Source organism: Maribacter polysaccharolyticus, from assembly GCF_028882255.1.
Lineage (GTDB): Bacteria > Bacteroidota > Bacteroidia > Flavobacteriales > Flavobacteriaceae > Maribacter_A > Maribacter_A polysaccharolyticus.
The window spans coordinates 546,389-604,059 of sequence record NZ_JARBUY010000003.1 but is presented as its reverse complement, the minus strand read 5'-3'; the positions used below and the strand labels follow the sequence as shown (position 1 = coordinate 604,059).

Below are 57,671 nucleotides of genomic sequence, written 5' to 3'. Positions count from 1 at the left end.
TCCGAACAGGGTTCTCCAAGGACATATCGACAGAGCGAATCAAACGGTATACCGATTGGTTCTTCGAAACGCACCTAATGCCCCATTTTGATTTGGAGGAAAAACACATTTTCCCCATACTGGGCAACCAACATGAATTGGTCAAAAAAGCCCTCGCAGAACACCGGAGCTTAATCGCCCTATTCACCGATTGCGATAACATTGAACATGCATTGCACATGATCGTGGAAACCTTGCAAGAACATATTCGTTTCGAAGAGCGGGTATTGTTCCAAGAAATACAGGAAGTAGCTACAGAGGAGCAACTTAACTTGGTAGGGGACCTCCACAAAGAAGAAGACTTTTTGGATAACTTGGAAGACGAATTCTGGGCATAAAAAGATGGAATAAACCTTTCGGAAAACCAATTACTACCCCAGTCATTAGACAATGGTTACAATACAATTACCTTTTGACCTTTGAGAGTATTTTGGAAAGTACCTTACGTTTTAAAGCCCTATACTTTCTTAGATGTTCCAAGTATAAGTCCCGATGTTTCTCGTGATTATTCAAATAAAAAGCATCACAAGCCATATCATCGCATTCATGTGCATTCAACTTCGACGTTTCATAACGGTACATGGTACCCGATTTAAGGGTATTCTCACGACGCATGTTAAGTAGTTCGGTATAAAGTCCGATCGTTCAACAGGGGATTTTCAATGGCTATAAGATAATTCAATTCTTCGCCTATAAAATCCAGACTTTCCGTCCAGCCTTCCATCTCTTTCCTATCCTTCTTCAACATGATTCGACTATCGGACTCGTGTTCATGAAAAATTCGTCTACTCATAATACCATACTAACATTTAATTTTTGATTTCCCTGCTCCACATTGCCAATGGTCAAATGCTGCTCGCCCGAAGGAAACTCCCAAATAATGGTATCGCCCTCCGCATAACCTATAACAGCGGAACCCATAGGGGTCAATAGGGAAATTTTCCCATGCTCAATATTACTTTCCGCAGGTGTGACCAAGGTGAATTTTTTACTCCATCCCTTTTCGGATACAACGGTTATGGTGCTATTAAAGCGAATAACATCATTGGGCATATCCTTTTCATCACAAATTGTTGCGGATTCGATCTCACCACTTAATTTTTTCATCGATTTTCCTAAGGTAACATCCTTGTAATATTTGGAGAGATTCATTAATTTTTTCAGCAAAACATATTCCCTCTTTTCTATGATCAAATTTCCGTATTTCATTTTTCCTGATTTTAGTTATGGGTCCTTTCCCCAAAAAAAAGGATAACCCCGCCTTTACAATAAACTTAGGGCCATAAGGCCCAAGGAATCAACCACATTCCCAACCTTCATAAACATGGTCAATGCCTTGAACCCAACCCAAAAGGGGGAGCATAAAGATTTTGACTATCTATCCAAACTCTTTTTCCATGATATCTTATCAAGGAAAAATTCCACGTTGCTCATACGCTTGTTCCAGCCTTTCAATTGCGATGATAAAAGCAGCCGACCTCATATCTACTCCCCTTTCTTTGGATACTTTCAAAACCTTGGTAAAAGACCCCCTGAGTTTGCTTTCCAATTTGCCCATCACCTCATCCAAATGCCAAATTTCACCGTTCCTATTTTGGAGCCATTCAAAATAACTACCTATAACACCGCCTGAATTACATAATATATCGGGAATGATATCTATTCCCTTTGCCAATAATATCTTCTCGGCCTCAACATCGGTAGGTCCGTTGGCCCCCTCGGCAATCAAATACGCCTTGATACTTGATGCATTTTCCGAGGTTATCTGGTTGCCCAGGGCAGCTGGCACACAGATATCACAGTCCAAACCAAAGAAATCCTTATTCTCTATCGGTAAGGCTCCAACATAGCCTAGGATACTTCCGTTATTGGCTTGGGAATATTCCAAGAGCTTTTCGACTGAAATCCCTTCTTCATTATGAATACTGCCATACGCATCTTGGACCGCGGTTAATATTGCGCCTTCTTTTTCGAGAAAATATGCGGTCCAATACCCTACGTTACCAAAACCCTGTACGATGAATTTCTTCTCTTTAAGGTCAACTTTCTTATTTTCGGCCCAAAACTTGATATTGAGGAAAACCCCAAATCCTGTGGCTCTATCCCTACCCTCTGAACCACCAACACCAATCGGTTTACCCGTAACGACATGCATGTTCTTTGATCGCTCATTTGGTGATTTCGTCGACATATACGTATCCAATATCCAGGCCATAGTCTGTGGGTTCGTATTGACATCGGGTGCAGGAATATCCAACTCCGGACCAATATTATCGCCTAAGGCATAGGTAAACCTACGGGTAATACGTTCCAGTTCTGTTTGACTGTATTTTGAAGGAAGTAATTGTATTCCTCCTTTGGCCCCGCCATAAGGCAGGCCTGCCAAAGACGTTTTCCAGGTCATCCACATGGCCAAAGCCCTTGCAGCATCGATATCGACCGTAGGATGATATCTCAATCCTCCTTTATAGGGTCCCAACGCATTATTATGCTGCACCCTATAACCCGTGAAAACCTCAACTTCCCCATTATCCATTCGGACAGGAAAATGTACGACCAATTCGTTATTGGTGACTTCCAATATTTTACGAATATTGGTGTTTAGGCCGATTATATCGGCGGCATGGTTGAACTGTCGCATAACATTTTCCAACATGCCCTGTTTTTGTTGCCTTTTATTCTTCGCCGTTTTTGTTATCATCTACTTATTATTTTAAACTAATTGTGCTTGATTTTCAACGTTTTTGTAATTACCGCTACGCTTATCGTAAGTTTTTACCTCATCCAAATAATGCTCATATTCACTGCACATAGTAATGTTGCTTTTGTCCGTTGTTATTTCACAAAAAGACATGTACTGGCATGTAGAGCAAATACTCCTATTGAATTTTCGTCGCATATATTTTATTTTTAGCTCCATTTAATGACTTACCTATATAACCAACCTCCCATACAAAAACCAACCCATTCACTTTCGGGAAAGCCGGATAGACAACAGCGTCAAACCAATATGCATATTGCCCAACAAACCTTGATTCACCTGATCAGTCATCGGATATTGACCTAAGAATACCCGGGATTCGGTGACCTTCTTTATGCTTTCAACTCGCAATACATTGGTTTCCGATATCAATTTTGGCAAAAGGTGTGCCTTAAAGAACAAACAAGTACAGAAAATCCTTTAACAGGCTGATTGTCAACCATTCTAGTTGATTGATTAAAAAATGAAACAAAAACAGAATGGGGAATTTTTACCCAGTTGAGGAATTGTTACCCAGTAGGTTATTTTAATTTATCCCGCAAGGTCTTTCGATCTATCTGAAGAATATCGGCCGCTTTTGTCTTATTGCCTTTGGTATGGATAAGCACTTTTTGAACGTAATCTTTCACCATTTCATCCAGGGAAACCAAATGGGTATCCGGAAAGTCGATTTGAAACTTCAGCTTATCGGGTAAATCCTTTACTTCGATGGTGCCATCGCCCATGATTATGGCCCGTTGAATAACATTTTCAAGCTCGCGCACATTACCGGGCCAAGGGTATCTTTTCAATATATCAAAGACTTCAGGTGTAATTCGCAATAATCGGTCTTTATATTCGATACCGTATTTCTTTACGAACTTTTCGACTAAAATAGGTATGTCGGCCATTCTCTCCCGTAAGGGGGGCACATCGATCTCAACTACCGTTAGGCGGTAATACAAATCTTCCCGAAATCCCTTGTTTTTGATTTCTTCCAGCAAATTAACATTGGTAGCGGCTATCACCCGTATATCCACTTTTTCTGTTTTCCTTGCGCCCACTTTGGTAACCTCTTTTTCCTGAAGTGCTCGCAATAACTTGCTTTGAACAGCCAAAGACGCTGTTCCTATTTCGTCTAAAAACAAGGTTCCCCCTTGTGCTGCCTGAAAGAATCCTTCGCGGTTTTCATTGGCTCCGGTAAAGGCTCCTTTTACATAACCGAAGAACTCAGCTTCTTGTAAATTTTCCGGGATCGCCCCACAATTGACCGCAATGAAAGGTGCCCGGGAAAACTTTCCGGAATAGTGGATAGCCCTTGCCACCATTTCCTTTCCCGTACCACTCTCCCCTTGGATCAAAACCGTTGCCTTATTATCTTTCACCCTTTCTATGATATCGGTTACTTTCCCAAACGCATCCGATTCACCTACCATATCAGCATGCAATCCCGCCAAAGGGTTATTGCTTTTATTCTTGGAATATTTACGTTGTGAACTTTGCTCAAAAGCCTTTAAAACCGCTTTCCTTAGCTCTTCCTTGGTAAAGGGTTTGGTCAAATAATCCGTAGCGCCCGCTTTAATGACCTCCAAGGCCCCTGAAACGGAGGGGTAGCCCGTAATTACCAATTTCGGCATTTCCGGATAATGCTCTTCGGCAAATTTCAACAACTCCAAACCATCGACCTCGGGCATCTGAATATCGGTGATCAACAGATCAATATGGGCATCTTTCAAGATATATAAAGCTTCCTTTACGGATACCGCTTTATAGGTGTGATAATCCATTGATTGCAGATGGCGCTGTAATAGCTCCAAAATATCGATATCATCATCGACCAACAAAATATTCTCCCTGTGTAGCATAGTTACAATTTAGGAAAATTGACGGTGAATATAGTGCCTTGGGGTTCATTTTGACTATGTGAGATGCTTCCTTTATGACTACTGATAATACCATGGACTACGCTTAGCCCCAACCCCGAACCTTCACCGATTGGTTTGGTAGTGAAGAATGGTTCAAAGATCTTTTCCCCGATCTCGGAATCAATTCCCGGCCCTTCATCCTTAATATGAATTTGGATGTTCGTTCCTGCCTCTTCAATCTGTACATTTATTTTTCCTCCTACCGGCGAATAATAAACCGCATTCATAATGAGGTTAAAAAGTACTTGGGTCAATTGTACCGTATCGGCCTTTAACTGAACGTTATTTACACCAAAGGACTTTGACAACCGTAGGCTCTTAGCCTTAAAGGAAGGTTGCAGCAGTTTTAATACATCATCAATAATGGGGTTCAACTGAATAACATCCATTTCTTGGGGCATTTCACAAGCGAAGAACATCAGTTTCTTAACGATCTCACGACTAAAGATGGTGTTATCTACAATTTTCTGCAGGTCCCTAGCCGCTTCCTTGTCAGGAATGCTTTCCTTCAATAACTCGGCGAACCCCAAAATATTGGCCAAAGGTGTATTGAGTTCATGGGCAATGCCTGCGGTAATCTCTCCAAGAATATGCAACCTATCGGTTCGTTCTATCTGCCGCTTTACCTTCTCCTCACTAACCTTTATCTGTTTTCGTTCCATAAGGTTAGAAACGACCAGACTAACGTTATCCAACAGCGCTACTTCTTCTTCCAAAAAATCGGATATTGAATAGTTATTTGTTGGATATCCTACGAGAATATGACCATCAACCTTATTAAAAACCCTAATATCCGATTTAATGGTGACCATCGACGGGTTGAAACCTTTGGTTTTCACCCAATAGGACGCACTTCTAATTTCAACTTCTGCATACGTATTGAATTGCCAAGCTTTTTTTAGGCAATAAGCAATAGCTTCGAGCGATAGATGCAGTTGGTCGTAATCCGAATTAACAATGATGGAGTTTACTTCATGCAGACAGGTAAGCTCCTTAATCCTTTCTTTTAAAATGGCCTCTGTTGAATTCATCCGTACACTATTCTTATTCGTTACCGGTTTTGAAAAATTGAATCCATCCTTTTACGTCCCCAACCGTCTTGGTACCAGCAAGGATACCAAACTAACAAAAATCAATAAACTCGCAAAGGCCAAAAATTCAAAATAACCTTCAAAAATACCAAAACCCAACCAAGCTGCAATACCCTTATAAAATATAAGTCCCTCGGTAAGGACAAATCCCATTAAAAACAAGGCAAACGTCTTATTCCCCATTTCCAATAATTTGAAATAATCAAGGAATGTAAACAATGCAATGGTTATCACCCCTAAAAATGTCAAGTGTAGGTACGCTATGGTAAAGTCGAGAAATATCGAAGCCAATTTGGCAAAATAGGGTAAACCGGTCAACAGTTGCAGGCCCATTTTAACAAAAAGCAACACCACCACAAGGGTCAACGCTTTACTTTGGAACTCCGAAAAAACATTCTTAAAACCAAAGTTACCGCCTAATGCAAACTTGGTCAACAGTACCAATGCCATAAGTTGAAACAAGGCCCCCAAACCTCCCAAAATGTTATAAACAATCGAAGGGGGTATCCATAGGGTGGATAGAAAAAAGGTAAAAACGATTCCGAAGTTCATACTCCAAAAAAAGTTTCTGAATATTTTTTTCGGCACTATTATTTCCCGTTGTTCCAGCACAAACAAAAACAAACCGATTAAGGCCAGGACCATCCATCCATTATACTGAAAATGGAGGTAAAAGTAAATGGCCAACCGGTACCAAATCGACCCTGCACCCAAGGTATTCATAATAATGCCCAATAGCCATGGCCCTATACTGGACAACACCATATAAATCAAGGCAAAACGGATACATTGGTACGAATTTGCCCTTTTCAACCCAACAGGTACGTTCTTTATGAAAAACCAGGCAAACCAATATGAAGCCAAAAGGAACAAGGTTGAAAAAATAATGGATAAAAGGGCATACCCCTGAAAAGGGAAGGTCACCAACATACCGATCAAGGTTACTTGGGTAAACCAAAAAATACGTCGATATTTTCGATTGAGCCCTTGTTGATCCAGGAACAACTTATACAGCAAAGTAGTTAATCCCATATATACCCAACCCAACAGTGCGATATGGGAATGCCCATGCACTACGAATTTATAGTCAATGGGAATTTCAAAGGTATGGAATGATCGTAGGAGCAACCCGAGCAATGCTGCCATAATAAAATAACCCAGCGCCAATTGTATATGGTTTCTCAGATTCATACTAACGACAAACTGCCTTTTAGATCGAATTTACCTAAAAATCCTTCCGTTTTGATTTATAGGTCAATAGCCAAATGGGAAGAACGGTCCATAACACCAGCATGCCCAACGAAAGGAACAATCCCAAGTCGGTCCCGAAATAAGATTTGAAAACGGCTCCCGTATACCCCAATAGGGCTGAAATATCCAGTTTCAATAAAATCAAGGTCCGTGATAAATCGATTGGGTTAAAAGTCGTAGCCGCCAAAGAAAAAGAATCCAACGGGTACTCCTCAAAAATTATCAATGACAACAAAAACAATCCATCGTAAATGACCGCCAAGAACAACCACATCAGGACCGAATAGCCAAATCCTTTTATTTTGTTCTCATTGGCAAGGGCGATATTAAATGCCAATACCGTAAAGATCATGGTTAAAAATGCCCCTGTGACCAATAGCAATGAAAAGTCCCAGATGACATCGCTTCGAAACAAACCGTAAAGCATGAATGGAACCCCCAGCCCCAAAACCAGACTTAAGGTCAATGAACCTGCCACGCCGAAATACTGCCCCAAAAATATCGACGAACGTTTTAAGGGCTGGGCCAACAAGAGCTCTGTAAACTCTTTGGAATTGTAAAAATACATGACCCCAAAGATCGTACTGATCAAAGGCACAAGAATGATGATCACATTCATTAGGGTAATTACGGCTTTTGACAGATCATGGTTCAAAAAAAGGAGCACGAACCCCAAAGCCAAATAAAATAGGAAGTACACATAACTCCATCGACTTCGCATTAAATCGTAAAAACTGTATTTAAGGATCTTAAGCATCTGTAGTGTGGGTTGATATTGCCGCTATGGCATGTTCAAAATCATTTTGTCCGGTCTTTGCCATCAACTCGTGGATCGTACCCTTAAAATAAATGTTACCTTCCAGGAGGTATACGATCTCATCGGCCATCTCCTCGACAAATTGCATGATATGGGTCGTAATCAGAATCGTTTTGCCTTTGTCTTTTTCTTGCATGATCAATTCCTTCAATTTAAGCAATGATGCGGGATCTAATCCAGTAGTCGGCTCATCAAGAATGATCAACGGACTGTCGAACATAAAAGTCAATACGATATTGACTTTTTGTTTGGTGCCCCCTGAAAGGGTTGCCAGTTTCTTATCCAAATAAGGTTCCAACCCAAAGCGTTTAATGAGTTCTTCCTCTTTACTGGGTTTCTGGCGAAGATCTTTGATCATCCGGACCAACTCTTTCACCTTTAGGTTCCCCGGAAAATTGGCTATTTGAGGCAAATAGTCTATTTCTTGGCGGTATTTCCATTTTTTTCGGATAGACGTCCCGAGCACTTTAAGATTCCCTTTATTAGGAACAACCATTCCCAAAATACTTTTGATCAATGTGGTCTTACCAGACCCGTTGGGTCCCAAAACGGCAAAAATCCCTCCTTCGTCAATCTGCAGATCTAGATGGGAAAGCACTTGGTTCTTGCCAAATTTCTTATGTAGATTCTCTATCTGTATCATTCTGTTTTTTTCATTAAGGGCATCGCATCCATAAGATTGTCCGGGGTAAAGACCGGGGATACTTTCTCCGAAAAATCGATAATATCCATAAAGAGACTTCGCAGCAAAACTATCGTCTCCGGGGTTCTGTTCACAATATAGGAGAATAATTTTACCGGCCTGTACGGCACATCTCCAATACCATCCTTATCCAAGTCATATCCGGTATAACCACTCCAATAATTATTCTCGAACTTATTGTCGTTCAACTTACTGTTATACGAAATATCAAAAGAGTTATATAAAAAATTATTCTTCTCAAATGAATTGGAATAGCAAGCTCCCAAAACCTTTACGGCCCATCCGTTATTTATAAAATCATTGCCTTTATAGGTAATACGATTCGAGCCTTCTATATTTATTCCTATAGTGTTCTCTTCAAAAGTGTTGTCAATGATCTCGGCATCGTTTATTTCTTTCAGTAGCATACCGAAAGCGGCCGACCCCCAATTTTGCCTAAAGGTGTTGCCCTTCATCACAATGCGTTTTGAAAACATCACCGCGACCCCTGCCCCATTGTTCTGAAAGGTGTTATTGGTATACGTATCGTCATTGGAAAACATAAAATGCAGGCCATACCGGAGATTGTTGGTACTTTGATTGTTATTGATGGTTATATGATCGGAAAACTCCAAATAAATACCATCGCGCACCCCTTGCACGATATTGCGATCTACCACGACATTATGGGAATACCATAATTGGATTCCGTTGCCGGAATTATACTCATCTTTGGCATCGCCTATTATTTTATTGTGGTATACCCTGCCATTGTTCGATTTCTCAAGATATATCCCAAAAAAGAGTTTTTCCAACACCACATTCCGTATCAGGAAATTTTCACTTTTAACCACCCGTATGGCCGCATAATCGGTAGTATAACTGGTTCCGACGTTGATTAGAAAGAGTCCGTCTACCGTAACATGGTCCGAAACGATCCGTATGATCTCCCCTTTTTCCCCACCATCGATAACCGGATAATTCTCCCCCAACAAGGTCAAAGGTTTATCTATAAGGATGTTGTATTCTTTATAAGTGCCTTTTTTGATGAGAAGCGTGTCAAAATCAGCGGCCATTTCAACCCCTTCCTTTATGAATCTCACCGCACAGTCAGAACACACCGAAATGGTTTTGCCCCACAGGAAAGTTCCCGTAAGCAACAACATCAAAACAAGGACTTTACGGAAATGCTCCATTATCTAACGACCAAAAATTTAGAATCCACCACGGCTTCTACCCAATGTTTTTCTTCTTTGGGAAAATTAAAATACTGCTGTTCTTTTAAGCGATAGTTCTCTCCGTTGATATGGAATATTATTTCACCTTGCAGCACTATTAAATGGGCGTGGGTGGGGGAAGTATGTTCCGGAAAAACCTCACCTTGCTCCAAACTAATCGTAAGGACTTCATAATGGGTAGCCTTTACCAATTTTTGCAATTGGAATTTATCAAAGCCTTGTTCCGCTATTTGATTGTTTATCTCGTACATTTCGAATGATCTTCAGTTAATTACATGGCCATTAAAGGGATTATAAAACCGTATAACCAACCTTTAAATAAGTACCGTTATTCTATCTTGAATCTTGCCTTCAATTCTTCCCAAGTATACAACTGCCCATTATTTTCGGCTTCAATCTGCCCTGCTGACTTTCTTGAGCTAAAAGCGGAAAGGTATTCACCCATAGGACTCGGTATACTTTCACTGATCAAAAAAGTTGCCTCTTCGGCATTGATCAACTCCCCGGGATTTTGATAATCATTGACCAAAAAAAGTCCGATCGTAGCAATATCGACATCCTTCATATGATTCAGCATACATTCCACGGCGTCGAACTTAAAGACCTTGCCTTTTTGGGTAACGATCTCAGAAGCGTGCTGCCGATCCACAATGGTCATGGAACAATAATGACATCCATCAGAACCATAATCAATGGGTTTCGGACCTACCGTACAGGATACCAAACTAAAAAGTATCACGACAAAAAGAATGAATCTACTCAACATGGGTTTATATTTAAATACGTTGCACTGATTAGCTTATGGGTATTTCATTTTATGGGTGCTTTTTTCCCTACAAAGAACGCTACGACCGTCATCATCATACCTAAGAACATCATATACGCCCCTGTATGGGGTAGGGAGGTTACATCAAAATTCAACATTTTCTGATAGCCCAACAATGGTGGTTTATAGGTCATGGGCGTGCCATCGGGGTTCACCACTTTAATTATGGCATGGGGGTCCAAGTTGGAACCGTAATCATAAAGCCAAGCATTGAAATCGTACATTCCCAAGATACCTAAAATACTCATAAGGATAAACCAGCCTAAAAACCATTTATAACTTACCTTGTTCATATACCCCAATAAACCAATGGCGACCCCTAAGAAAACCATGATCCCGATTACATAAGGGAAGACCGTGAACTCCCACATATCCTCCGGTTTTGGAATGACCTTCATACCGATATAGTGGTTGAGTCCGTCGATATTCTGAAGATCGAATTCCGATACGCCTTTGATTCCCGTAATATATATATTCATTCCCAAAGGTTCCGGGTATTGGGGTGCACCTAACATAATATTCCATAGTGGGTTAAAGAAGAGTCCCAAAAGAAACAAAGGACCTATGATCATTAAAACACTTGCTTTTTTCATCACTTATACTTTTTGATGGTTATGTAATGGGGTTGGTGTTAAAAAGTTGTTGTAAAGCCATAAAAAGCGGGCAGGTCATAGACGCAGCCCGCTTTTCTATTGAATTAAAAAATAATCAGAAGTATACTATTCCCCTAAAGACCAAGATAGGTCAATATTTGAATTGGCAGGAGACACCCTAACATAACCCTGCATTTCTTGATGTAAGGCCGAACAGAAATCCGTACAATAAAATGGCCATACCCCAACTTCCTTAGGTTCCCAAACCAAAGATTTAGTCTGTCCCGGCATAATCAATAATTCGGAGTTGTTGGCACCGATCATGGCAAAACCATGGGGAACATCAAAATCCTGTTCATGATTGGTGATATGGAAATATACCTTATCGCCAACTTTGATCCCCTCGATGTTATCCGGGGTAAAGTGACTACGGATCATTGCCATATACACATGCACCTCGTTTCCTTTGCGTTCAACCCTTGCATCGTTCACCCCTAACGTGGCCATAGGGTGTTTGTTTTCGGCAAGTTTATATATTTTTTGGGATTTAGGCGCTAGGATTTCCGCAGGAATACCCGCTGCATAATGGGGTTCACCATGCGTTGGAAAATCATAGATGAGCTCCATCTTATCGCCAGTAATATCATATAACTGTGCAGAATGCTCCAATTCAGGACCTGTCGGAAGATATCTATCTTTAGTGATCTTGTTCATAGCAACTACATATTTACCGAAAGGTTTTGCGGAGTTGCCTCCAGGAATCATTAAGTGACCTACAGAATAATATGTTGGTTTCCTATCGATTACTTCCCAAGTACCCAATTTCCACTTAACCACTTCTGAAGAAATGAAGAATGTGGTATACGCATTGCCTTTACCATCAAATTCGGTATGCAAGGGGCCTAAACCTCCGCTTTTTACCGTACCGGCAAGAACATCCTCGAATTTTAGGATAGGGATTCCGTAAGCCTCACCATCAAACTTCTTGCCTTCAATAGCGGCCAACATCCTATCAAAAGAGTGTACGGTTAAATCGGCTGAAAGTTTTCCGTTACCGATAATATAATTCCCGGAGGGATCAACATCACAACCGTGGGGTGATTTTGGGGTCGGCAAGAAATAAACCGCACCTGGAACTTTGGTAGGATCAACGGTCAACACCTCTTTTTTCATGGTCGACGTGGCCGTATGGGTCCCCTCATCATAAACATTATGCGCATAATTGGCAGGCATTTTAGTACCTCCGCCATTGTTCACGTACTCTTCAATTTTCTTCCAGTTGATCGCGGCGATGAAATCCTTGTCATTTTGTGATGCATTAACTTCCAGTAATGAATTCGCCTCTTCCGTGTTATACGTAGTGAAGAAGAACCAACCGTGGGATTTTCCCCGTCCAGGGTGCGAAAGGTCATAATTGAATCCGGGCATCATTATTTGAAACTTAAGATCCAATCTACCATCTTCAGGATCCACACTTACAAAAGAAAGTGCTCCTTTAAAGTTACCTTTATATTCATTAATGGGCATATCCCTTTGGGGAACCGGGACGGAAAAACGGGTACCCGCAACAACATACTCGGTATTTTCGGTTATAAAAGAAGAGCTATGGTTACCGGCACTGTTGGGCAACTCTATGATTTCCTCCGTCTCAAAAGTCTTAAGACTTATCCTTGCGATACGGGGCGTGTTGTTTCCATTGATGAAAATCCATCGTCCATCCAATTCCCCATTGGTTTGTGAAATATCGGGATGGTGGGAATCGTCCCATGGCACAAAACCAAAAGAAGTGTTCAACATAGGTTTGGTTTCTTCGGAATAACCGTACCCGGAAGTAGGGAATTGCGAAAAAACAGGAATCTCCTTGAACATCCTACCTGAAGGTAGACCGTATACCGTAAGGTTTCCACTATAACCACCCGACATGAATGCATAAAATTCGTCTTGCTCCCCTGGTGCAACATATACCTTTTCGGCATTGTTGGACGAAAGGGCCCCATTAGAGGATTTCTTACCTGAATCATTGCAACCGGTAAAGACCATCACAAGACCTAAAAGGGCAAGTATTGAATAATTGATTTTTTTCATTGTAATTGTATTTAAGTTAATTTGAGTCGTTTATTCTTCCGTCGGTGGTATAATGACCTTATCGACCACATGTACGATACCGTTACCTGCTTTTATACTTGCAAGGATTTTGGCTCCACCTACATATACATCCTCTCCTTTGACCTCAACCGTGGTGTTCTGGTCATTCGCTTGCCCCAGTTTTTTGAATTTCTTTAAAAAATCTTTGGAATAATTTCCCGCAGTTACATGGTGCTTCAGAATATTTGCCAAGGCTTCCTTGTTTTCCGGCTTCAATAAATTCCCAACAGTCCCTTCCGGCAAGGCTTCAAAAGCTGCATTAGTGGGTGCAAAAACCATAAGGGGCCCGGCATTTACCAGTGCATTCTCCAATCCTGCCGCTTGTACGGCAGCTACTAAAGTGGTGTGATCGGGCGAACCGATGGCTATCTGCAATACATTGGGGGTAGAACCATCATCCTCGATAAAGGCTTGACCCTGTTTTTCAACGACTTCAGTTGCTGTTGAAGAAGTTGGATCGGTTCCGGTCTTAGCTTCATTTTTACAACCTACAAATACCAGTAGCATTGAAAATGAACTGAACAATAAGTTAACTTTGGTTGTTGCTTTCATATGATTTTGGGTTAAAGTGTCCTAAAGTATTCAAGTATGGCCCTCGCCTGCTCTTCCGTCAATCCTTGATTTGCCATAGGGGACCCATTGAATTCCGTTAACAGGTCTTTGGCCAAAGGATCTTTCGTAACCATCTCCTGTGGATTCAGAATCATGTTCATTACCCATTCCGGTGTTCTTCTTTCCAAAACCCCATTTGGAGCTGGGCCAATGAATTTTTTACCGATTCGGTGACAAGCCAAGCACATTTGATCATACACTTCCTTGCCTTTTGCAGCCATAGCGGCATCAACGGTTGCATCCAAGGTCAACGATTTAACAGGCCCTATGCCTTTGTTGGTCAAGTCTATGCGCTCTGAAGCTTTGGTTTCCGTGGCCACTGGGGTCTCGACCACCTTTTCGGTAGTCTTTTGTGGTCTTACACTAAATCCTTCTTTTTTCTTTTCTTCTTTACCCCCACAACTAAGCATTAGTAGGGAAAAAAGCAGTGCTAAACTTCCAATTGGTATTTTCATTTTAAACATTTTATTAAATTAGTCCGTAAAAATAAAGTGGTTTAACCCATGGAAAAATGATATAAATCATATTTCGGATAAAAATATCTTTTAATCTTTGTTGAATATAATTCCCTATACCATATGTTTTCCAATTCATCCAAGTATGCCCTGAAAGCCGTACTGTATTTGGCCGTAAATTCCAGTGAATCCAATAAAATCATGGCCAAGAATATCAGCGGTCCCATAAACGTTCCACAAGCGTATATTTCCAAATTATTGCAAGATCTTACCAAACACAATATCGTTTCTTCGACACGCGGACCCCATGGCGGTTTCTATCTTAATGAAAACAATATGAAAACCCCGTTGATCGATATCATTTCCGTGATAGATGGTGAAAACAAGTTAAATGCCTGTTTACTCAGTATTGAAAACTGCAATGCCGAACAACCTTGTCCCCTACATGATTTTGCCGCCGCATATCGGGTAAACCTACTTGAAAATCTGGAAAACAAGACTGTTGGTGATTTGGCCGAGGACATCAGTAATCAAAAATCTTTCTTGCCTTTATAACCTTGTGATCCAAAAATCCTTATGCCCTAACAAATGCCCGTTTTACCTGTCTTAATCCAACTTTACACATCGTACGGGGGAAAATTTCATACTAAAAAAAAGCCAATGTTAGATAACATCGGCTTTCCGCACTCCTAAAAATAATCCTATTCGTTTACCGCGAAGTTATTCTTCATTGTCCGCACTCACCAAAATGGGAATACGATATACTTTACCAGGCTTAAAGGTACCTTTGTTCACTAAGTTGTTATGAACGGCTTCCATCAGATAATTCTCCAAATTCCTATCGGTTGTATTGATGGAAAGCACCTGAATTTCCCCAAAACTATCAATGGCCAATCGTAATTCGGCAACCGAACCTTTTATTTCATCCGGAATTTCCTTGCTCAATAATATTTTAGTGATCTGATTCGTCAATTTTTTAGTGGTAATCGGTTCCGTATTCGCATAAATACAACCTGAACCTATAAAAATCATCGCTATAAGTAGAAAACCTATTTTTTTCATAACCGTATATTTAATAAAATGGAATGTATTAATTTATCAATATGACAAAAATACACTTTTATTTTGTCATATTCTCATTTTTTGAATTCCTTTTTAACATCAAAACCCAGAAAATTCAATGGGATTATTACAATCACGACAGAATTGTTACAGCCATCACATTTTGTGATATAAAAATCAATCTATACGATACGGAGGTGCCCCTAAATGGAATTCGCCTGAAGGCAAATATGAACGTAGTAAAAGAAAAACAGGAGCAAACCGGGAAGGTAAAATCAGAGTTACGTCATTAAGGGGAAGGCGCAGCCGTTTCAGGGAAGGTACGGAAGGGCGGTTTTACATACCGAATTCGATATGCCTACTGAGTTTTTCCTCGACCGAAATAAAAGACTCCACTCCTTTTATGCCTTCGATCGATAAGATCTGGTCCTGGTACACCTCCCTGTAATGCATGCTGTCCCGAGTGTGCATTTTAATGAAAATGTCGTATTTCCCCGTGGTATGATGGATCCTTACGACCTCTTTGATACCGATAAGATCGTCCATGACCTGTTTATACAACGAACTTTGACTTAAATAAATACCCAAGAAAACGGTCAGTTTCCATCCGATGTTGGCATAGTCAAGTTTTAAGCTAGCTCCCGTAATCAATCCCATTTCCCTCATTTTTCGAACCCTGGAATGGATCGTACCCGGAGAAACGATCAGTTTTTTGGCCACCTCGGTAAAGGGCATCTGTGCATCATCACTTAAAATTGAAATGATCTTATAATCGACTTGATCTAATTTATTTTTCATGTTACATATGGTTTTTCCTGTTAAGGTCTTGATGGGCCATTATTCAAAACAGCTTTAAAATATCTGCAATTATGCAATAGTTATCTGGTTTTAAGTAAATATAATTCAGTCTTTTATATTTTTTGGTGTTTTTTTATTAATATAAATGCCCTTTCAATACATATTACATATTCTCCCATAGGGCTAATTATTATTTTCATAAAAATGTCTTAAAACCAATAAATACAGATTAAATAGGTTTTTGGGGTTTCCAAAAACCAATTCTGAATTATTACCAGTTTTTTTTAATATTTCTGCTTTATGTTTATATTATTTTGAATATGGTGTATTTTATTCAGCAATTCTGCCAATTCCCTGTTTTTAATTCATTCGAACAATAGCTAATATTGCTAGTGTGACTTTTGGTTGTCTATCGACCATAGGAAGCAACAGAAAAAGTGTCCGGAACTTTTCTTAACCATAAACAAAAAATGCATGGGTCTACACCTTCTGCACGTAAAGGATATGGTTTAAATAAGCAACTAACTAACACTCTAGACTTATGAAGAAAATCCATTTACTAACACTCCTTCTGATCAACTCAGTATTTCTTGCCACTGCGCAAGAAATTTCCATTTCGGGAACTACCTACGATAGTACAGGACCTTTACCTGGTGTAAACATACGGGTGAAAGGCTCGACAATAGGTGTCATTTCGGATTTTGACGGAAACTACTCCATTCCCAACGCCCCTAGCACGGGTACTTTGGTTTTCTCCTATATCGGATACGCCACGGAAGAAGTTGCGATTAATGGGCAGACCACTATCAATCTGACCCTTAAGGAATCTGCCGAACAATTGACCGAGGCCATTGTAATCGGTTCACGGGGGCAACCAAGAACAAAATTAAAGACAGCGGTTCCGATCGATGTTATCTCGATCAGTGAGAATGCAGTGAACATGCCCGATGTCGACCTCTCACAAATGTTGACCAAGACAGCCCCTTCATTTACGGCTTACCAATCCCAAGGTGGGGATTTGGCTTCCCAAGTCATCGCACCCTCTTTAAGAGGTCTGGCACCCAACCAAATGTTGGTGTTGATCAATGGAAAAAGAAGACATACTTCAGCACTTTTGGCCGGTACCCAGACAGGCACCGATGCCAACTCCGTAGATATGAGTTTCATCCCCTCAGGATCTATCGAACGTGTTGAGATTTTAAGGGATGGGGCCTCTGCACAATATGGTTCAGATGCCATAGCCGGGGTCATTAACATTATCCTTAAAAAAGGAACCGATAAATTTACCGGTACGTTGACCGGGGGTGGGTATACCAACCAATCCCCCGATTTCAGTTACTCCGATCTTTCAGACGAAGAAATAAGCCTAATAGAAGCCGGTACGGGAACCCCCGACGGATTAAACTACCAGTTCGATGGTAATTACGGATTCTCCTTTGATAACGGGGGTTATTTAAATATTACAGGGATGTTCAAGCAAGCCGATAGGACCATCCGTGCCAGTGTACTTCCCGAAGACAGGTTTACCCTATATAGCGATGGCTATCTCAATAACGAAACTACCACAACCGAAGGCAATGTCATCATTACCAACCCGGAATTGGTTAGTGCACTTGCTGCCGGAGACACCGCTTTGGCCGATGAGCTCAGAACGGTTTCCGGCTTAATGGAAGCTAGGGGCTTGGAACAATACGATGTAGCCACCTATGCAGGGAACCCTTTGATCAATCAAGGTGGACTGGGGTTCAATCTTGAAATTCCCATTTCCGAAGATGTCGATTTTTATTCCTACGGCGATCTTGGATTTAAGTACACCGAAGGATTCAGTTGTTACTATAGGAGGGCTGACCAATCTGACCGAACCAGTTATTATTTATATCCGAACGGCTTCAGACCTCAAATGTACACCAACCAGACCAACTTAGGATTGACTGCCGGGGTTTCTGGTAAGATAGGCGATTTTGATTTCGATTTCAGTAATACTTTTGGCAAGAACAACATGGATATCGGAATGTTCAACACCTGGAACGCAAGTCTTGGTGATAGTTCACCAACCGACATGAACGTGGGTACCCACAGCTTCTTACAAGACACGGGGAACTTTGATGTATCAACGTATTACGATGACATCTTGGAAGGTCTAAACGTTGCCGGTGGAATCGAATTCCGTGTGGAAAATTATCAAATCATAGCCGGACAGGAAGAAAGTTACACTTCCGGTGATGCCGGTTTTATCACCGCTAGTGAGGATAACCAAGAACTTGTAGGTCCTGACGGATTTCCTTTGGAAGATTTAAACGGGAACCAACTTGTAGATTCAAATGGAGACCCTATCGAGCTGGAATATGCCGGCATTAGCCAGTACCAAGCGAAAGGCTACTCTCCCGGATGCCAGTGTTTCAACGGATTTTCACCCATAAACGAAAGTGACTCATGGCGTTCGGTAATTGCAGCTTACTTGGATTTGGAACTTGATGTAACCGAAAATTTCTTCCTAGGCGGTGCCGTACGTTTAGAAAACTATTCGGACTTTGGAAACGTTGTGACAGGGAAACTATCATCTAGATATTCCATTGGGGATAATTTCTCTTTAAGAGGTTCTTTCAGTTCTGGCTACAGGGCGCCCTCCTTACAAGAGCTTAACTATTCCCAAGGCTACACCTATTTTATCGATGAAATCCCTTATGATGCCGTGCTGTACCGTAATGGTAGTGCAGCTGCCAAAGCCATAGGCTTGGATATATTGGACCAAGAAACATCGACCAACTTCAGTGTCGGATTTACCGCAAAGATCACCAATAACTTTAACCTGACCGTAGATGCGTATTCCATTAAAATCAAGGATAGGATCTTTACTACCTCCCAATTCACTTCAAGCGATGCCCCCGTTCTTGATCCAATCATAGGCGCTGGTCAAGCAAGCTTCAGGATCAACGGTGGGGATATCAGCACCAAAGGGGTAGAAATAGTGGCCAACTATGAAACCGGTTTGGGCGATGGCAAATTGGACTTTACCCTTTCAGCTACCCTTAGGGAAAATAAATTCGACCAAGCTGTTGTACCCGATTTAAATACTGTATTGACCGAAGAGGAACTTATAGAAAAGTATATCACCAGAGGCTCTATTGGCCAATTTGAAAAGGGAACCCCAAGTTCAAAATACTTAGGCACCTTAAATTACAAAATAGGAAAATGGTCTACCATGCTGACCGGTGTTCGTTGGGGAGGTGTTACCGCATTGGATTCTTACGAAGGTACTTTGTTAGATGGTAGCTATGGGTATGCCGATCAATTCTACACACCGGAATTTACAGTTGACCTTGGTATCACCTATGCCTTTTCTGATAAACTTAGTCTAACGGTTGGAGGTAATAACATCTTCAATCAGTATCCTGAAATCCAAAGGAATGAGAACAGAGGATTCTATCTTTATTCCAATTATCAGCAAGGTTCCAATGGAGCATATTATTTTGGAAGGATAACTTTTAGCCTATAAGATTTGTCAATAAATGAATTAAAATATCACAACTATGAAAATATCTTTTAGAAATATATTTATAATCCTCCTAAGTATTGGTCTTTTTTCTTGCGAACAAGACCGTTTGGAACCCGAATTGGAAACTGCGGAAGGCGGTGGAACCTTATCTAGTTATATGGCCTATACCATCAGCTCGGTCGATGCCGCAACCGACGTTTACGGACGAGTGGTCTTCTGGGAAGAGCCTACACTTTCACGGACCCTTATACAGGTATCTTTATATAACACCACGGATTCCGAATTGCTGCCGGTAAGTATACTTGATGGGGCCATCGGTGATGAATCATCGGTGTTAATGTCTATCTATGATGTGGACGGCAGTACGGGTGAATTGGACGAAAGTAAGTTTTATACCGTCACCGACACCGATTTTTACGAATCCCTTTCGACATTGGATGCCCATATCAACATTTATGACAGCACTGGTACGATATTGGCCGCTGGGGACATCGGAAGCAATGCCGACCCCGTAGAATCGAATTAATATAATCGCTTATAAATTAAAACACACATATTATGAAAACAACAACAGTAAACAGAAGGGAATGGCTTAAAAAAGGTATGCTTACGGCAGCTGGCGTTATGGCAGCACCTTATTTGACCTATGGCGCATTCCCATCGTCCCCCTTGAAGCTAGATGCCCAAGGAAACCTACCTTATACTCCTTTCTTTAAAGAGTATTTACCGTATAATGTGACCAATACGGTCGACCTTATGGCAAAATTGAATGCCAATGAAAACCCTTACGGACCTTCACCAATGGCCATCGAGGCTTTGCAGAAAGTAGCCAAAAAAGGTAACCGATATGCATGGCAAGAATTGTTCGATCTCATGGATAAAATCGCCAAGTATGAAGGGGTAGATGCCAAAAACATCATCATGGGCCCCGGTTCTTCCGATATTTTGGAAAAAACGGCCATGGTATTTTTCAAAGATGGTGGTAATGTCGTTTCTGCCGATCCGTCGTACATGTCCTTGATCAAAGTTGCCCAGGCCACCGGAGGTACATGGAAAGCCATCCCGTTAAAGGATGATTGGTCACACGATTTGGATGCCATGGAAAAAGCCATAGATGCCGACACCAAATTGGTTTATATCTGTAATCCGAACAACCCAACAGGAACATTGACCGATGCTAAGAAATTAAGGGATTTCTGTTCCAAAGTTTCCGAAAAGGTACCTGTCTTCGTAGATGAAGCTTACTTAGGCTTTTTGGAAGACGGACATTCCAAACAGAGTATGGTTTCTTTGGTCAATGAAGGCAAAGATGTCATCGTAGCCAGAACATTCTCCAAAATACATGGTATGGCCGGTCTACGTGTAGGTTATGGTGTGGCCACCCCCGCTACTTTGGATAAGATCCAAAAAATAACAAGGGGAGGAATGGGCATATCCTACACCTCCATATTTGCTGCCCTATCCAGTATGGACGATATAGCATTCCAGAAAAAATCAAGGGACCTGAATGCCGCATCAAGAAAATATGTCTTTGAAGCACTAAAGGAAATGGGCCACAAACCCGTTGAATCCCATACCAGCTTTATGATTTTCCCTATCGAAATGGAAGGCAAGGCCTTTTTGGAAAAAATGACAGCTGAAAAAGTAGGTGTCAGGGCTTTTGAATTCATGGATAAAACGTGGTGTCGTGTAAGTATGGGTACCATGGATGAAATGAAATTGTTTACTGCCGCCCTCGGAAAAGTACTCGTGTAAATTAAGTTTGAACTGTTGACCAAAGCGCTTGAAGCCGGATATCGAACATTTCCAGCTTCGGGCCTTTAGTGTTGGCAACTGAAAAATGTATTAGGAACGCTTCATCAAAAACTTAATTGAGTATGAATTTTGCTTTACAAAAAACTTTAGAACTATTAATCATCATAGGGCTAGGAATTTTTTTGCAGAAAAAAGTTGCGAAACAGGATTTAAAAGGGGTCAAAGTACTTGTTCTCAGCGTTGCCTTACCCGCAACGATTTTCGCCGCCTTACTGAAAATAGAACTAAAGGGAACACTCTTGGTTTTCCCCCTATTGGCACTCTGTTTCAACCTTTTGATGTTACTCGCATCAAAATACGTGCTTGCGAGCTCATTACCAACGGAGGAAAATGCAAAAAAAAGAACCTTGATGATGTTACTGCCTTCCTTGGCGCCAGGATTGTCATGTTTCCCCTTTCTTGTTGTTTACATTGGGGACGACTCCCTTGCCTTGGCTGCCTTGGCAGATGTAGGCAATAAGGTTTTCGGTCTTATCCTGTTATATCTATTGGCCATGCATTGGTACCATAAAAGGGCTCTCAAAGAAGCCGGCACCTCTACAGGTGGCAAACTAAAAAGTTTGTTTTTGTCCTTGATCAATGAACCTATCAATATCGTGATCGTTTTAGGAATGATCATGCTTAGCTTTGGGTTGGATTTAAGCTCATTGCCTGGTTTTCTTCAAAACACCGTACTAAGTATGAAGGTATTGATGACCCCGTTGGTCCTTTTGTTCATCGGTATGGCCGTGCGCATAAACCCGGGTGAATTCGGAATGATCCTATCCCTATTGGTAAGACGTGCAGGAATTGCCTTTTTATTATCGGGCATCTTTGTTTTCTTGGTACCCGGCCTTGCCCCGGCCATGATTTTACTCCTAGTGGTATTTCCTCAAAGTTCATGTAGCTTTTGGCCTTATGCCCATATGAGTGCCATAAGTTCCATGGAAGATAAAGACGAGCAAAAAGAGCCCACGTTCGACATCAATTTCGGGGTGAATATATTGGCTTGTTCCTTACCTTTTTCGACACTTTTGATCATTGGTGTATTTTCATTCAGTGATTTTTTCATCCCTGGGATCAATCTTGTCCTTTTAGGCATGGCCATGGTGGTCATTTCCTTTGCCCCCGTGCTCATACAAAAATTAAAAACAAGTAAAAAAGAAGAAAAAGCCGAAGGATTTTCGATGATTTCAACCAATGAGAACAATCAATAAGAATATCCAAATTAGGATGTAAAGGGTGTTTATATAATTTTTAAGACCAGTTTATTTAAAAAACCATACCAAACCACAAAAGTGAAAACCCCCAATACCACCTTTAATTCTTATTGCTGTTCATAATTGTGTTTTAAAGAAGGGAAGCCGAAATAGCTTCCCTTTCTTTTTTAAAAGCCGGGTTACCTGCCCAAAACCCCCACACAAATGGGTGTCACCCGTTTTTCTTGCCCTAGGGTCAAAACCACATTACAGATTCCCGAAAAAGGCTTAAAAAAGAAGGGAAACCCAAGAGTTGGATTTCCCTAGATACATCGATACCATGATACCGTTAAATCTTGAACGTTACGACCGGGACATTGGAATGGTTGGCAATATCTTCCCCGATACTCCCCATAAAGAAATGGGACAAGCCTTTTCTACCGTGCGTGGAAATACCTATGATATCGGCTTCGATTTCATCCCCATAGTCAAGGATTCCGTTTTCTACACTATAATCATTGTAGATTTCGACCTCGGCAGTCACCCCGGCCTTTTTCAAAAACCCTGAGATCCTCTCATTGGCATCCCTAGTGCTCAGAAAATCATCCCCCGGGGTATTGATATAAACCAACTTCAATTCCGATGAAAGCATGTCTGCGAATTGCTTGGCCTTTTGAAAGGCATCAATGCTATCCTCCTTAAATTCGCTGGCAAACAAGAATTTATCCGCTTTAAAGTCCAAATGTTCTTTCTTGATCACAAGTACGGGAATATCCGAGCTACGGACCACCCTTTCGGCATTGGAACCTATGAATATTTCCTTTAGACCATCAGTACCATGGGAACCCATAACTATCACATCGGCCTCATTGTTTTGTGCCACATCGTTTACTTCACTGAACACCTTGAAATGTTTTACGATCGGGGTTATCTTGATCCCCTCGAGATAAGGTTGGTTCAAAAACTCGGTAAACCTTTTTTCTGCCAATTTGATTAAAAAAACGGTCTGTTCTGGATGAAATGCCTCTGAAGAGGTAACGATGGCCTGGTTCAATTCCAACATATGTAGTGCTAAAATCTCAGCTTTATGCTTTTTCGCCAATGCAGCGGCCACTCGTAAAGCATACTCTGATTGTTCCGAAAAATCAACGGGTACTACTATTTTTTTCATAATGAATGTAGGTTTATACTAAGTTCAAATTTCAAATTGTCATAGAAAACAACCTGGTCTCAGGTTCTTTTCTATGTAATAGAACGTCAAAAGCCATACAAATATTTCGAATAAAGGGCTGGCCTTTTTCCGTAACCCTTAATTCATCTATTCCAAATTCAACTAAACCATCCTGTTCCATTTCGGCAAGTTTTTCCTTTGCCAATGAAATTTCCGGGAAATACGACTCTTTCGTATCCCATGAGGTTTTAAAACGGCACATTAGATTCAAGATGTGTTTTCTTATGACCCTATCCTCTACGGTTAGGATATGCCCCCGATATATCGGGATGGTATTTTCATTCACCAGACGCTCATATTCTACGAGGTTTTTGACGTTTTGGGCAAAACTATACCAGCTATCGCTGATACTCGAAGCCCCCAAACCTATCATGACCTGTGTTTTGGAGGCCGTATACCCCATGAAATTCCGATGGAGCCGGCCAGACACCATCGATAGGTACAGACTATCCCCTTCTAGGGCAAAATGATCCATTCCGATTTCTTTATACCCCACTTTGGTGAGCAATTTCTTACCCTCCTCATACTGTTCCCGCTTAGCGTTTGGGCTCGGTAGATCTTCATCTTTAAAGCCTCGCTGCCCGCTACCCTTTATCCACGGTACATGGGCATAACTATAAAATGCCAAACGATCAGGTCGTAACGACTTCGTCTTTAGGATCGTTTCCTTGACATGTTCCAAGGTTTGGTGGGGCAATCCGAAAATCAGATCATGGCCGACCGAGGTATATCCGATTTCACGGGCGGCTTCGGTAGCTCGTCGCACATTTTCAAAAGGCTGTATCCTATGGATCGCTTTTTGCACTTTTTCATTATAATCCTGCACCCCATAACTGACCCTTCTAAATCCGACATCATATAATGCCTGCAGGTGTTCCTTGGTCGTATTGTTCGGGTGCCCTTCAAAACTGAAGCCATACTCCTGGGTTTTATCGGCCAATTGGAATATTCCGTTGATCAATCTTTTCAAATTATCCGGGGAAAAAAAGGTAGGGGTCCCCCCTCCTAAATGCAATTCCTTGATCTTGGGTCTTGCGCCCAAAAGATCGCAATACAATTTCCACTCCTTTAAGACAGTCGTTATATAGGGCGCCTCTACTTCATGCCTTTTGGTTATATGTTTATGGCAACCACAGAAGGTACACAAGCTTTCACAATAAGGCAAATGGATATACAGGCTTATACCTTCCTTTTCATTGCTCTCCCCAAAACTCTGTTTCAAGGTACGTTTCCATTCCCCTATAGTAAACGAATCTTGGTTCCAGTAAGGCACCGTAGGGTAACTGGTATATCGAGGACCTGGAATATTGTATTTTTGGATCAGATTGCTCATGTAAATTATTTGTATCCGACAAATATACGATGTAAAGCCCCTAAGTTCTATGATAATTATCAATACGGACTTTAGGCCGTACTACCGGTCACATTCCATTTCCCAATACACAACTACCCAAACGGGAAATGGCCTAAGGCATTGTTTTACTGATGGATGACCCTTCGCTACAGACTAAAAATAAAATGGCACGTTCTAAAAACCGCAAAACCCGATATTCGGATATATATCTGAAATTGGGTGATTTTCGCTTCCAAAAGACTTATTTTTATCCCAATAAAAATTTCAAAAGATGACATTATTATTAATGGCCGCCGGTCGCGGAAGCAGGTATGGAAAGTTAAAACAGTTCGATGCATTGGGCCCTAATGGGGAGTTCCTAATGGAGTTCAGTATATACGATGCCATTGAAAATGGTTTCGACCACATCGTGGTGATCACTCAAAAAACCAATGTTGGATTCTTGACCGAATACCTTACGCCCAGGTTGCCAAAACAAATAAAATTGGATGTTGTCGCCCAAGAATTGAGCGACCTGCCCGAAGGCAGCACCTTTAACGGTGAACGTGAAAAACCATGGGGGACCGCCCATGCCGTTTGGTCTGCCCGCAAGGTTATCGACAACCCTTTTGTCGTAATCAACGCAGACGATTACTATGGCAAATCGGCCTATAAAAAAGCGGCCGCTTTTATACAGAACAACCCCTCGGCCTATGCCCTTGTGGGATATACATTAAAAGACACCCTATCGGAACACGGATCGGTTTCCAGGGGGGTATGTAAGACCGATGGTGCCAACAACCTGTTAACGGTAAATGAGCGTACCAAAATTGAAAAACTCAACGATACGATCAAGGATATGGATTCCGGATTGGAATTTACCGGGGATGAACTCGCCAGTATGAATTTCTGGGTATGCAACCCTTCGATCTTTACGAGTATCGAAGAGGATTTCAAAACTTTCCTGAAGAACGGTTCCAATATAACAAGTGGTGAAATTTATTTGCCTTTTGTCATCCAGGAAATGATAGAAAACAATAAGATCGGGGCCAAAGTAATCCCTTCCGGAGGTGAATGGTTTGGCATTACCTATGCCAGCGACAAAGAAAAAGCCATGGCCCAATTGAAGGAAATGACCGATCAAAATGGATACAAAAATCCGTTATGGGACTAAAAGACCATGGGGAGGTACTCAGACAACTATTTGAACCACCTTCTGGAATGTTTTATCCCTGATAAGACATTCCGGATTTCCCCCATTGATATCGGCTTTATAAACGACACCTATTTGGTAGAATCCCCTACCGGACCCGAATACGTTCTTCAACGTATCAACCCTGCAGTTTTCAGCAACGCTGAAGCCTTGATGGCCAACATATCCCTTGCGCTACAAAAACTGGACAACAGGGATTACCAGAAGATTACCTTGGTTCAAAGTTGCGACAATAAACCGTATTTTAAAGACGGGAAGGGTTATTGGCGGTTAATGACCTATATTCCGGATTCCATTACCTATTCTACCACGGACAAGGAACAAATCGCCTTTGAGGCCGGCCGTATTATTGGGCGGTTCCATCACTTATTGGCCAATGCCCCTCTAAAGGAGTATGTGGACACCATTCCCGATTTCCATAACCTCCCCAAAAGAATACACCAATTTGAAGACGCCATTACCACAACATCGGCGAATAAACTGAAAAGTGCACAAAAAGCCCTGGGGTTCATTGAAAGTACCTATCCCCTATTGGAGCCTTTGACCCGAGAGGTCTTACCAATGAGGATTTGTCACAATGACACCAAACTCAATAATATCCTTTTCTCCAAATCAACACAAACCGCACTTTGCCTGATCGACCTTGATACGATCATGAAAGGGTATTTTTATTATGATTTTGGTGATGCCGCCCGTACTATCGTGAATACCGCACAAGAAGACGAAAAAAACCTTGAAAAAATAACCTTTGAGCCCCATTTGTTCAAAGCATTGGTGGCGGGGATAGCTACCAATGATCCGTTTTTATCACAGGAAGAAATAAAAACACTCCCCTTGGGTACGGTTTTTATGCCTTTTATCCATGGGGTAAGGGCATTGACCGATTATCTCAACCATAATAAATATTATAAGGTCTCTTACGAAAACCAAAATCTTGATCGCTGTCTAATTCTTTTTGATTTTACCGAAAAAGCATTGGACCACCTCCATTTTATGCAGGAATGCATAAATAATAAATTAGCTTAGCCCAAAGGTATCTTACGGGTAGAATCCCTGACGATCAAACTGGTCTTTACCACCTTGGTCTCATAGACCCCCGGTGTACTGATACTTTCGATGCGGTCGATCAACCGATTGGCACAGGTTTCCCCGATATAGGAACCATGCTGACTGATCATGGTCAATGCAGGGGTGACGTATTTTGACAGTTGGCCATTGGTAAACCCGATAATGGCGATGTCATTGGGGACATGATACCCCCTTGCCTTTATGATCCCCATGGTCTTTACGGCAGTAATTTCATCCAACGCCAAAATCCCATCGATATTCTTGTCATTTAAAATGAACGACAATATAAAATCGAGGTCATCTTTGGGCTCTATGGGGATGACCAATTTTTCATCAAAATCTATATTCCTTTCCTTTAACGCCCGTTTATACCCCCCTATGCGCAATCTTCCGATCTTGGTCTTACAAATGGGATTGACCAAGGCAATGGTCTTACAACCCGTATCCAACAAATACTTGGTGGCCTTATACCCTGCTTCAAGATCATCAACGATCACCTTGTCACAATCAATGGCATCCATAACCCGATCGAACATGACCAAGGGAATTTGATAGTCAACGATATCTTTAATGTTTTCGAGATGGGTCTTTGTTTGCCGCTCTGAAGCAACCGATGAAATAATGAGTCCGTCAACGGAACCACTACTCAACATTTCCAAAGTCATGGTCTCTTTTTTAAGGGAATGGTCGGTAACACAGCTGATAATGCTATATCCACGTTCATTGGCGACCTTTTCTATTCCGTACAATACCTGAACGAAAAAATAATTAAGGATATTGGGGATTACGACACCGATCGACTTGGTACTTCGGTTCACCAAATTCAAGGCCACCTTATTGGGCCTGTAATGATTGTCTTTGGCGAATTTTTGAATCTTCTTTTTTACCTCTCCACTAATTTCGTGGCTATCGTGCAACGCCTTGGAAACGGTAGAAACCGAAACCGAGAAATGACTGGCGATGTCCTTTAGGGTTAATTTTATCATATACCATGATATTTGAACATGTCAATATAAACATTTTAGTCTTTATTCCACATTCCTTCCATTTCCTCCAACGTCTTCCCTTTGGTTTCGGGTACGTATTTCCACACCATTATGACGGCCAATAAACCCATGACCCCATATACCCAATAAGAGAATCCATGGTTGAATTTTTCGAGCAAATAGCTGTTCTTGTCCATCATCGGAAAGGTCCATGACACGAGGTAATTGGATATCCATTGGGCCGCAACGGCAAAGGCCATGGCCTTTCCCCGGATCTTATTCGGGAATATCTCCGATAACAGCACCCAAGTCACAGGGCCCCAGCTCATCGCGAAACTGGCCACATAGCACAACATGAAAACGAGTGCACCGATACCCACGGACTCAACATAGAAGGTGGTGCCCAAGGCGAACATCGACAATGCCATTCCCATAGCCCCTATGATCATCAAGGGCTTTCTACCGAACTTATCAACGGTTGAAATGGCCAATACCGTAAAAATCAGGTTAACCGCCCCTACGATAATGGTCTGCATGAGGGCGACATCGGTTCCCGATCCCATACTCTTGAATATTTCAGGGGCATAGTACAGTACCACATTGATCCCTACGAACTGCTGGAACACCGAAAGTAAAACCCCGATAATGACGACCCCTATCCCAAAGGAAAATAATTTACCCGATTGGCTGGTTACCGTATTCTGGATTTCGTGCAATATTTGTTCTGCATTCTCCTTATTATTCACCCGGATCAACACCTCAAGGGCTTTTTCCGGTTTTGATTTCAATACCAATGACCTAGGGGTATCGGGCACAAAAAACAACATGATCAAAAACAAGGAAGCCGGGATCACCTCCGAGGCGAACATCCAACGCCATCCTACGCTATTCAACCAAGTGTCGTCGCCCTGTAACGAAATATAATAGTTGACAAAATAAACCACCAACATACCGAAAATGATGGCAAATTGGTTCATAGACACCAACTTTCCCCGACTTTTGGCGGGGGCAATTTCAGCAATGTACAACGGAGAAAGCATTGAGGCCAGACCTACCCCGACACCGCCTAATATCCTATATAGGATAAAGATATAGATAAAGGTATGGTCGCCATCGCCAATGGGTCGTATCAGCAGCTCGGGCATTGCGGAACCCAAAGCCGACAGCAAGAATAAAATAGCCGCTAAAATAAGTCCGTTCCTTCGTCCCAACCGTTTACTGACCACCCCTCCAAATATACCCCCTAGTATACATCCTATAAGGGCACTGGACACGACAAGTCCCAACCGGGCATTCGCGTTCATTTCGTCTAGCCCAAAAGGCATTACGAAAAAGCTATCCAATGAACTTACCGTTCCCGAGATAACAGCGGTATCATAACCGAACAGAAGTCCTCCCAGTGTAGCCACCACCGTTAATCGCAATAAATAAAGGGAATTAATCGATTCTTTCATGGATAACTTTTTTTATGTTAAATGTATTGGTTGATGATATTCTCGAACAATTCCTGTTTACCACTTCTCAACTGCAGTTCACCATTGTTCTTTGCCAATTCGTATAGGTCGGTCAACGCCAACTTGCCGTTTTCAAAATCCTTGCCTTTGCCCGAATCGAAAGAACCATACCGCTCAGTACGCAACTTTTTGTAATCGGAGGAAGAAATGATCTTATCCGCGGTCAAAAGGGCCCTTGCAAACGTATCGGCCCCACCGATATGCGCATAGAAAACATCTTCCATATCGGTAGAATTCCTTCTTATCTTGGCATCGAAATTGACCCCTCCCCCTTGTAGCCCTCCGGCCTCTAGGAATACCAACATGGCTTCCGTGATCTCCTGTATGTTATTGGGGAATTGATCCGTATCCCATCCGTTTTGATAATCTCCACGATTGGCATCCAAACTACCTAGCATTCCGGCTTTTGCCGCAACGGCCATTTCGTGTTGAAAAGTGTGTTGGGCCAAAGTAGCGTGGTTCACTTCGATATTGATCTTAAAATCCTTATCCAATCCATATTCCTTAAGGAACCCTATGGCGGTTGCCGAATCAAAATCGTATTGATGTTTCATGGGTTCCATGGGCTTGGGTTCAATAAAGAAATTCCCTTTGAAACCTTGTGCACGGGCATAATCCCTCGCCATGGCCAAAAATTGCCCCATATGATCCAATTCCCTGCCCATATCGGTATTAAGCAATGACATATAACCTTCGCGACCACCCCAGAAAACATAGTTTTCACCGTCAAGGGCCATGGTAGCATCCAAGGCCAATTTTATTTGTCCCCCTGCCCTAGCGACCACATCGAAATCGGGGTTCGTAGCAGCACCGTTCATATATCGCGGATTGGAAAAACAATTGGCGGTACCCCAAAGCAATTTTACCCCTGATGCCGCTTTCTTCTCCTTTATATATTCGGTTATGGCCGCCAATCGCTGCTCCGATTCGGCAAAAGTCGCCCCTTCTTGGATCAGGTCGTAATCGTGGAAACAGAAGTAATCAAAACCCATTTTGGTGATGAACTCAAAAGCCGCATCGGCTTTGTCCTTGGCCGCTTGCAAGGGATCGGAAGCTTTGTCCCATGGGAAATTCTGGGTCCCAGGACCAAAAGGGTCCGAACCCTGCCCACAGAAGGTATGCCAGTATGCAATGGCAAACTTAAAATGTTCGCGCATGGTCTTACCCGCCACAATCTGCCCAGGGTTATAATATTTGAATGCCAATGGGTTGTCCGATTCCTTTCCTTCAAATTTGATTTCATCAATTCCTTTGAAGTATTCCTTATTTCCTATCAATGTCATGATCTTATTTATTTAATATTATTTTCAATTCTTCTTTCCAGTTTTTATATGCCCTTTCATAGGCGGTCTTGTCTTTATGGGGCTTAAAGGTCTTTACATAATCATTTTGTATGATAGTGGACCCGAATTTCCCAAAATCACCGTCGTGCAGCCCAACGGCCCTTGCCGCCCCAATGGCACCCGTGGTATTGTATATTTCTATATCCTGGTCAAGTAAGGTTGCAATGGTATTTGAAAATATTTCCGATCGGAACAAATTATCATTACCTACACGCAATACCTTGATCTTGATCCCATCGGATTTAAGAATCTCCATACCATATACGAATGAAAAAGCGATTCCTTCCAGTGCCGCCCTACACATATGGGCCTTACCGTGGTTATTAAGGTTGATATTCATTATTCGCGAACCCACTTCCTTATTGTTCAGCATACGTTCGGCCCCATTACCAAAAGGGATGATGCATACCCCATCGGACCCTACAGGAATTGCCGATGCCAAATCGTTCATTTCGGTATAGGATCCAACATCCAAATTGTTGAGCAGCCATCGATATTGGATTCCGGCCCCATTGATACACAACAATTTCCCTATTCTGGGGACAGCCCCTTTTTTATAGTTGACATGGGCAAAATTATTCACCCGGGAACTTTCCTTAACAGAGCGACTATCCGTGACTGCGTAAAAAACCCCTGAAGTACCTCCTGTACCGGCCACTTCCCCAGGATTGAACACATTCAAGGAAAGCGCATTGTTGGGTTGATCCCCGGCCCTATAATAAATGGGCGTACCTGCGGGTATGCCGCTTTCTTTTTCCCCGGTTTCACTCACCGAACATTGTAGGCCGAAAGTTTCGACAATATCCGGGACCATCGATTTTTCAATACCATAATGATCCAATAGAAAATCGGCGATTTCATCATTCTTGAAATCCCAGAAAATACCTTCTGACAATCCGGAGATCGTCGTAGTCATTTTATCCGAGAACCGATAGGCGATATAATCCCCGGGAAGCATGAATTTATGGACTTTCCCATAGGTATCGGGTTCGTTCTCCTTTACCCATTTTAGTTTTGAGGCCGTGAAATTTGATGGGGAATTCAACAAATGCGTATTGCACTTCTCCTCCCCGATTTCTTCAAAGGCCTTATGCCCAATTTCAACAGCACGGCTATCGCACCAAATGATCGAGGGCCTTAAGGGCATGCCTTCTTTATCTACCAAAACCAATCCGTGCATCTGATACGATATACCGATACCCGTGATCTTTGATTTCGGGATTTCGTACTTGTCCCCGAGTTTGGTGATGGCCGCACACACTTGTTTCCACCAATCATTCGGTTCTTGCTCCGCCCAACCATTCTTGATGGCCAACATCCCCATTTCGGTTTCTGGCTCTTGCACAACCCCGATGCGCTTCCCTGTAACACCATCGACCAATGCGGCTTTTATTGAAGAACTACCGATATCCAATCCTAAATAATACATAGCTTAGCTGGTTTTTTGCATATGAGCTCGGTAAAAAAAGAGCCACACCTTTCTCAAATGTATTATAAAGTTTCGTTGAATTGAAAACATTGTCCTTTTGGCACCAAAAGGTGCTTTGCACAAAAACATGGACTACGATGTTCATGACATGAAAAGGTGTGGTTTTATTACGGTTTCAGGAGTAGTTGTAAGCCGATGGATTTCTCGAAAGCGATTTCGTAAATAATTCCAATCCCTCACTGAATTATATGGTTATGCTATTTTTTCGGTCGTTTTTTTGGATTATCCCCTTTATGGAACGCGAATAATTTGAATTACGCAAAATCATTTGCGAAATTTTTAGTAAGCAGTGGGAATGGGATTCCTTTGAAGGACATTATCACCGCATCGAGATCTTTGCCCCCGATCTACAAGCTACATATCGCAAACCACCCCCAAGTGCCATGGATAATGGGTATGAAGAAGAACAGTCGGCTCTGGGCACTTAACCTTGGTTACCATATTAGGGGAATTACTTTGACCTACCTCCACCTTACTTATATGGACTAACTGTGCCATTCCCTTATGGGCGCAGCCAGCAAGGAAACAGAAATAATGTTGAACCCCGAAGGACTCCCTTAGCGTACCGTACAAATGCCTAAATCTTAATGATATCCGATGGGGTTTCTACCAAAATGGTAATATTCCCGCGTAAGGCAATCGGCTGTTTCATGATCGTAGGGTTGTGTTGTATCATCTTTATCCAATCCTCAGAAGAAAAATCATGTTGAGCGAATTTCTTGATATAGGCAGGATGTTCCTGATTGACCAATTCACTGATCTCAACCCCCAATCTGTCCGCTAATTCCGAGATTTGGGTCCCCGTTATTTTGGTTTTGAGCATATCGACCACCAAGATGGGCAACCCTTCCGCCTTGGCAAAAGCCAAGGTCTGTTTCGCCCTACTTGAATTGGAATTGCAAAACAAGGTAATCTGTCTTTCCGATGTAGCTATTTCCCCCATGTCGTTAAGTTATTCCGTTGACCTTTTTATGCGATTTCAAATAATTACGCAGTAATTCCTGCAAACTATCCAGATAACCCTCCAATTCATTCTTATCTATTTTAGGATGTAATTCGATGGGCAACGTAATCGGTGTTTCGTCTAAATAACGATATAGTTCAGGGTAATCGGTTTCCATCTTGGTGGTCAATTTCGCAATTTCCCGAAGTAAGTTATCCGTATTTTCCATGACGCTTTTTTTACTTTATCAATCCATACCAAGCGGCTATCACAATGCAAAGGTAATCGGTGCATATGAGCTGCCAAATGACCTGCATCATCCTGGTCTATGGCGCTTGACTGATACACATCATTTGGAGGAAGTGCGGGCGGCCCTACTTTTAGGCAATTAAAAAAGTAAAGATGAAGACGCTCTTATATGCCACTGATTTTTCAAAAAAATCCGTGGCAGCCCTACGTTTTGCCCATGCCCTAAGTCAAGAACTGCAAGCCAAGCTCGTTGTTCTTCATGTGTTCGAATTGCCGATTACATTGGCCAGTACGGTATCTACCACCTATTCACGGAGGGAAGTAAGGGCCTTTGCCGAACATCGTGAACGGTTATTGGCCTTCTGTGCAGAACATTTGGAGCACCTATCCGAGGACCAAAACATCACCTACCAAATAGATGAAGGAAAACCCATTCATGAGATCATCACTAAAAATGCCATTGAGACCAAGGCCGATCTCGTTGTTGTCGGAACCAAAGGAGGCAACCGTTTAAGGGAGTCCCTATTGGGCAGCACGACCACAGCATTGATCAGTACGTCCCATTGTCCGGTCTTGGCAGTCCCAAATGATGCCGATTTCCAAGGCATTGATAAAATGGTTTATGCTACGGACTTCGAGGGAACCGATATTTTCACCATTGAAAAAATGATCCGCTTGGTAGAACCCCTGGAAGCTGAATTACATCTTGTCCATATTTCCTCAAGGGACACGAATACCAGTGAAGACCAAATGAAATGGTTCCAGGATATGCTACGCCATAAAGTCGATTATGATAACATCCAATTTGATTTGCGCTACGGAAAAAATGTCTTTGAAACCTTACGATCCTATATCGATGAAATAGCCCCGGATATGGTGGTGATGCTAGAACGGGAAGGGTACAGTCTTATCAAGGATCTTAGCCATCGGGATTTGGTGAAACGGATGAATTCGCAAAGTCAGGTACCACTGCTAAGTTTCCATAAGAAAAACTTCATTGAACAGCACATACTTTAAAAAACACAAGCCAAGAACGATTTTTTTTGACCTATGTCATTTTCAACAAGGCCGCACAAAAATCCGATAGGCCCATAACAATAAATTTTTCAATCATGACTGAGACCTCCAAAATCGACAAATCCATATCCATCATCCTGAAGGATATCGAATTAAAAGGGAAACTGGTTGTTCCCCAAAACGCGATTGGCCTGGTGATTTTCTCCCATGGTAGTGGAAGTAGCCATAAAAGCCCACGAAACAATTTCGTAGCCACATTATTACAGGAAAAAGGTTTGGCCACCTTACTCTTTGATCTCTTGACCGAGGAAGAAGACCGTAGCTATGAAAACCGATTCAATATCGATTTACTTACAGAACGTCTTATCAAGGTGACAAAATGGATACAACGGCAACCTACCACCAAAAACTTGCCAATCGGTTATTTTGGCGCCAGTACGGGAGCGGCTTCGGCCTTAAGGGCGGCTTCAGCTTTAGGAAACGATATAAAAGCGGTGGTTTCGCGGGGTGGCAGGCCCGATATGGCTTTGGAGGATCTAACTACGGTAAAGGCCCCCACCTTATTGGTGGTAGGGAGTTTGGACCAGGCGGTCATAACATTGAACGAAAAGGCCTATCAGAACTTGAACTGTCCCCGAAAACTGAAAATCATTGAACAGGCCACCCACTTATTTGAGGAGCCGGGCAAACTACAGGAGGTTGCCCTAATATCCTCAAATTGGTTCGTAGAACATCTTATGCCCAAAAAAATCGAAAGCAATGTTCCGAAATAGGATAGAAGCAGGTACAAAACTCGCCGAGAAACTATTGCCCTATAAAAATGGGCCATTGATCGTATTGGCCATTCCTAGGGGAGGGCTTCCTATTGGAGCCATGGTCGCAAAGGCCTTAAATGCCCCATTGGACGTAGCCTTGACCAAAAAAATCGGCCACCCCTATCAAAGAGAATTTGCCATAGGGGCTGTAAGCCTTGAAGATATTGTGGTCGCGGACAACGTAACAGTTTCCGAGGAATACATTTCGAAGGAAACCTCCCGTATCCGGGAAATCCTAAAAACGAGATACCGACAGTATTATCGGCATACTTCGCCCCAGGATCTTAAGAACAAAACGATCATTATCGTAGATGATGGGATAGCCACCGGAAACACCTTATTGGCTACCATTGCCATGGTCAAAAAACAAGAGCCCTCGAAAATTATCGTAGCCATTCCGGTAGCACCAAGCTCGGGTTTACAATTATTGAAATCGAGCCCTAATGTCGATGAGGTCATTTGCCTATATGAACCTGTAAACTTTAGGGCAGTTGGTCAGTTTTATGGGGAATTCCCACAGGTTTCCGATGAAGAGGCCATTCAATGGCTCGAAAAGACCAATACTTCAAAAGATACCGACACCCGGAAAAATAAATGACCTTACCCTTGGCGAACAAAATTTTCCACGGGACATTGAAAATCCCATCCTAGGGATAAAGCTGTATAAAAATTAAAAAGGCACATTCAACTTTTTAAATATGCCTTGAAAGATCTTTATCGCTGAATAGCCATTCAATCTTGTTTTATTCCAAAACTGACTTTGGTGTTTACCCTATATTCAGCAATTTTATTGTTCTTAACAGTGACATGCATGTCCTTTACATAGACCGACCTGATGTCATTGACTGTTTTTGAAGCCTCTTTAACCACATTACTTACGGCATCTTCAAAACTGACCGTAGAATTTCCCAAAATTTCAATTACTTTTAATACTCCCATGATAAATTATGTTTTATGATTAATCCCACCAAAGTACATAGGATAGACTTTTCACGGAATGACCTGTATCACCTCCAGGGATTTAACCAAAGACCTACCGGCATTTTCCTTTAAAGGGTACATCGCCCTTTTCACCTATGATCAATAGTCCAATTTGGATTGTAAAAGGATAAATTCATTGATATTCACCATATCAATGGCACCAACGAGTTGCCCCCTATTGTCGAGCACGGGAAAATAATAGGCTTTCTTTACATCAATGGTCCGAAATACCTCTTTGAGCGGTGCGTTCCAATTCATGGTCTTAAACTCAGTATCCATGATGGCACGCACCTGTTCTTTTTTATTTTTGGCATTTTTGATAATGCTGGCATTCGTTAAAACCCCCACTGGTTTGTCATTTTCCGTGACGATAAAATCCTTTTCGGTTCCTGAAAGAATGAGTCCCACAACCTTCTCGATGGGGTCATCGGGTTGTACAAAGGTAATCTGGGTAAGCATCGCTTCTTTAACGGTATGCCCTTTGAGCAGCGACAATTGCTGTACCATCTTATTTTCACCATAGGCACCCAAAAAAACGAATAGGGCGATCAAAATCAGGAACGGATTGAACAACATGCCCAACAGCAGAAAAACCATAGCGATCAACTGACCAATACTCGCTGCAATTTGGGTTGCCTTTACCCGATCGGTCTTCATAGCGAGCAACGCCCGTAAAACTCGACCCCCATCCATGGGAAAAGCAGGGATTAGGTTAAAAAACAGCAGACTCAAATTCGCTACAAAGGCGTAGAAAAGGAAATTTCCCAAAGTAAGCTTGCCCAACTCTTCGATCAATTCGGCAATATGCAATTCCAAAATATTTTGGACCGGGATCACAAAATACAAGACTACGGCAATGACCAAATTCACTAGGGGACCGGCAAGCGATACCATCAGCTCTTGTTTTGGATTCTCGGGCAACTCATCCAAACTTGCAATACCCCCGATGGGCAATAAGGTTATCTTCCTGGTCTTAATGCCGTAATATTTCGCCATTAGTCCATGCCCCAATTCATGTAAGATCACACAGAAAAACACCATCAGGATAAAGGCAAGGTTGAAAAGCACCGTTTGGATGGTACCCCCTTTTTCAATCTCCAAAAACACCACCCACACCAAGATGAACAGGAATGTCCAATGCACCATGATCTTTATTCCGGATACTTTCGCTATTTGCAATGACCCCTGCATACTATGTTGTATTATTTTTCAATCCCTTATGATCGTAGTCCCATAAAACCAAGACACCTCACTGGCCCATGCCATGAACCGGGGATGCTTACCTTTTGGGGTCATATGGAAATGACTTTGACCCTACATGATCAAGGTATTGCTATCCTAATTATTTTGAAATGATATGAATCAGCACGTACCGCAAGTCCGTCCCCCATCATCGGCACTCATTACCCTACTTGCACCAAGGTGAGCTGGGCAACTGACCTGTATCATTGTTAAACCAATGAAAGACAAGGAACTTTACACACGATCTACCTGGATATATTTCACGAAAACCAAGGTTATCCTTGGCTTTCCGGTTGTTCTTAATAAAGGAGTTTAAAACACATCAAATGCAGAAAACCATCACCCTCACCATGAATCCCGTCGTAGACAAGGATACATCCGTTGCAGGAATTGTCCCCAATAAAAAATTGAGGTGTGCCGCCCCCATGTATTATGCTGGCGGCGGAGGAATCAATGTTTCACGGGCTTTAAAGAAACTTGGGGGGAGTTCTTTGTGTGTATTTTTGGCTGGGGGGCCTACGGGCACCCATTTACGACAATTGATCTCCCAGGAAGAAATGGCCCATAAGGCCATTGAAATTGAGGGATGGACCCGAGAGAACCTATCGGTAACCGATACGAACACCCAGCTTCAATATCGATTCGGGGTTCCTGGCCCCAAGGTCGATAAAGACGAACTCAATTCAATTTTGGCCTATTTGGAGGAAAAAGTGAACTACAACGACTTTCTCGTCGTAAGTGGCAAACTACCCTTGGAAGTGCCCCCCGATTTCTATGTGGAAATTTCAAAAATCGCCGATAATAAAAAGGCCAAGTTCATATTGGACACTTCCGGTGTGGCCCTACTACCGAGTATGAAAGCGAATATTTATCTTATGAAGCCCAATTTGGGGGAGTTAAGCACGATCATGGATGTTCCTTCCATATCGGTGATCGAACTCGAAACATTGGCCAAAAAGTTCCTGGAAACCTATAAATGCAAGGTATTGGTCGTCTCATTGGGAGCGAAAGGGGCGCTCTTGGCCCATGAAAGTGGTATAGAACATATACCCGCCCCAACGGTACACCAAAAAAGTACCATCGGTGCCGGCGATAGCATGGTAGCCGGAATAATTTATAGCCTTCAAACGAATAAATCGCTGAGTGAGGCCATAAAATATGGGGTAGCCTGCGGTACAGCGGCAACATTACACCCGGGAACACAACTTTGCAATAAGGAAGATGCCGATAAACTTTACGAATGGGTATTGAAAAATACGGTGGAAAAGAAAGAAAAAAAACCAAACTGACCTAGGTCATTTTAAAACCTTGTTCAGCACTATATATTAGCTCCACGATTTAAAATCAGTTCTTTGAAAAGGAAAAGGGTCTTTTAGGGGGAAATGCGAGACCCTATTGAAAAAGAAGTGGACAAATCTGTTCGACCATTTGAATCCTTGTTTGGGTTTAGCGATAAATTTGAAGTAGGGTCAGTGTAAGTGTAGTTCAGACGGGAAACGCACTTCTTGGGAACCGGGACATCTAGGTGTTCCGGTTTCTTTTCCTTTAAAATGTAGCCAAACTGACCTAGGTCATTTCAAACCCCGATAGAGGGTCTTATATTCGCATTCTAAGTTACGTTCTTTGAAAAAATACATTCTTGGATTTTAGTTCGTGGGGATACTAAAATCCATGGAAAAAGAAGAAGTTTCAATAACCGAAACACGTATCCCAAATCTAAATCGAATTTATTTATGGATTTGATGCAGTATGGAAGGATCAATAATCGGTAACGAGAACATCTTCAAGGAATCCGGAATATTTCAATGTTCCGGATTCTTTTAAAAAATTGATGGTCATGGTCGCAAGGCAATGATGGTCATAGTAGGGAATAGAATGAAATTGGGTTATTGTTCAATTGCTTAAATCATTTTAGTATTAAGGTGATTCAACAGATTGATAAATAATATCGATGAATTTTCGTTCTTTATGGAAAACAGGAAGCCTCGGTTTCCTGTTTTTTCATTTTAACAACAAAGGCTTCTAAGCAGTAATGCCTTAGCGGCCATATATGGTATCACCATACAATCACACATAGAACCCGTATAAATGTTCTACTTTTCCTTTCAGCAAAGGCTTTGATTGAAGTGATACCAAAAAAGGACTGGTACATTGAGATATGCCAGTCCTTTTTTTTATCCCTATACCCATAGGCCGTTCCAAATGTTGCCTTGCCCGTATCTTCTGAAGAATACCCGTAAAAATCCACCTGACTCCAATCATTTTGACCTTAATGAAGATTGCTTATCTTCCAAAGCCGTAATTCCATGGTGCAAAGGTGATTTTATGTGATGCCATACCCCTGGGTATACTTAGCTCGACCCTGCCATGGAAACCGGATAGACCCTTACCATGAAATGACCGGAAAACTTCCATACGGCAAACGTCACCGGTTCCCAGCTTTGATTCCCATACTGGGCATTGTTATATTCATCCTATTCTATACACTGGCAAGCATAGCTTACCCTGGAGGCTCATGGTACATACCCCACCAAAAAGGATTCAGTCTTTGGCATAATTACCTATGCGATATGCTAGACAAGTATGCCATCAATGGTGCTATAAATACGGCACGACCCTATGCCATAATGGCTTTATCGGCCCTATTTCTTGGTTTGTTCTGGCTTTGGTACCAGTTGCCCAAATTGTTCGAAAGAAAAAGCTTCAATCAAAAAATAATGAAGGTATCGGGACTCCTATCGCTATCCACCATTTCTTTCCTGGCCTTCGGCAACCATGATAACATCGTACGTATAGCCGGCATCCTTGGGGTCATTGCCTTGATTACCTGTTCGATCGAACTGCACAGGACAAAACATTCGTTTATCTTCAAATTGGGTATTATTTGTATTCTGGTCTTTTTGATCAATTACCTGGTTTATGAATCGGGGTATTACATTTCGCTTCTTCCGGTCATACAAAAAATCACTTTCCTATTGTTTATCCTATGGTTCACCTTATTGGATGTGGTACTGTACCAAAAGTACCCACACCCTTAAAACAAAAGACCACGGATAAATTACCGCATCTCCAATCGTAAAAAGCAGCCATGTAATTTAAGGTAATTGATAGATTCAAACGAAAAAAGTTATGCCGATACTGATCGGTATCATATAATTTAACCATTTCTCCAACTAAATTAGACACCGATAAATGGCACCATAAAATGTATAAAATCCTATTACCCACAGATTTTTCGGACAATGCCCAATGCGCATTGGACTACGCAGTACACCTATTTGCAAAGGAAGCATGCAACTTTTATTTACTACATGCGTATCATGACGCCCCTTCCGGTTCTAAAAGCAAGGTTGAAATGGAAAAAGACCTGCATGTTTTGGCAGACGACCAAAACAAAAAGGCACAACATCCCGAACACCATTTTACCCCCGTCTTTGTCATCGATTCTTTGGTCAATGCATTGAACGTTTCCTCCATAGACTTAGCGACCGACTATATTATTATGGGTACCCAAGGGGTTTCTTCCATTTTAAATATTTTTATGGGAAGTAATGCGGTCAATGTGATCAAACAGTTGAATACGTGCCCAATTATCACCGTTCCGGCCGAATATCATTTTACCGCGCCCGAAGAAGTTGCTTTAGCGAACGATTACAGACACCGATTCAGTACCGATGAATTATCAAGCTTGATCAAACTCGCCAAATTATGGGACGCTAAAGTATCGGTGGTACATATTTTATCGAAGAAATCTTTGGATGAAGAACAGCAACGAAACAAAAAGGTGCTGAAAAGCGGTTTAAAGGAAATAAACCATGACTTTATCGAAACGCAAATGGACCTGTCGGTAACTTCTTCATTGGTCAAACTCGAAAAAGCAAACCCACGAATAGCGATGCTCGCACTGCTAAAAACCGAACATGGTTTTTTCGACACCTTACTGCATGAACCGGTCATCAGGAAAATGGCATTCAATACCGAGCTTCCCTTATTGGTTCTGCCGCAATTGACCTAAACCATTAATAATTTGCCGAACGCATCGCGTCATTATTGAAAATCCTTGGAAGGTATGTATCCGAACTATCGGTTTGTATCGGATATCCCAATCGAACCATTTCTTCTCGCACTTTGTTTAAGACCAACTGATGCACGTATAGGAATTGTAACGTACGGTTTTCAACATCAATGTCAATGACCCGTATGTCCATTATACGACTTAGGTTTCTCAGGATTACTTTTTTGTCTTCTTCGGTAAGGAGGTTTTGAACGTTTACCACAGCTTTCATTTTCTTTAGTTTTAGGTTAGCGTGTAAAATAACCTATTAAGAACCTCTTGTAAATGACCTAAATCATTTAGACCTATTTTTTTGTCAATTTGATTAATTCAAGACCTTGGAAGGAGATTCCCACCATTACGGATGCAACAAAAAAATCGGGACAAGACATAGGCCGCACAAGAAGAAAGACAGCCCCTTGCCCCCAACGAAAGCCAATCCATTTTGCCTATGATTCCCTGCCTTTATCACTGGTGATCATAAGGCACTTTTAAAATAAAAAAGTTGATGATTGCTGCCCCTCATGCTTAAAAGAGGGACCTTCCCATAAGATTCCATTTTTTTGACCAGGTCTTGACGAAACCATTTGTTTACAAAACCTACCTTTTCCCTTTCCAACATCACGATCAAATCGGCATACTCCTCACCGATATAACGTCTAAGGGACTCAAAAATGTCATTGGAGAAAAGCACCTCAAAATCCATGCGTTCGTAAACTACTTTCTGCAAGAGCATTTCTTTAAACCATTCCATCTGCATTTCCCCTTTATACTCCTCTTCCGTGGAAATATGCACGACCTTGATCAACGCCCTGAATTTTTCGGCCATTTCGGCCAACTTTCGAATGGCATAAACATCCTCTTCCTCAAAATCCGTAGCGTATACAATGGTTTTGGGCAATCGATAACTTGTTCCTGTAGGTATCGATAAAATGGGGCAAGGCCCTTGCTCGATAAGTTGTTTTGTAGTACTGCCCATAAGGATTTCACGAAAAGCACTGCCTCCCTTCATACCCATTACGATCAAATAGGCGTGCCATTTGGTAGCGACTTCTATGATACCCTTAACAACCGATTTGTTTTCGGCCGGCTCTATCTGCAGTAGGGTATCCTGGTAACCACTGTCCAGGTGTTCTTCACAGAATCCCTCCAACTTGGAACGATGTACCCTAAAGGCATTTTGCCCTAAATTAGGGGAAGGTTCATCCGTGCCTACTGCCCCCATTTCGTTAGGTTTATCAAAAACATGGGTAATCACCAAACGGGTTTCCATATGCGTGGCCATTTCGTGGGCATATTTCAGTGCGGCCACGGAATTCATCGAATAATCGGTAACATAAAGGATCGTTTTCAAGGTAGTACGAAGTTTTGGTTTTAACCCAAAGCTATTGGAATTGAGGCGCTTTGCAAATGATCTAAATCATATCAACAGGCCTCAAGGGGCTTTACGTTTATCCTTGAAATCCGTAGGTCTTCATCCGACTTTGCCAAGTACTAGGAACGAATTACGGTCCTTGGCTCCCAGGAGTCAAAAATCATCCTTGAAAGATAGCACTGGGACGATCATGCGGGATTTCGCCAATGGAAAGAAGGGTTTTCACCCTGCCCCAAGTAGTCATAAAGCCTTAGAGATCTACCACCGATAAATAGAAGGGATACTACAGTACATGGGAATCATTCAACCAGCGCTGCAAAAGGGTTTTATTATGTGTAATATCGACCAAATGGAATTTGGTATAACTTTTAAACACACGGGAATCCTTAAAGTTTTCGATACAAACCGCTATGGGGGCCAGATAGTTCGAATGGATCAAGAACAGTTCACCGTCCCTTTTCAAAAGGTAACCTACATGTCCCGTATCAAAACCTATAAAATACAACCCTTCCTGGGTTAGTTCATCGATTTCCTTAAAAGCCGCATCATGATCTTCTTGGGCAACACTGTAAATTTTTGACCCACAACTAATGGCCATGGCTTCATCAATAGGCGATTTTTGGGCCAATTTGTAGCGATTGAGCCGTAACCCCATGTCGCGCAATGTGGTCGAAATAAAATAACCGCAGGCTATCTTCCCTTCGTTCGGAGTAGCGGTATGCCCGCCAAAACTCCATGGGGTACCGTACCAATGGGGTATCAATCCATCGACCAAATTCATGGTGAATTCGTTCTTGATCCCTTCCATCGAAATCCGCCCCTCCCTATACTGCTCCCCCAAACATTCCCTAAGCTCCCCAATGCTCATTTTGGCATTGTCATAGGTATAGGAAAGGGTATCGGGATCGGACAGCATATGTCCTGACCCCGGCTCATTATAAGCTTGGGGCCTTATCATCGTCATCCCGATGGTGTTCCTATAGGAAGCTACAACGGAGTGCGCATTATTTTGGGGTGGATCGTCGGGGAACCAAAAAAGCATTAAAAGGGAAAAAAACAACATTATATTCTTTTAAATCAGCGTATTAAGAATGTAACGTTTGGAATTGGATTGAATTTCATTCAAAATGTTAAACTTTCATAGATTTATCATAAAAAATCAAATGCTGAGGTTCACGGCCCACCAAACTTCATAGTCACGGGGCAAAAGGGGCCTGTAACTTTGGAACCCCTGATCGGCAATCCGAATACCTATAATATCGTTATTTTCATCGTGCACATATTCCAAAAAAATAAAGGAATGTCCGTAGGGATCTAACTCCTTGTTCTCCACACCTTTGACCACTTCCAAATAGTCATTCTTGTACCTCCACACCTGTAACAGGGCCCCGGGCCTGAGCTTTCCTCCCCATATCCCCGTCGAATCTATCAAGGTTCCCATTCCGGCATAGGCAATCGCCCCGGCATTACCCTTACCCCTATATTTTTCGGGTAAGTTACGCCACCCCTTATGCACCCCAGAGGCAGAAACATAAAGATTATCGAAAACCTCCCGGGCCGTATATTCGTTGGTAGCCATATGATTCGGCAGGTCCCGGTACACCGAATGACCGTAAATTTCCCAATAGGCTTTCATAAACCGTCCTTTGCTGACCGCCAAACAATCGCCCCCAGGTTCTTTTTTTACGGCATTGTTGTAATTTTCAACGATTTTCAGCGCTACCGGACCCACCACTTCCGAGCCGTTCGTCAATTCGGTTTCATCGGTCAAGACTTCAGGATCCACAACCACATTGCCTTCCTCACCGGGGGTGATCTGTATCAACGAATCGGCCTCTTTGTCGTAAATAGTGATATCGGTAAGTGGCTCGACAAGGATTTTAACATGGTCGTCAAGGCTAACATCGGATAGATCCGTAGTACCCTCCGTTATTTCCTCCTTTACCACACCGGAAGGCATTTCAGGACTTGCCATCGGGTAAATGGTAGTGACCGTTTTCAATGATCCACAACCCGTCACAAGAACCGTTAAGCATAAAATCAAAAAAAGGTATTCAACCAATTTGCTAATGCCCCCCAACAAATTCCAATGCCTAATGCCCTTCATTATAGATCCGTATCGCATATATCCAGTAAACTATTTTCATTTTCCTAGGATCACATCGATATAACCGACCCTGTGGAAACAAAAATAGATCAACTTTGGCACAATGGGTAATTTTCGGTAAAATCACGCCAAACGGACGGTTTTAGCCGTCCAAGTCACCGTTCTTGCCGCAAAACCCCATATTTCCCGATAATCCTGGCAATGGGATGATTTAGGTCATTCGATTTTACCGCTAAGTAACATAGCTTTGATAGCATTGGATCATAGAAGGTTCAACCCAATGAATTTCATCTAAAGTACTAATACCATGTTACAGGATTATCCAAAAAAGTTTAATGACCTAAGTCATCAAATGACCGAATTGGGGATTGAAATCCCCGACACCATGAAAGGGTTTTCAGAACTCCACCATGCCAGCCTTTCAAAAGGAGCGCTCACTTCAAAAACCAAAGAATTGATCGCTTTAGGCATAGCCATAACCATTCGCTGTGAAGGTTGTATTGCCTGTCATGTACACGATGCCTTACAAGCTGGGGCAAAACATGAAGAAATCATGGAGACGATCGGCGTATCGGTACTAATGGGTGGCGGACCATCAGTTGTCTATGGATGTGAAGCCATGGAAGCCTTAAAACAATTCGGAATATCGAAACAAAATGAAGCAGCCCGATAATAAAGACGCAAATAAGGAAAAGAAAATAAATCAAAAGCCACCCTTTTGGAGTGCCGGCTTAAATTGGTTCTACCTATTCTTGTTTGCATTTTTATTGGTGTTCACCTTTTTTTCAAACCCATCCGGCAGTACAAAGGAAAAAAGTTGGGGCTTTGTCAGGGATTCCCTTATTGCCCAGGATAAGATCGAAAAAATCATCGTAGTCAATAAGGAATTTGCCGAAATATACGTGAAAAAAGACCTAACGGGGAGTACGGCAAACAGGAATATCGGGGAAAAATGGTTACAAACGGCCGACATACCCCAATACCGCATTACCATAGGATCCGTAGATAGTTTCGAAGCCAAGTTGCAAAGGGCACAAGAGTCCGTCTCCCCGACTATGGCCATAGACGTGCAGTACCAGAACCGTGGCAGTTGGGTCAATATTTTTTCCTGGTTGCTACCCCTAGGGATCATTCTTTTATTCTGGATGTACATCCTGGGTAAACTAGGCGGTGGGGGCAAAGGCTCGAACCCCCTTTTCAATTTCGGGAAATCCACGGCCGTATTGACGGAAAAGGGATCCAAGACCACGGTGAATTTTAAGGATATTGCCGGACTTAAAGAAGCTAAGGCCGAGGTAATGGAAGTGGTCGACTTTTTAAAGAACCCCGAAAGGTATACGAAATTGGGGGCCAAAATTCCCAAGGGGGTCATGCTTGTAGGTCCGCCTGGGACAGGAAAGACCCTTATGGCCAAGGCCGTTGCCGGCGAGGCCCAAGTTCCCTTTTTCTCCATGTCAGGTTCCGAATTCGTGGAAATGTTCGTGGGTGTGGGGGCATCACGGGTTCGCGATCTTTTTAAACGTGCCAAGGAAAAGTCGCCCAGTATCATATTCATCGATGAAATCGATGCCGTCGGCCGCTCTCGGGGCAAGGTCAATGCTTTCCAGGCCAATGATGAAAGGGAAAGTACCTTAAACCAATTGTTGACCGAATTGGATGGTTTTGGCCCGAATACCGGGGTAATCGTATTGGCGGCCACCAACCGTCCCGATGTTTTGGACAAGGCCCTTTTGCGCCCAGGGCGATTTGATCGCCATATATACCTTGAACTGCCGACCAAGGAGGAACGCATAGAGATATTCAATGTCCATTTGCGGCCGATCAAACTTTCTAAAAATGTGGACGTATCGGTTTTGGCCAAATTGAGCCCCGGGTTTTCCGGCGCCGATATTGCCAATATCTGTAATGAAGCTGCCCTAATCGCCGCACGGAATAAAAAAAAGGCGGTTGAGCAGGAGGATTTCATGGAAGCCCGCGATCGGGTTATCGGCGGACTGGAACGCAAAAGCAAGATCATTTCGGCCAAGGAAAAAGAAATCGTTGCCCACCATGAGGCCGGCCATGCCATTGTTAGCTGGTTCCTAAAAAATGTCGATTCCCTCGTAAAGGTTTCGATCATCCCCAGGGGAAAATCATTGGGCTCGGCCTGGTATTTGCCCGAAGAACGGCAGATCGTCACCAAATCCCAATTCCTTGACCAAATCTGTGCCGCCTTGGGAGGGCGTGCCGCAGAGGAAATCATTTTCAACGAAACATCATCCGGAGCCTTGGACGACCTTGAAAAAGTCACCAAACAGGCCTACAGTATGGTTTCTTTTTACGGTTTGGATGAGGAAATAGGCCCCATCAGTTTTTATGACTCCTCGGGCCAGAACGAACGCTTTTTGGGCAAACCCTATAGCGAACATATGGCACAGCTGATCGATAAGGAAGTAAGGGACCTGGTATATACGGCCTATGAAAGGACAAAAAACCTATTGATCGAACATTTAGACGAATTGAAAAAACTGGCCCAATTGCTCCTTACACAGGAAGTTGTTGAAAAAGAAGCATTGGAAGAACTTTTGGGCAAAAGGGGGTTGCCCGAAACCGGGACCCTACCCAAAGCTTCCAATAGTGTGAATACTTAAAACATGATAAATATGATAATAGTAATTCCAATGGAAAATAGCATTAAAGTACCCTACAATGAACATATGCACTTCGAGCATGAAAATTGGAAATCGGAACTGGCCTTTTGGAAAAATGATATACGCTCTTTCACTAACAGACTCAGTACAATGGTGACCCGATGGCCCAAGGAGGAAGTGGTTAAGGATCTCGAATATTTCCAAAGCGAATTCGTGATCTTCGGTGCCAAAATCGATGATTTCGAGGAGGCTATTGAAGACCATGAGGCAAATATGGCCGACCATGGCCAATTAGAAAACCGGGCTTTGCACATCGCCTTGACCAAGCAACATGCCGCCTACAGAATGAAAATGGAAAAACAAAGACAGAAATACACCGACTTGAAAAAAGATTTCTTTCGGTTCTTATCCAAGAACTCGTAAAAATGCCCGAAACCAAACCATCAAAAAGCCGTAAACTGAAGCGATACAAAAAGCTCTTTAACGTATTGGCCAAATATGGCTTTGACCACATCATGGCCCAAAGTAGCATGAAAAAGTTGATTCCTTGGAGTCCTTTATCAAAACATCCAGAACATGACAAAACCCAATCCCTATCCACATACGAGCGGATCCGGATGGTTTTGGAAGAATTGGGCCCTACCTATATTAAACTCGGCCAGATTTTCAGTAACCGGGACGATATGTTGCCCCCGGGCCTGATCCTGGAACTGGAAAGATTACAGGACCGTGTTCCCAAACTCAAGGATTTTGATGTAGCCAAGGCCATAGCACAAGAGCTAAACATCAATTCCCAGGAGCACTTCCTATTCATTGACCCGGAACCCATTGCCGCCGCCTCATTGGCACAAGTGCACAAGGCCCGATTGTCCAATGGGGATTGGGTCGCCCTAAAAATACAACGCCCGAACATCCTGGAAACCATCGACTCGGATATCGAAGTAATGAAACAGGTGGCCAAAAGTCTTGAAAAACACAGTAGCCAGGCCAAAGCCTTCCAACCCATGCAAATTGTGGCGGCCTTTGAAAAGAGCATCCATGAAGAACTCCATTTTTTATCCGAAATCGATAATATGGAACGCTTTGCCAAGAACTTCCAGGACAATGGGACCCTGTATGTTCCCACGGTCTATCGCGAATACTCAACGGACAGCCTAATATGCATGGAGTATATCGATGGCATCAAAATTTCAGAAGTGGAAAAGCTGACCGCACTGGGTATAGACTGCAAGGCTGTAGCCCAAATCGGTGTCAGCCTGTATTTGGAACAAGTCTTGGATTTTGGTTTCTTTCATGCCGACCCCCATCCCGGCAACATATTCATACTACCGGAAAAGGACCGCATATGCTTTCTCGATTATGGGATGATGGGCAACTTATTGCCCCATGAAAAAGAACAATTGGGAGATCTTCTGCTCGCTTTCACGAAAAAAGACGTTAAGAAATTGATTCCCATCTTGGAAAAAATAGCCATAAAAGCCGAGATTTCAGACGACAACGAATTGCAGCAAGATTTACACACCTTGGTCCAAGGGATAAGCGACACCTCGATCCGCAATATTGAATTGAGCACTATCCTCACACAATTCAAGGATATCCTATACCATAACAACATTATCCTCCCACATAACCTCTACTTATTGATCCGTGCCTTGATCATTATGGAGGGGGTCGGACTCAAACTCGACCCGGAATTCAATATAACGGAAAACCTAAAGCCCTATGTGATCACATTAACACGTAAAAGATTCGGTTTAAGGCGTTTGTTCAAAAAAAACATTTCCAGACTTCAGGACTATGATACCCTTATCGGCAATTTTCCGGAGGACCTCAGCATCATCTTGAAGAAGATCAAGGAAGGGAAACTCGTGGTCATACATGAACACAAAGGACTTAAGGAGTTTCAGGCCACATCGAACAAGGCGATCAACCGCTTGGTCTTCGCGGTTATTATCGCGGCACTGTCCATAGGCAGTTCCATTTTGGTCTTGGCCGAGATGCCCCCATTGATCAAAGGGGTTCCTTTATTGGGGGCCATCGGTTTCTTGCTATCGGCCATTCTAGGTTTTTTTGTCGTCATCTCCATATTCAGAAATAAACAGTTCTAAGAATATCCCATATATTTTTATGCGCTTTTAAAACCAAATCGTAATTTGTATCAACCCATGTGTACCAAGCCCAATATACTATGTCTATAGACCAATTCGATATCAAGGGACTGAATTCCGAAGAAGTGTTGCTGGCGCGGATGCGCTACGGGAAAAACACCCTGGAGGGCAAGAAAAAGGCGGGTGTTTTAAAGGCCCTGCAAAGTTTGGTCCAAGAACCCATGGTCATCCTATTGTTGGTGGCATCGGCCATCTATTTCATTTCGGGTGACATCGGGGATGGTATTTTCCTTGCCGCCGCCATTGTCCTGGTATCGGCCATTTCGTTATATCAAGATGGGCGTAGCCGAAATGCCCTCGAGAAACTGAAATCGTTCGTACAGCCCAAATGCAAGGTCATCCGTAACGGGAAGGTGATCGAGGTCCCCAGTGGGGACGTGGTGGTCGGGGACAGCCTAATGGTCGAGGAAGGAACCACCATCTCGGCAGACGGTACAATAGTACACTCCAATGATTTTTCGGTAAACGAATCACTGCTCACCGGTGAATCCCTTTCGGTCTTTAAAGATTCGGGCACCGACAACAACTCCGTTTTCAAGGGTACCACGGTTGCAAGTGGACTTGCCATTGCGACGGTAACCGCTGTAGGCAATGAAACCGAAATCGGCAAAATAGGAAAAAGCCTTGAAAGTATTTCCGAGGAAAAGACCCCCCTTGAAAGGCAAATAAACAATTTCGTCAAAAAAATGGTCTTCGTTGGGGCCATCGTTTTTATCATCGTTTGGGGCATGAATTTTTACAATTCAAGAAATGTCCTCGACAGCCTGCTCAAGGCCCTCACCCTGGCCATGTCTATCCTACCCGAAGAGATCCCTGTCGCCTTTACCACTTTTATGGCCTTAGGATCGTATCGCTTAATGAAGATGGGGGTCATCGTAAAGCAAATGAAAACCGTCGAGACCTTGGGGAGTGCCACAGTTATCTGTTCCGATAAAACGGGGACCATCACAGAGAACAAAATGGTTTTGGCCAAACTATGGACCTTATCCTCAAAGGGCATTACCGATGTGAACGGCCACTTGGATCCGGCAGAAATGGATCTTATTATCGCTGCGATGTGGGCCAGCGAGCCCATACCTTTCAATGGGATGGAAATTGCCCTTCACGAAGCTTACAGGAAAAATACCGCAAAAGATATCCGTCACAAATATCGCATGGTCCACGAGTACCCCCTGGAGGGCAGACCCCCAATGATGACGCATATCTTCGAAAACAATGGCCAAGGCCGGATCATTGCGGCCAAAGGTGCTGCAGAGGCATTGATTGCCGTCTCCAAGCTTACCGAAACCGAAATACGGGAGATAAACACCGCCATTCATGTTCTAGCCAAGGACGGGTATCGTATTTTGGGCGTTGGGACTACAGAATTCGATGGGGATTCCTATCCTGAAAAACAACAGGATTTCACATTCGAATTCAAAGGGATCGTTGCTTTTTACGATCCCCCCAAAAAAAACATAAGATCCGTGCTAGAGGGGTTTGCCTCGGCGGGAATCAAGGTCAAGATCTTAACGGGTGACAATGCCCTTACCACGGCGGCCATTGCCAAGCAAATAGGTTTTAGGGGATACGACAAAAGCATTTCGGGTACCGATTTGATGCGCCTGAGCGACAGCGAACTGAAAGCCCATGTTGCCACATATCGGATATTTACACGGGTGTATCCCGATGCGAAGTTAAAGATCATAAATGCCCTAAAGTCCAACGGGGAAATCGTGGCGATGACCGGGGACGGTGTAAACGACGCCCCTGCCCTTAAAGCCTCCCATATTGGGGTGGCCATGGGTAAAAAGGGTACGGAAACGGCGAAAGAGGCCGCATCGGTGATCTTACTCGAAGACGACCTTTCGCGAATGATAGATGCGATTGCCATGGGGAGGCGTATTTATAACAACCTAAAAAAAGCCATTCAATACATTATCTCCATACATATTCCCATCATCCTCACCGTATTTTTTCCTTTGGTCCTGGGATGGGCCTACCCCAACATATTCACCCCCGTGCATATTATCTTTTTGGAATTGATCATGGGGCCAACCTGCAGTATCATTTATGAGAATGAGCCTATGGAGAAAAACACCATGATCCAGGAGCCCCGTCCTTTTACGGCTACTTTTTTTAATTGGATGGAATTGGCCACGAGTGTCATCCAGGGGTTGATGATCACCGTGGGTACCTTGACCACCTATCAATATGCCGTTCATTCGGGGTTCGACGAAGCTACCACGAGAACCATGGTGTTCGTTACCTTAATCGTTGCGAATATTGTCTTGACCCTTGTAAACCGTTCTTTCCACTTTTCCATTTTTTCAACCCTAAAAAACAAGAACCGCCTAGTGCCCCTGATAATTGCGATCACCATCGCCCTAACCGCCCTACTCCTATTCGTACCGCCCCTGACCGTTTTCTTTGGTTTTTCCCATTTGGAGGCCAACCAAATACTTATGAGTACGGGCATCGGATTTTTGTGTGTCATCTGGTATGAGTTGGTTAAACTGTATCAGCGGAGTGTTGGCACCCGTCCCATATAAACCGTATATTTGAACTGCTAAATACAGGACTATGAACATCATCTCTTGGAACGTGAACGGGGTACGGGCCGTCATCAAAAAGGATTTTTTCGAAGCTGTTGAAACGATGGATCCGGACATCCTCTGTATACAGGAGACCAAGGCCCAGGACGAGGAGGTCAAAAAAGCCCTATCCCCAATGCAAGCCTACCGAACCAGCTTTAATTCGGCCCAAAAAAAAGGGTATTCCGGTACCGCCGTTTTAAGTAAGCCCGAACCGATCGAAGTGATGTTGGATATGGGGATCGAGGAACACGATACCGAAGGGAGGATCCAATGTATGGAATATGGAAACTTTTACCTTGTGAATGTATATGTCCCCAATTCTGGCCAAAAATTGGACCGCTTGGATTATCGCAAAAAATGGGATGCCGATTTTCTGGCGTACCTTAAAAACCTGGAAAAGCATAAACCGGTCATCGCATGTGGCGATTTCAACGTGGCGCATAAAGCCATCGATCTTAAGAACGACAAATCCAATTACAATAAAACGGCAGGCTACACCCAAACAGAAATCGATGGTATGGATAATTTTACCAATGCCGGTTTAGTGGATGCCTTTAGGCACCTATATCCCGAAGAGGTGGCCTATACCTATTGGAGTTACCGTTTTAAGGCAAGGGAGCGGAACACCGGGTGGCGAATCGACTATTTTTTGGTCAGTGAATCCCTTATCGATAAAATCAAGGATGTAAAAATCTATTCCGATATCCTTGGGTCTGACCACTGCCCCATCGGACTCGAAATCGATGTTTAGGACAAGGGGGCACTAAATCGACATCAGCGTTTTTTCGCATACCCGAACACCATTTTCTTGAATTCCCTGAAATCGTTTTTAAAAAGCGCCATACTTTCGGACAACCTTGCATGCTCTTCCCTATAAGAGCCATCGGATATCCCCTTTTCCTTTTTCATAAGTCGGGACAATATTCTTTCATGTGCCCTGATATCCTCGGATAGGTAATCGAAAAGGTTTTCATGTACCTTATCAAGGTATTTCAACATCTTGGCATATTCGGACTTATATATTTCACGTTTATCGAGTATGTTGGAAAAAAACTTCATTTCGTCTTTCCAAAAAGCTATGGTATCTTTCCATTCGCGACTTTCTTGATGCAGTACGGCAAGACTTGCACCCAATAATAATTCCGTTTTGGGATTTGACGTGATCGTATTCATGGTATTTGATTTTAGTACCGAACCCGGTACGCACTTTCATCTACAAAAATGCGATCTTACCGTTGTTCCTAAAATGATTTAGGTCAGCCATGTACACTGTCCAAATTAAAAATTTCAGATGACCTGTATCATTTGGGCACCGGTAACATAACCGTATATTACCATGCTATTCTTCAAATTGCACATGCCCGACAAAACGAGGACTCAAGACTCATTGCAATTGATCAATACCCCTTTAATTGACCGCTATTGGGCAAAAAACAAGGAAAACAAAGAGTCCCGAAGAGTCAAAATGATGCAATTCATACAAAAAAGTCAAAATGAAAAGGTGCTTTTCCCCGTTTCGGGAATCACCAAGGGGAACCTAATCGATTATTATAGGGCTATTTCGGAATTTATGTGGCCTTACCTCAAAGACCGCCCTTTGACCCTTCACCGCCACCACAACGGAATTGCAGAACAAGGTATTTTTCAAAAGAACACCTCGGAATATTTTCCCGATTGGATACAAACCATGAAGATCAGGAAGAAAAACCGATGGGTAAACCATGTCATCTGTAACGATATCGAAACCTTGGCCTTTCTGGCCTATCAAAATACCATAACCTTTCATGTGACCTTGAGTAAGACCGATAAGTTGGAGTATCCCGATCGGTTGATTTTTGACTTGGATCCCCCAGGTTATGATTTTGCGCAAGTACAAACAGGGGTTCGGTTACTCCGGGAATTTTTGACAGTTACATTGGGGCTCCCTGCCTACGTAATGCTCACCGGTTCCAAAGGGGTTCATTTGGTGATCCCCCTCATGCGGATGGATCATTTTATAGAGGTGGGGGAATTTGCCAAAAAAGTGGCCGAGCATATCGTTGAAAAATATCCAGAAACCTTTACCGTTGCCCATAGAAAAAATCAACGCAAAGGGCTGATATTCATAGATTACCTTCGCAATTCCCATGACCAAACGGTCGTGTGCCCTTATTCGATACGGGGCTTGGAAAACGCCCCTGTGGCCATGCCCATTACTTGGAAAGAATTGGATACAACCCACAGTTCCCAAGCCTATACCATCAAAAACACTTTGGAAAGGATGACCAACGGAGTAGACCCTTGGAAAGATTTCGCAAAAAATTCGGTGATCCTGAGTGACGCCAAAAAGAAGATGGAATTACTGATCCATAAAAAGGGTTAGGAGGCTGCTCATCGGCTTGTCCGTACCAATGTCCGGTTGCTTTCAACCCTTAATGGTTTCCATTTACCGCATCCGCAATGGTTTTCCCAATGATCAAATAGTGCCCTTGCCTTAACTTCCCAATGGCTTCCGCGGTTTTTCGGTCATTGAACCCCAGTCCTCCCAATATACCATGGACCCCTTTGGTAAACGACCCCAATTTTTTATCGTTGATCATTTGCAAGAAAAGCCCCCTATAGGGCCCAGCGACAAATATCGTCCCGATATCCTCATTAAAGAAAAACCCGAATTCCAAGTCCGGCCCCAATATACGTTCCCAATATTCTTTCAATGCAGGTCTCAAGAAGTTTAATTCCCCTTCCCCAAAAAAATGCTGTCCAATTTTAAACAACAAGGTCAATTGCATGTCCGAGGAACTTTTCCGCTTAAGTTCCACCCATTTCTCGAGATGTGACAATTTTGCGATCGGCACCAGAAAAATGCCGGGATCATCTTTTTTGACTATTTTGTGTATCATCATCGGAACTGTACTTAAATTCTTGACTATAGGATATATTCCCTTTTTTTAGGAGATGAATTTAATCCAAGGATGTGGTAACCAAAATGATTTAAATCAATCTGATGCCGATGGGTGGCAATCCCATCCATACCCTTGAACAAAATAGGTGTATATGCGTTTGGGTATGCTTATTTTTACCTGCTAACGGTACAACAATATGATTAATGTCATATAAAAAAACACGTTATTATATTACATTTAAAATTAGTCGACCAAGCACTTACAAAACATTATGGAAAAAAACCTCAATGACCTTGGCCTTTATGAACAGATTTTCGATACCTCGCTGGAAGGCATACTTGTTGTTGACCAAAATGGAATCATTATTAAGGCAAATACGGCTTGTGAAAGCATGTTCGGCTATCCCCCGAAGGGGTTATTGGGCAAGGAATTGGACTGCCTGCTCCCCAAAGAATTAAAAAAAGCCCACAAATCACATTTCACGGATTTTTCGAAAAACCCCAAGGAACGTTCCATGAATCACGAACTGGATCTATTGGGCATAAAAAATGACGGAACGGAATTTCCGTTACGCATCAGCCTTGTCCCGTCGACCCTTGATAAACAAAAGGTGACCATTGCCTTTATCAGGGATACCATAGACTTTAAAATAACGGAATATAAATTAAAAGCGAAGGAAGCAAAGCACCAAGCCTTATTGAACGCCTTACCCGATATTACAGTCATACAGGACCGGGACGGAAACATCGAAGCGTATTTTGCACCGGAACACTCCGTGGTAAAGACCCCTGAATCCGAAATGATCGGAAAGAACATTAGGGACGTCGTACCAGAGGCCATGGCCGAAAAGATCTTGGCGACCCATAACCAAGTCATAACATCAAAAAAATTACAGATCAGGGAGTATTCGATGGATCTAGATGGGCAGACGGTCGATTTTGAATCGCGGACCGTTTTGACCGACCACGGTAAGCTTTTGACCATCGTACGCGATATTACCGATAAAAAAAGGACCGAACGGGAATTAAAGGAGAGCGAGGCCAAGAACAGGGCAATTTTGAAAGCCCTACCCGATATCATCTTCGTATATGACAAATGCGGTACGATTTTACAGGTAAATGCTTCCGATTTCTCCCCTTTTCTGGGACCAATAGAAAATCTGGTCGGACAAAATTTCAAAGAGATACTACCCCCTAAAACCAGTGTACAGATCCTTAGGGCCATCGAGGAAGTCAGGAAAACCGAAAATACCGTTTTAGAGGTCATCAGCGTGCCTATAAACGACACCCTTAAAGACCTTGAAATACGGTTTGTACCCCTTGAAAACGGGACATTTCTTTGTATTGTCCGCGACATTACCGAAACCAAGTCCATACAGGATGTACTGAACATCAGGAACAGCGCTTTGGAAGCGGCCCAAAATAGTATCATTATCGTAAATACGCAGTTACCCGACCTACCGGTCATCTATTGTAACGATGCATTTTGTTCCCTTACGGGCTATGACCGTTCCGAGATTATAGGCAATAATTGCAGGTTTCTACAAAACGATGACCGGGACCAAGAGGGCTTAGAGACCTTACGACAGGCCATCGCCGCGGAAGAATCCTGCCAAACCATACTTCGCAATTACAAAAAAGACGGCACCCTTTTTTACAATGAACTTTCGATTACCCCAGTTCGTGATACCAC

Annotated in this window: 56 protein-coding genes (2 of these 56 running past the window's edge); 22 read left to right on the top strand and 34 right to left on the bottom strand. The window is 42.6% G+C overall.

The annotated features are described in order from the left end of the window. Window positions 1-377, top strand: the 3' portion of a protein-coding gene (locus PHU20_RS12145; protein ID WP_274825642.1) for a hemerythrin domain-containing protein. The gene continues 85 nt to the left of window position 1, outside the view; only the last 377 of its 462 coding nucleotides appear in the window; its start codon lies beyond the left edge, outside the window; the stop codon is at window positions 375-377. 67 nt (window positions 378-444) lie between these two features. Here PHU20_RS12145 and PHU20_RS12140 read toward each other — a convergent pair whose 3' ends face one another. The 16 genes from PHU20_RS12140 to PHU20_RS12065 all read right to left on the bottom strand — a co-directional run bounded on the left by PHU20_RS12140 (window position 445) and on the right by PHU20_RS12065 (window position 14,414). Further along, on the bottom strand, window positions 445-654 hold the full coding sequence (locus PHU20_RS12140) for a hypothetical protein (RefSeq protein ID WP_274825641.1): 210 nt from the start codon (window positions 652-654) through the stop codon (window positions 445-447). A gap of 1 nt (window position 655) precedes the next feature. Continuing rightward, on the bottom strand, window positions 656-832 hold the full coding sequence (locus PHU20_RS12135) for a hypothetical protein (protein ID WP_274825640.1): 177 nt from the start codon (window positions 830-832) through the stop codon (window positions 656-658). Continuing rightward, a complete protein-coding gene (locus tag PHU20_RS12130; RefSeq protein WP_274825639.1) occupies window positions 829-1,248 on the bottom strand; it encodes a GreA/GreB family elongation factor in 420 nt (139 codons plus the stop codon). Before PHU20_RS12130 ends, PHU20_RS12135 begins: the two co-directional genes overlap by 4 nt. Window positions 1,249-1,447: 199 nt before the next feature. Beyond that, the gene (locus tag PHU20_RS12125) at window positions 1,448-2,740 is read right to left on the bottom strand and encodes a Glu/Leu/Phe/Val family dehydrogenase (protein ID WP_274825638.1); all 1,293 of its coding nucleotides are present in this window, start codon (window positions 2,738-2,740) and stop codon (window positions 1,448-1,450) included. Window positions 2,741-3,321: 581 nt separating this feature from the next. After that, window positions 3,322-4,644: a sigma-54-dependent transcriptional regulator gene (locus PHU20_RS12120; RefSeq protein WP_274825637.1), complete on the bottom strand. Its 1,323-nt coding sequence runs from the start codon at window positions 4,642-4,644 to the stop codon at window positions 3,322-3,324. Between the two features lie 2 nt (window positions 4,645-4,646). Beyond that, the gene (locus PHU20_RS12115; RefSeq protein ID WP_274825636.1) at window positions 4,647-5,735 is read right to left on the bottom strand and encodes a sensor histidine kinase; all 1,089 of its coding nucleotides are present in this window, start codon (window positions 5,733-5,735) and stop codon (window positions 4,647-4,649) included. A 51-nt stretch (window positions 5,736-5,786) separates the two neighbouring features. Next, entirely contained in the window at window positions 5,787-6,986 is a 1,200-nt protein-coding gene (locus tag PHU20_RS12110) for a hypothetical protein (RefSeq protein WP_274825635.1), read from the bottom strand. A gap of 34 nt (window positions 6,987-7,020) precedes the next feature. Next, window positions 7,021-7,803, bottom strand: coding sequence for an ABC transporter permease (locus tag PHU20_RS12105; RefSeq protein WP_274825634.1), 783 nt, complete (start codon window positions 7,801-7,803; stop codon window positions 7,021-7,023). After that, a complete protein-coding gene (locus PHU20_RS12100; protein ID WP_274825633.1) occupies window positions 7,796-8,506 on the bottom strand; it encodes an ABC transporter ATP-binding protein in 711 nt (236 codons plus the stop codon). Before PHU20_RS12100 ends, PHU20_RS12105 begins: the two co-directional genes overlap by 8 nt. Next, window positions 8,503-9,741, bottom strand: a complete 1,239-nt coding sequence (locus PHU20_RS12095) for a nitrous oxide reductase family maturation protein NosD (RefSeq protein ID WP_274825632.1) — start codon at window positions 9,739-9,741, stop codon at window positions 8,503-8,505. Before PHU20_RS12095 ends, PHU20_RS12100 begins: the two co-directional genes overlap by 4 nt. Further along, the gene (locus PHU20_RS12090) at window positions 9,741-10,034 is read right to left on the bottom strand and encodes a cupin domain-containing protein (RefSeq protein WP_274825631.1); all 294 of its coding nucleotides are present in this window, start codon (window positions 10,032-10,034) and stop codon (window positions 9,741-9,743) included. The genes PHU20_RS12095 and PHU20_RS12090 overlap by 1 nt, the downstream gene beginning before the upstream one ends. 77 nt (window positions 10,035-10,111) lie before the next feature. Then, window positions 10,112-10,549 carry a nitrous oxide reductase accessory protein NosL gene (locus PHU20_RS12085; RefSeq protein ID WP_274825630.1) on the bottom strand — a complete coding sequence of 146 codons (438 nt, stop codon included), beginning with the start codon at window positions 10,547-10,549 and terminating at the stop codon, window positions 10,112-10,114. A 44-nt stretch (window positions 10,550-10,593) separates the two neighbouring features. Next, window positions 10,594-11,202, bottom strand: coding sequence for a hypothetical protein (locus PHU20_RS12080; RefSeq protein ID WP_274825629.1), 609 nt, complete (start codon window positions 11,200-11,202; stop codon window positions 10,594-10,596). Window positions 11,203-11,328: 126 nt separating this feature from the next. Then, the gene (gene nosZ / locus PHU20_RS12075) at window positions 11,329-13,287 is read right to left on the bottom strand and encodes a Sec-dependent nitrous-oxide reductase (protein ID WP_274825628.1); all 1,959 of its coding nucleotides are present in this window, start codon (window positions 13,285-13,287) and stop codon (window positions 11,329-11,331) included. A gap of 30 nt (window positions 13,288-13,317) precedes the next feature. After that, the gene (locus tag PHU20_RS12070; RefSeq protein ID WP_274825627.1) at window positions 13,318-13,899 is read right to left on the bottom strand and encodes a fasciclin domain-containing protein; all 582 of its coding nucleotides are present in this window, start codon (window positions 13,897-13,899) and stop codon (window positions 13,318-13,320) included. Between the two features lie 11 nt (window positions 13,900-13,910). After that, complete coding sequence (locus PHU20_RS12065) at window positions 13,911-14,414, bottom strand: c-type cytochrome (RefSeq protein ID WP_274825626.1); 504 nt, start codon at window positions 14,412-14,414, stop codon at window positions 13,911-13,913. A 123-nt stretch (window positions 14,415-14,537) separates the two neighbouring features. Between PHU20_RS12065 and PHU20_RS12060 the strand changes: the two genes are divergently transcribed. Beyond that, window positions 14,538-14,969 carry an RrF2 family transcriptional regulator gene (locus PHU20_RS12060; protein ID WP_274825625.1) on the top strand — a complete coding sequence of 144 codons (432 nt, stop codon included), beginning with the start codon at window positions 14,538-14,540 and terminating at the stop codon, window positions 14,967-14,969. A 165-nt stretch (window positions 14,970-15,134) separates the two neighbouring features. On the opposite strand, the gene PHU20_RS12055 is transcribed toward PHU20_RS12060, so the two are convergent. Both PHU20_RS12055 and PHU20_RS12050 read right to left on the bottom strand, forming a co-directional pair. After that, window positions 15,135-15,476 (bottom strand): hypothetical protein, encoded by a 342-nt coding sequence (locus tag PHU20_RS12055; RefSeq protein WP_274825624.1) that lies wholly within the window; start codon window positions 15,474-15,476, stop codon window positions 15,135-15,137. 336 nt (window positions 15,477-15,812) lie between these two features. Further along, window positions 15,813-16,274 carry an Lrp/AsnC family transcriptional regulator gene (locus PHU20_RS12050; RefSeq protein ID WP_274825623.1) on the bottom strand — a complete coding sequence of 154 codons (462 nt, stop codon included), beginning with the start codon at window positions 16,272-16,274 and terminating at the stop codon, window positions 15,813-15,815. A gap of 541 nt (window positions 16,275-16,815) precedes the next feature. Between PHU20_RS12050 and PHU20_RS12045 the strand changes: the two genes are divergently transcribed. The 4 genes from PHU20_RS12045 to PHU20_RS12030 all read left to right on the top strand — a co-directional run bounded on the left by PHU20_RS12045 (window position 16,816) and on the right by PHU20_RS12030 (window position 22,781). Beyond that, window positions 16,816-19,770: a TonB-dependent receptor gene (locus PHU20_RS12045; RefSeq protein WP_274825622.1), complete on the top strand. Its 2,955-nt coding sequence runs from the start codon at window positions 16,816-16,818 to the stop codon at window positions 19,768-19,770. A 34-nt stretch (window positions 19,771-19,804) separates the two neighbouring features. Further along, entirely contained in the window at window positions 19,805-20,296 is a 492-nt protein-coding gene (locus PHU20_RS12040) for a hypothetical protein (RefSeq protein ID WP_274825621.1), read from the top strand. A 32-nt stretch (window positions 20,297-20,328) separates the two neighbouring features. Beyond that, the gene (locus tag PHU20_RS12035; protein WP_274825620.1) at window positions 20,329-21,525 is read left to right on the top strand and encodes a pyridoxal phosphate-dependent aminotransferase; all 1,197 of its coding nucleotides are present in this window, start codon (window positions 20,329-20,331) and stop codon (window positions 21,523-21,525) included. A 122-nt stretch (window positions 21,526-21,647) separates the two neighbouring features. Beyond that, a complete protein-coding gene (locus tag PHU20_RS12030) occupies window positions 21,648-22,781 on the top strand; it encodes an AEC family transporter (RefSeq protein ID WP_274825619.1) in 1,134 nt (377 codons plus the stop codon). A 331-nt stretch (window positions 22,782-23,112) separates the two neighbouring features. Here PHU20_RS12030 and PHU20_RS12025 read toward each other — a convergent pair whose 3' ends face one another. Continuing rightward, complete coding sequence (locus PHU20_RS12025) at window positions 23,113-23,934, bottom strand: universal stress protein (RefSeq protein ID WP_274825618.1); 822 nt, start codon at window positions 23,932-23,934, stop codon at window positions 23,113-23,115. A gap of 31 nt (window positions 23,935-23,965) precedes the next feature. Then, entirely contained in the window at window positions 23,966-25,327 is a 1,362-nt protein-coding gene (gene hemN / locus PHU20_RS12020) for an oxygen-independent coproporphyrinogen III oxidase (protein ID WP_274825617.1), read from the bottom strand. 292 nt (window positions 25,328-25,619) lie between these two features. On the opposite strand from hemN, the gene PHU20_RS12015 reads away from it, so the two are divergent. Together PHU20_RS12015 and PHU20_RS12010 are read left to right on the top strand one after the other, a co-directional pair. Then, window positions 25,620-26,501, top strand: coding sequence for a nucleotidyltransferase family protein (locus PHU20_RS12015; protein ID WP_274825616.1), 882 nt, complete (start codon window positions 25,620-25,622; stop codon window positions 26,499-26,501). Window positions 26,502-26,507: 6 nt separating this feature from the next. Then, the gene (locus tag PHU20_RS12010) at window positions 26,508-27,566 is read left to right on the top strand and encodes a phosphotransferase enzyme family protein (protein ID WP_274825615.1); all 1,059 of its coding nucleotides are present in this window, start codon (window positions 26,508-26,510) and stop codon (window positions 27,564-27,566) included. On the opposite strand, the gene PHU20_RS12005 is transcribed toward PHU20_RS12010, so the two are convergent. From PHU20_RS12005 to PHU20_RS11980, 6 genes are all read right to left on the bottom strand, one after another. After that, on the bottom strand, window positions 27,563-28,594 hold the full coding sequence (locus tag PHU20_RS12005) for a LacI family DNA-binding transcriptional regulator (protein ID WP_274825614.1): 1,032 nt from the start codon (window positions 28,592-28,594) through the stop codon (window positions 27,563-27,565). The two genes, PHU20_RS12010 and PHU20_RS12005, sit on opposite strands and share 4 nt — an antisense overlap. A 35-nt stretch (window positions 28,595-28,629) precedes the next feature. Further along, window positions 28,630-30,048 carry a D-xylose transporter XylE gene (xylE, locus tag PHU20_RS12000; protein ID WP_274825613.1) on the bottom strand — a complete coding sequence of 473 codons (1,419 nt, stop codon included), beginning with the start codon at window positions 30,046-30,048 and terminating at the stop codon, window positions 28,630-28,632. Window positions 30,049-30,065: 17 nt separating this feature from the next. Continuing rightward, window positions 30,066-31,391: a xylose isomerase gene (gene xylA / locus PHU20_RS11995; protein ID WP_274825612.1), complete on the bottom strand. Its 1,326-nt coding sequence runs from the start codon at window positions 31,389-31,391 to the stop codon at window positions 30,066-30,068. Window positions 31,392-31,395: 4 nt separating this feature from the next. Further along, entirely contained in the window at window positions 31,396-32,880 is a 1,485-nt protein-coding gene (locus tag PHU20_RS11990) for a xylulokinase (protein ID WP_274825611.1), read from the bottom strand. A 637-nt stretch (window positions 32,881-33,517) separates the two neighbouring features. After that, complete coding sequence (locus tag PHU20_RS11985) at window positions 33,518-33,883, bottom strand: arsenate reductase family protein (protein ID WP_274825610.1); 366 nt, start codon at window positions 33,881-33,883, stop codon at window positions 33,518-33,520. A gap of 4 nt (window positions 33,884-33,887) precedes the next feature. Next, a complete protein-coding gene (locus tag PHU20_RS11980) occupies window positions 33,888-34,112 on the bottom strand; it encodes a hypothetical protein (protein ID WP_274825609.1) in 225 nt (74 codons plus the stop codon). Between the two features lie 173 nt (window positions 34,113-34,285). Here PHU20_RS11980 and PHU20_RS11975 point away from each other — a divergent pair, with 173 nt between their 5' ends. The 3 genes from PHU20_RS11975 (at window position 34,286) to PHU20_RS11965 (ending at window position 36,562) form a co-directional block, all read left to right on the top strand. Further along, entirely contained in the window at window positions 34,286-35,149 is an 864-nt protein-coding gene (locus tag PHU20_RS11975; RefSeq protein ID WP_274825608.1) for a universal stress protein, read from the top strand. Window positions 35,150-35,244: 95 nt separating this feature from the next. Further along, complete coding sequence (locus tag PHU20_RS11970; RefSeq protein WP_274825607.1) at window positions 35,245-35,922, top strand: dienelactone hydrolase family protein; 678 nt, start codon at window positions 35,245-35,247, stop codon at window positions 35,920-35,922. Continuing rightward, the gene (locus tag PHU20_RS11965; protein WP_274825606.1) at window positions 35,909-36,562 is read left to right on the top strand and encodes a phosphoribosyltransferase; all 654 of its coding nucleotides are present in this window, start codon (window positions 35,909-35,911) and stop codon (window positions 36,560-36,562) included. The genes PHU20_RS11970 and PHU20_RS11965 overlap by 14 nt, the downstream gene beginning before the upstream one ends. A gap of 134 nt (window positions 36,563-36,696) precedes the next feature. On the opposite strand, the gene PHU20_RS11960 is transcribed toward PHU20_RS11965, so the two are convergent. Both PHU20_RS11960 and PHU20_RS11955 read right to left on the bottom strand, forming a co-directional pair. Beyond that, window positions 36,697-36,903: a dodecin family protein gene (locus PHU20_RS11960; RefSeq protein ID WP_274825605.1), complete on the bottom strand. Its 207-nt coding sequence runs from the start codon at window positions 36,901-36,903 to the stop codon at window positions 36,697-36,699. 141 nt (window positions 36,904-37,044) lie between these two features. Next, window positions 37,045-38,136 carry a site-2 protease family protein gene (locus tag PHU20_RS11955; protein ID WP_274825604.1) on the bottom strand — a complete coding sequence of 364 codons (1,092 nt, stop codon included), beginning with the start codon at window positions 38,134-38,136 and terminating at the stop codon, window positions 37,045-37,047. A 377-nt stretch (window positions 38,137-38,513) separates the two neighbouring features. Here PHU20_RS11955 and PHU20_RS11950 point away from each other — a divergent pair, with 377 nt between their 5' ends. The 3 genes from PHU20_RS11950 (at window position 38,514) to PHU20_RS11940 (ending at window position 42,202) form a co-directional block, all read left to right on the top strand. After that, the gene (locus PHU20_RS11950) at window positions 38,514-39,476 is read left to right on the top strand and encodes a 1-phosphofructokinase family hexose kinase (RefSeq protein WP_274825603.1); all 963 of its coding nucleotides are present in this window, start codon (window positions 38,514-38,516) and stop codon (window positions 39,474-39,476) included. Window positions 39,477-40,583: 1,107 nt separating this feature from the next. Then, complete coding sequence (locus PHU20_RS11945) at window positions 40,584-41,225, top strand: hypothetical protein (protein WP_274825602.1); 642 nt, start codon at window positions 40,584-40,586, stop codon at window positions 41,223-41,225. 167 nt (window positions 41,226-41,392) lie between these two features. Beyond that, entirely contained in the window at window positions 41,393-42,202 is an 810-nt protein-coding gene (locus PHU20_RS11940) for a universal stress protein (RefSeq protein ID WP_274825601.1), read from the top strand. A gap of 4 nt (window positions 42,203-42,206) precedes the next feature. On the opposite strand, the gene PHU20_RS11935 is transcribed toward PHU20_RS11940, so the two are convergent. The 4 genes from PHU20_RS11935 to PHU20_RS11920 all read right to left on the bottom strand — a co-directional run bounded on the left by PHU20_RS11935 (window position 42,207) and on the right by PHU20_RS11920 (window position 45,741). Further along, entirely contained in the window at window positions 42,207-42,473 is a 267-nt protein-coding gene (locus tag PHU20_RS11935) for a hypothetical protein (RefSeq protein ID WP_274825600.1), read from the bottom strand. Between the two features lie 246 nt (window positions 42,474-42,719). Then, on the bottom strand, window positions 42,720-43,595 hold the full coding sequence (locus tag PHU20_RS11930; protein ID WP_274825599.1) for a universal stress protein: 876 nt from the start codon (window positions 43,593-43,595) through the stop codon (window positions 42,720-42,722). A gap of 304 nt (window positions 43,596-43,899) precedes the next feature. After that, window positions 43,900-44,679 carry a hypothetical protein gene (locus tag PHU20_RS11925; RefSeq protein ID WP_274825598.1) on the bottom strand — a complete coding sequence of 260 codons (780 nt, stop codon included), beginning with the start codon at window positions 44,677-44,679 and terminating at the stop codon, window positions 43,900-43,902. A gap of 96 nt (window positions 44,680-44,775) precedes the next feature. After that, window positions 44,776-45,741 carry a hypothetical protein gene (locus PHU20_RS11920; protein ID WP_274825597.1) on the bottom strand — a complete coding sequence of 322 codons (966 nt, stop codon included), beginning with the start codon at window positions 45,739-45,741 and terminating at the stop codon, window positions 44,776-44,778. Window positions 45,742-46,030: 289 nt separating this feature from the next. On the opposite strand from PHU20_RS11920, the gene PHU20_RS11915 reads away from it, so the two are divergent. From PHU20_RS11915 to PHU20_RS11890, 6 genes are all read left to right on the top strand, one after another. Continuing rightward, the gene (locus PHU20_RS11915; protein ID WP_274825596.1) at window positions 46,031-46,396 is read left to right on the top strand and encodes a carboxymuconolactone decarboxylase family protein; all 366 of its coding nucleotides are present in this window, start codon (window positions 46,031-46,033) and stop codon (window positions 46,394-46,396) included. Continuing rightward, window positions 46,380-48,353, top strand: coding sequence for an ATP-dependent zinc metalloprotease FtsH (gene ftsH / locus PHU20_RS11910; protein ID WP_274825595.1), 1,974 nt, complete (start codon window positions 46,380-46,382; stop codon window positions 48,351-48,353). Before PHU20_RS11915 ends, ftsH begins: the two co-directional genes overlap by 17 nt. A 12-nt stretch (window positions 48,354-48,365) precedes the next feature. After that, the gene (locus tag PHU20_RS11905; RefSeq protein WP_274825594.1) at window positions 48,366-48,776 is read left to right on the top strand and encodes a hypothetical protein; all 411 of its coding nucleotides are present in this window, start codon (window positions 48,366-48,368) and stop codon (window positions 48,774-48,776) included. 2 nt (window positions 48,777-48,778) lie between these two features. Then, window positions 48,779-50,461, top strand: coding sequence for an ABC1 kinase family protein (locus tag PHU20_RS11900; protein ID WP_274825593.1), 1,683 nt, complete (start codon window positions 48,779-48,781; stop codon window positions 50,459-50,461). Between the two features lie 80 nt (window positions 50,462-50,541). Then, window positions 50,542-53,052 carry a cation-translocating P-type ATPase gene (locus PHU20_RS11895; protein ID WP_274825592.1) on the top strand — a complete coding sequence of 837 codons (2,511 nt, stop codon included), beginning with the start codon at window positions 50,542-50,544 and terminating at the stop codon, window positions 53,050-53,052. 31 nt (window positions 53,053-53,083) lie between these two features. Further along, window positions 53,084-53,848: an exodeoxyribonuclease III gene (locus tag PHU20_RS11890; RefSeq protein ID WP_274825591.1), complete on the top strand. Its 765-nt coding sequence runs from the start codon at window positions 53,084-53,086 to the stop codon at window positions 53,846-53,848. A gap of 23 nt (window positions 53,849-53,871) precedes the next feature. Here PHU20_RS11890 and PHU20_RS11885 read toward each other — a convergent pair whose 3' ends face one another. Next, window positions 53,872-54,270: a hypothetical protein gene (locus PHU20_RS11885; RefSeq protein ID WP_274825590.1), complete on the bottom strand. Its 399-nt coding sequence runs from the start codon at window positions 54,268-54,270 to the stop codon at window positions 53,872-53,874. Between the two features lie 163 nt (window positions 54,271-54,433). Between PHU20_RS11885 and ligD the strand changes: the two genes are divergently transcribed. Then, window positions 54,434-55,459, top strand: coding sequence for a non-homologous end-joining DNA ligase (ligD, locus tag PHU20_RS11880; protein WP_274825589.1), 1,026 nt, complete (start codon window positions 54,434-54,436; stop codon window positions 55,457-55,459). A 49-nt stretch (window positions 55,460-55,508) separates the two neighbouring features. On the opposite strand, the gene PHU20_RS11875 is transcribed toward ligD, so the two are convergent. Further along, window positions 55,509-55,979, bottom strand: a complete 471-nt coding sequence (locus tag PHU20_RS11875; RefSeq protein ID WP_274825588.1) for a hypothetical protein — start codon at window positions 55,977-55,979, stop codon at window positions 55,509-55,511. A gap of 271 nt (window positions 55,980-56,250) precedes the next feature. Here PHU20_RS11875 and PHU20_RS11870 point away from each other — a divergent pair, with 271 nt between their 5' ends. Then, window positions 56,251-57,671, top strand: the 5' end (the start) of a protein-coding gene (locus PHU20_RS11870; protein ID WP_274825587.1) for a PAS domain S-box protein. Its footprint extends 1,822 nt past the window's final position; only the first 1,421 of its 3,243 coding nucleotides appear in the window; its start codon is at window positions 56,251-56,253; its stop codon lies beyond the right edge, outside the window.

What these genes read in the sequence shown, in the direction of transcription:
- PHU20_RS12105 (WP_274825634.1), bottom strand. Translation starts at nt 7,803, where the DNA reads ATGCTTAAGATCCTTAAATACAGTTTTTACGATTTAATGCGAAGTCGA.
- PHU20_RS12010 (WP_274825615.1), top strand. Translation starts at nt 26,508, where the DNA reads ATGGGGAGGTACTCAGACAACTATTTGAACCACCTTCTGGAATGTTTT.
- PHU20_RS11945 (WP_274825602.1), top strand. Translation starts at nt 40,584, where the DNA reads ATGACCGGAAAACTTCCATACGGCAAACGTCACCGGTTCCCAGCTTTG.
- PHU20_RS12100 (WP_274825633.1), bottom strand. Translation starts at nt 8,506, where the DNA reads ATGATACAGATAGAGAATCTACATAAGAAATTTGGCAAGAACCAAGTG.
- PHU20_RS12085 (WP_274825630.1), bottom strand. Translation starts at nt 10,549, where the DNA reads ATGTTGAGTAGATTCATTCTTTTTGTCGTGATACTTTTTAGTTTGGTA.
- PHU20_RS11935 (WP_274825600.1), bottom strand. Translation starts at nt 42,473, where the DNA reads ATGAAAGCTGTGGTAAACGTTCAAAACCTCCTTACCGAAGAAGACAAA.
- PHU20_RS12005 (WP_274825614.1), bottom strand. Translation starts at nt 28,594, where the DNA reads ATGATAAAATTAACCCTAAAGGACATCGCCAGTCATTTCTCGGTTTCG.
- PHU20_RS11940 (WP_274825601.1), top strand. Translation starts at nt 41,393, where the DNA reads ATGTATAAAATCCTATTACCCACAGATTTTTCGGACAATGCCCAATGC.
- PHU20_RS11900 (WP_274825593.1), top strand. Translation starts at nt 48,779, where the DNA reads ATGCCCGAAACCAAACCATCAAAAAGCCGTAAACTGAAGCGATACAAA.
- ftsH (WP_274825595.1), top strand. Translation starts at nt 46,380, where the DNA reads ATGAAGCAGCCCGATAATAAAGACGCAAATAAGGAAAAGAAAATAAAT.
- PHU20_RS12025 (WP_274825618.1), bottom strand. Translation starts at nt 23,934, where the DNA reads ATGAAAAAAATAGTAGTACCCGTTGATTTTTCGGAACAATCAGAGTAT.
- PHU20_RS12045 (WP_274825622.1), top strand. Translation starts at nt 16,816, where the DNA reads ATGAAGAAAATCCATTTACTAACACTCCTTCTGATCAACTCAGTATTT.
- PHU20_RS11905 (WP_274825594.1), top strand. Translation starts at nt 48,366, where the DNA reads ATGATAATAGTAATTCCAATGGAAAATAGCATTAAAGTACCCTACAAT.
- PHU20_RS11955 (WP_274825604.1), bottom strand. Translation starts at nt 38,136, where the DNA reads ATGCAGGGGTCATTGCAAATAGCGAAAGTATCCGGAATAAAGATCATG.
- PHU20_RS11950 (WP_274825603.1), top strand. Translation starts at nt 38,514, where the DNA reads ATGCAGAAAACCATCACCCTCACCATGAATCCCGTCGTAGACAAGGAT.
- PHU20_RS11980 (WP_274825609.1), bottom strand. Translation starts at nt 34,112, where the DNA reads ATGGAAAATACGGATAACTTACTTCGGGAAATTGCGAAATTGACCACC.
- PHU20_RS12140 (WP_274825641.1), bottom strand. Translation starts at nt 654, where the DNA reads ATGCGTCGTGAGAATACCCTTAAATCGGGTACCATGTACCGTTATGAA.
- PHU20_RS12015 (WP_274825616.1), top strand. Translation starts at nt 25,620, where the DNA reads ATGACATTATTATTAATGGCCGCCGGTCGCGGAAGCAGGTATGGAAAG.
- PHU20_RS11890 (WP_274825591.1), top strand. Translation starts at nt 53,084, where the DNA reads ATGAACATCATCTCTTGGAACGTGAACGGGGTACGGGCCGTCATCAAA.
- PHU20_RS12125 (WP_274825638.1), bottom strand. Translation starts at nt 2,740, where the DNA reads ATGATAACAAAAACGGCGAAGAATAAAAGGCAACAAAAACAGGGCATG.
- PHU20_RS12080 (WP_274825629.1), bottom strand. Translation starts at nt 11,202, where the DNA reads ATGAAAAAAGCAAGTGTTTTAATGATCATAGGTCCTTTGTTTCTTTTG.
- PHU20_RS12050 (WP_274825623.1), bottom strand. Translation starts at nt 16,274, where the DNA reads ATGAAAAATAAATTAGATCAAGTCGATTATAAGATCATTTCAATTTTA.
- PHU20_RS12030 (WP_274825619.1), top strand. Translation starts at nt 21,648, where the DNA reads ATGAATTTTGCTTTACAAAAAACTTTAGAACTATTAATCATCATAGGG.
- PHU20_RS12110 (WP_274825635.1), bottom strand. Translation starts at nt 6,986, where the DNA reads ATGAATCTGAGAAACCATATACAATTGGCGCTGGGTTATTTTATTATG.
- xylA (WP_274825612.1), bottom strand. Translation starts at nt 31,391, where the DNA reads ATGACATTGATAGGAAATAAGGAATACTTCAAAGGAATTGATGAAATC.
- xylE (WP_274825613.1), bottom strand. Translation starts at nt 30,048, where the DNA reads ATGAAAGAATCGATTAATTCCCTTTATTTATTGCGATTAACGGTGGTG.
- PHU20_RS11965 (WP_274825606.1), top strand. Translation starts at nt 35,909, where the DNA reads ATGTTCCGAAATAGGATAGAAGCAGGTACAAAACTCGCCGAGAAACTA.
- PHU20_RS11990 (WP_274825611.1), bottom strand. Translation starts at nt 32,880, where the DNA reads ATGTATTATTTAGGATTGGATATCGGTAGTTCTTCAATAAAAGCCGCA.
- PHU20_RS12065 (WP_274825626.1), bottom strand. Translation starts at nt 14,414, where the DNA reads ATGAAAATACCAATTGGAAGTTTAGCACTGCTTTTTTCCCTACTAATG.
- PHU20_RS12040 (WP_274825621.1), top strand. Translation starts at nt 19,805, where the DNA reads ATGAAAATATCTTTTAGAAATATATTTATAATCCTCCTAAGTATTGGT.
- PHU20_RS12095 (WP_274825632.1), bottom strand. Translation starts at nt 9,741, where the DNA reads ATGGAGCATTTCCGTAAAGTCCTTGTTTTGATGTTGTTGCTTACGGGA.
- PHU20_RS11875 (WP_274825588.1), bottom strand. Translation starts at nt 55,979, where the DNA reads ATGATGATACACAAAATAGTCAAAAAAGATGATCCCGGCATTTTTCTG.
- PHU20_RS11970 (WP_274825607.1), top strand. Translation starts at nt 35,245, where the DNA reads ATGACTGAGACCTCCAAAATCGACAAATCCATATCCATCATCCTGAAG.
- PHU20_RS11915 (WP_274825596.1), top strand. Translation starts at nt 46,031, where the DNA reads ATGTTACAGGATTATCCAAAAAAGTTTAATGACCTAAGTCATCAAATG.
- PHU20_RS11895 (WP_274825592.1), top strand. Translation starts at nt 50,542, where the DNA reads ATGTCTATAGACCAATTCGATATCAAGGGACTGAATTCCGAAGAAGTG.
- ligD (WP_274825589.1), top strand. Translation starts at nt 54,434, where the DNA reads ATGCTATTCTTCAAATTGCACATGCCCGACAAAACGAGGACTCAAGAC.
- PHU20_RS12055 (WP_274825624.1), bottom strand. Translation starts at nt 15,476, where the DNA reads ATGAAAAAAATAGGTTTTCTACTTATAGCGATGATTTTTATAGGTTCA.
- PHU20_RS12115 (WP_274825636.1), bottom strand. Translation starts at nt 5,735, where the DNA reads ATGAATTCAACAGAGGCCATTTTAAAAGAAAGGATTAAGGAGCTTACC.
- hemN (WP_274825617.1), bottom strand. Translation starts at nt 25,327, where the DNA reads ATGAGCAATCTGATCCAAAAATACAATATTCCAGGTCCTCGATATACC.
- PHU20_RS12070 (WP_274825627.1), bottom strand. Translation starts at nt 13,899, where the DNA reads ATGAAAGCAACAACCAAAGTTAACTTATTGTTCAGTTCATTTTCAATG.
- PHU20_RS12120 (WP_274825637.1), bottom strand. Translation starts at nt 4,644, where the DNA reads ATGCTACACAGGGAGAATATTTTGTTGGTCGATGATGATATCGATATT.
- PHU20_RS12090 (WP_274825631.1), bottom strand. Translation starts at nt 10,034, where the DNA reads ATGTACGAGATAAACAATCAAATAGCGGAACAAGGCTTTGATAAATTC.
- nosZ (WP_274825628.1), bottom strand. Translation starts at nt 13,287, where the DNA reads ATGAAAAAAATCAATTATTCAATACTTGCCCTTTTAGGTCTTGTGATG.
- PHU20_RS12130 (WP_274825639.1), bottom strand. Translation starts at nt 1,248, where the DNA reads ATGAAATACGGAAATTTGATCATAGAAAAGAGGGAATATGTTTTGCTG.
- PHU20_RS12060 (WP_274825625.1), top strand. Translation starts at nt 14,538, where the DNA reads ATGTTTTCCAATTCATCCAAGTATGCCCTGAAAGCCGTACTGTATTTG.
- PHU20_RS11920 (WP_274825597.1), bottom strand. Translation starts at nt 45,741, where the DNA reads ATGCGATACGGATCTATAATGAAGGGCATTAGGCATTGGAATTTGTTG.
- PHU20_RS11960 (WP_274825605.1), bottom strand. Translation starts at nt 36,903, where the DNA reads ATGGGAGTATTAAAAGTAATTGAAATTTTGGGAAATTCTACGGTCAGT.
- PHU20_RS11885 (WP_274825590.1), bottom strand. Translation starts at nt 54,270, where the DNA reads ATGAATACGATCACGTCAAATCCCAAAACGGAATTATTATTGGGTGCA.
- PHU20_RS11975 (WP_274825608.1), top strand. Translation starts at nt 34,286, where the DNA reads ATGAAGACGCTCTTATATGCCACTGATTTTTCAAAAAAATCCGTGGCA.
- PHU20_RS12135 (WP_274825640.1), bottom strand. Translation starts at nt 832, where the DNA reads ATGAGTAGACGAATTTTTCATGAACACGAGTCCGATAGTCGAATCATG.
- PHU20_RS11925 (WP_274825598.1), bottom strand. Translation starts at nt 44,679, where the DNA reads ATGTTGTTTTTTTCCCTTTTAATGCTTTTTTGGTTCCCCGACGATCCA.
- PHU20_RS12035 (WP_274825620.1), top strand. Translation starts at nt 20,329, where the DNA reads ATGAAAACAACAACAGTAAACAGAAGGGAATGGCTTAAAAAAGGTATG.
- PHU20_RS11985 (WP_274825610.1), bottom strand. Translation starts at nt 33,883, where the DNA reads ATGGGGGAAATAGCTACATCGGAAAGACAGATTACCTTGTTTTGCAAT.